Origin of the sequence: Rhizobium sp. BK529, assembly GCF_014194105.1 — a bacterium.
Classification (GTDB): Bacteria; Pseudomonadota; Alphaproteobacteria; order Rhizobiales; family Rhizobiaceae; genus Rhizobium.
Map to the genome: position 1 here is coordinate 1790411 of NZ_JACIAU010000001.1, position 54671 is coordinate 1845081.

At 58.9% G+C, this 54671-nt stretch carries 54 protein-coding genes, 1 tRNA gene and 4 pseudogenes (1 of these 59 cut by a window edge); 30 read left to right on the forward strand and 29 right to left on the reverse strand.

Features of this window, described 5'->3' with window-relative positions; translation table 11 throughout:
- The first annotated feature begins 24 nt into the window (after window positions 1-24).
- Together FHX08_RS09035 and FHX08_RS09040 are read left to right on the forward strand one after the other, a co-directional pair.
- A complete protein-coding gene (locus tag FHX08_RS09035) occupies window positions 25-828 on the forward strand; it encodes an SDR family oxidoreductase (RefSeq protein ID WP_132651295.1) in 804 nt (267 codons plus the stop codon).
- A 75-nt stretch (window positions 829-903) separates the two neighbouring features.
- Complete coding sequence (locus tag FHX08_RS09040) at window positions 904-1446, forward strand: nuclear transport factor 2 family protein (RefSeq protein ID WP_132651294.1); 543 nt, start codon at window positions 904-906, stop codon at window positions 1444-1446.
- A gap of 285 nt (window positions 1447-1731) precedes the next feature.
- Here the strand turns inward: FHX08_RS09040 and FHX08_RS09045 are convergent, their stop codons facing one another.
- The 3 genes from FHX08_RS09045 to FHX08_RS09055 form a co-directional block, all read right to left on the reverse strand.
- On the reverse strand, window positions 1732-2391 hold the full coding sequence (locus tag FHX08_RS09045) for a peroxiredoxin (protein ID WP_132651293.1): 660 nt from the start codon (window positions 2389-2391) through the stop codon (window positions 1732-1734).
- A gap of 176 nt (window positions 2392-2567) precedes the next feature.
- Complete coding sequence (locus tag FHX08_RS09050; protein ID WP_132651292.1) at window positions 2568-3131, reverse strand: methylated-DNA--[protein]-cysteine S-methyltransferase; 564 nt, start codon at window positions 3129-3131, stop codon at window positions 2568-2570.
- Window positions 3132-3218: 87 nt separating this feature from the next.
- Window positions 3219-3806 carry an alpha/beta hydrolase gene (locus tag FHX08_RS09055; protein ID WP_132651291.1) on the reverse strand — a complete coding sequence of 196 codons (588 nt, stop codon included), beginning with the start codon at window positions 3804-3806 and terminating at the stop codon, window positions 3219-3221.
- Between the two features lie 232 nt (window positions 3807-4038).
- Between FHX08_RS09055 and FHX08_RS09060 the strand changes: the two genes are divergently transcribed.
- A complete protein-coding gene (locus tag FHX08_RS09060; protein ID WP_132651290.1) occupies window positions 4039-4365 on the forward strand; it encodes a hypothetical protein in 327 nt (108 codons plus the stop codon).
- Window positions 4366-4607: 242 nt separating this feature from the next.
- Here the strand turns inward: FHX08_RS09060 and FHX08_RS09065 are convergent, their stop codons facing one another.
- Both FHX08_RS09065 and FHX08_RS09070 read right to left on the reverse strand, forming a co-directional pair.
- Complete coding sequence (locus FHX08_RS09065) at window positions 4608-5441, reverse strand: SDR family NAD(P)-dependent oxidoreductase (RefSeq protein ID WP_132651289.1); 834 nt, start codon at window positions 5439-5441, stop codon at window positions 4608-4610.
- 98 nt (window positions 5442-5539) lie between these two features.
- A pseudogene (locus FHX08_RS09070) lies at window positions 5540-5689 on the reverse strand (transcriptional regulator); the annotation flags it as partial.
- Window positions 5690-5884: 195 nt separating this feature from the next.
- On the opposite strand from FHX08_RS09070, the gene FHX08_RS09075 reads away from it, so the two are divergent.
- From FHX08_RS09075 to FHX08_RS09095, 5 genes are all read left to right on the forward strand, one after another.
- Window positions 5885-6925, forward strand: a complete 1041-nt coding sequence (locus FHX08_RS09075) for a cysteine synthase A (RefSeq protein ID WP_132651288.1) — start codon at window positions 5885-5887, stop codon at window positions 6923-6925.
- Between the two features lie 6 nt (window positions 6926-6931).
- Window positions 6932-7669, forward strand: a complete 738-nt coding sequence (locus FHX08_RS09080; protein ID WP_132651287.1) for an alanyl-tRNA editing protein — start codon at window positions 6932-6934, stop codon at window positions 7667-7669.
- Window positions 7670-7686: 17 nt separating this feature from the next.
- Window positions 7687-8556, forward strand: a complete 870-nt coding sequence (gene sseA, locus FHX08_RS09085; protein ID WP_184327089.1) for a 3-mercaptopyruvate sulfurtransferase — start codon at window positions 7687-7689, stop codon at window positions 8554-8556.
- A 5-nt stretch (window positions 8557-8561) separates the two neighbouring features.
- On the forward strand, window positions 8562-9122 hold the full coding sequence (locus tag FHX08_RS09090; protein ID WP_132651285.1) for a GNAT family N-acetyltransferase: 561 nt from the start codon (window positions 8562-8564) through the stop codon (window positions 9120-9122).
- A 104-nt stretch (window positions 9123-9226) separates the two neighbouring features.
- A complete protein-coding gene (locus FHX08_RS09095) occupies window positions 9227-9736 on the forward strand; it encodes a DUF1203 domain-containing protein (protein ID WP_132651284.1) in 510 nt (169 codons plus the stop codon).
- Between the two features lie 16 nt (window positions 9737-9752).
- On the opposite strand, the gene ald is transcribed toward FHX08_RS09095, so the two are convergent.
- Entirely contained in the window at window positions 9753-10871 is a 1119-nt protein-coding gene (gene ald / locus FHX08_RS09100) for an alanine dehydrogenase (RefSeq protein ID WP_132651283.1), read from the reverse strand.
- A 158-nt stretch (window positions 10872-11029) separates the two neighbouring features.
- Between ald and FHX08_RS09105 the strand changes: the two genes are divergently transcribed.
- The 4 genes and pseudogenes from FHX08_RS09105 (at window position 11030) to FHX08_RS09120 (ending at window position 14972) form a co-directional block, all read left to right on the forward strand.
- Window positions 11030-11491 carry an Lrp/AsnC family transcriptional regulator gene (locus FHX08_RS09105; RefSeq protein ID WP_132651282.1) on the forward strand — a complete coding sequence of 154 codons (462 nt, stop codon included), beginning with the start codon at window positions 11030-11032 and terminating at the stop codon, window positions 11489-11491.
- A gap of 70 nt (window positions 11492-11561) precedes the next feature.
- Complete coding sequence (locus FHX08_RS09110) at window positions 11562-12443, forward strand: DMT family transporter (RefSeq protein WP_132651281.1); 882 nt, start codon at window positions 11562-11564, stop codon at window positions 12441-12443.
- An 86-nt stretch (window positions 12444-12529) separates the two neighbouring features.
- Window positions 12530-12844: pseudogene (locus FHX08_RS09115) on the forward strand (PilZ domain-containing protein); the annotation flags it as partial.
- 139 nt (window positions 12845-12983) lie between these two features.
- Window positions 12984-14972, forward strand: coding sequence for a bifunctional 2',3'-cyclic-nucleotide 2'-phosphodiesterase/3'-nucleotidase (locus tag FHX08_RS09120; RefSeq protein ID WP_132651279.1), 1989 nt, complete (start codon window positions 12984-12986; stop codon window positions 14970-14972).
- A 74-nt stretch (window positions 14973-15046) separates the two neighbouring features.
- On the opposite strand, the gene FHX08_RS09125 is transcribed toward FHX08_RS09120, so the two are convergent.
- Entirely contained in the window at window positions 15047-16015 is a 969-nt protein-coding gene (locus FHX08_RS09125; RefSeq protein WP_132651278.1) for a LysR family transcriptional regulator, read from the reverse strand.
- Between the two features lie 141 nt (window positions 16016-16156).
- Between FHX08_RS09125 and FHX08_RS09130 the strand changes: the two genes are divergently transcribed.
- On the forward strand, window positions 16157-16771 hold the full coding sequence (locus FHX08_RS09130) for an FMN-dependent NADH-azoreductase (protein WP_132651277.1): 615 nt from the start codon (window positions 16157-16159) through the stop codon (window positions 16769-16771).
- Between the two features lie 216 nt (window positions 16772-16987).
- Here the strand turns inward: FHX08_RS09130 and FHX08_RS09140 are convergent, their stop codons facing one another.
- From FHX08_RS09140 to ilvA, 3 genes are all read right to left on the reverse strand, one after another.
- A complete protein-coding gene (locus FHX08_RS09140) occupies window positions 16988-18259 on the reverse strand; it encodes a diguanylate cyclase (RefSeq protein WP_132651276.1) in 1272 nt (423 codons plus the stop codon).
- Window positions 18260-18493: 234 nt separating this feature from the next.
- Entirely contained in the window at window positions 18494-18823 is a 330-nt protein-coding gene (locus FHX08_RS09145) for an HlyU family transcriptional regulator (protein ID WP_132651275.1), read from the reverse strand.
- A 36-nt stretch (window positions 18824-18859) separates the two neighbouring features.
- Window positions 18860-20110: a threonine ammonia-lyase gene (gene ilvA / locus FHX08_RS09150; RefSeq protein WP_132651274.1), complete on the reverse strand. Its 1251-nt coding sequence runs from the start codon at window positions 20108-20110 to the stop codon at window positions 18860-18862.
- Window positions 20111-20296: 186 nt separating this feature from the next.
- Between ilvA and FHX08_RS09155 the strand changes: the two genes are divergently transcribed.
- Together FHX08_RS09155 and FHX08_RS09160 are read left to right on the forward strand one after the other, a co-directional pair.
- Window positions 20297-20674 (forward strand): VanZ family protein, encoded by a 378-nt coding sequence (locus FHX08_RS09155; protein ID WP_132651273.1) that lies wholly within the window; start codon window positions 20297-20299, stop codon window positions 20672-20674.
- Between the two features lie 215 nt (window positions 20675-20889).
- Window positions 20890-21144: pseudogene (locus FHX08_RS09160) on the forward strand (methylated-DNA--[protein]-cysteine S-methyltransferase); the annotation flags it as partial.
- Between the two features lie 454 nt (window positions 21145-21598).
- Here the strand turns inward: FHX08_RS09160 and FHX08_RS09165 are convergent.
- The 3 genes from FHX08_RS09165 to wrbA all read right to left on the reverse strand — a co-directional run bounded on the left by FHX08_RS09165 (window position 21599) and on the right by wrbA (window position 24392).
- Window positions 21599-23383 (reverse strand): adenylate/guanylate cyclase domain-containing protein, encoded by a 1785-nt coding sequence (locus FHX08_RS09165; protein ID WP_132651272.1) that lies wholly within the window; start codon window positions 23381-23383, stop codon window positions 21599-21601.
- Between the two features lie 200 nt (window positions 23384-23583).
- Window positions 23584-23669, reverse strand: a tRNA-Leu gene (locus FHX08_RS09170).
- Between the two features lie 126 nt (window positions 23670-23795).
- A complete protein-coding gene (gene wrbA / locus FHX08_RS09175) occupies window positions 23796-24392 on the reverse strand; it encodes an NAD(P)H:quinone oxidoreductase type IV (RefSeq protein WP_132651271.1) in 597 nt (198 codons plus the stop codon).
- A 220-nt stretch (window positions 24393-24612) separates the two neighbouring features.
- Here wrbA and FHX08_RS09180 point away from each other — a divergent pair, with 220 nt between their 5' ends.
- From FHX08_RS09180 to FHX08_RS09200, 5 genes are all read left to right on the forward strand, one after another.
- On the forward strand, window positions 24613-25368 hold the full coding sequence (locus FHX08_RS09180) for a competence/damage-inducible protein A (protein ID WP_132651270.1): 756 nt from the start codon (window positions 24613-24615) through the stop codon (window positions 25366-25368).
- A 105-nt stretch (window positions 25369-25473) separates the two neighbouring features.
- Entirely contained in the window at window positions 25474-26310 is an 837-nt protein-coding gene (locus tag FHX08_RS09185) for a universal stress protein (protein ID WP_132651269.1), read from the forward strand.
- 167 nt (window positions 26311-26477) lie between these two features.
- The gene (gpt, locus tag FHX08_RS09190; RefSeq protein WP_132651268.1) at window positions 26478-26975 is read left to right on the forward strand and encodes a xanthine phosphoribosyltransferase; all 498 of its coding nucleotides are present in this window, start codon (window positions 26478-26480) and stop codon (window positions 26973-26975) included.
- A 138-nt stretch (window positions 26976-27113) separates the two neighbouring features.
- Window positions 27114-27704, forward strand: coding sequence for a hypothetical protein (locus FHX08_RS09195; protein ID WP_132651267.1), 591 nt, complete (start codon window positions 27114-27116; stop codon window positions 27702-27704).
- A 585-nt stretch (window positions 27705-28289) separates the two neighbouring features.
- Entirely contained in the window at window positions 28290-32102 is a 3813-nt protein-coding gene (locus tag FHX08_RS09200; protein ID WP_132651266.1) for a vitamin B12-dependent ribonucleotide reductase, read from the forward strand.
- 267 nt (window positions 32103-32369) lie between these two features.
- On the opposite strand, the gene FHX08_RS09205 is transcribed toward FHX08_RS09200, so the two are convergent.
- The 3 genes from FHX08_RS09205 to FHX08_RS31410 all read right to left on the reverse strand — a co-directional run bounded on the left by FHX08_RS09205 (window position 32370) and on the right by FHX08_RS31410 (window position 34800).
- Entirely contained in the window at window positions 32370-33095 is a 726-nt protein-coding gene (locus FHX08_RS09205) for a DUF2270 domain-containing protein (RefSeq protein WP_132651265.1), read from the reverse strand.
- A gap of 246 nt (window positions 33096-33341) precedes the next feature.
- Window positions 33342-34331, reverse strand: coding sequence for an aldo/keto reductase (locus tag FHX08_RS09210; RefSeq protein ID WP_132651978.1), 990 nt, complete (start codon window positions 34329-34331; stop codon window positions 33342-33344).
- A 280-nt stretch (window positions 34332-34611) separates the two neighbouring features.
- Window positions 34612-34800: a hypothetical protein gene (locus FHX08_RS31410; protein ID WP_132651264.1), complete on the reverse strand. Its 189-nt coding sequence runs from the start codon at window positions 34798-34800 to the stop codon at window positions 34612-34614.
- 186 nt (window positions 34801-34986) lie between these two features.
- Here FHX08_RS31410 and FHX08_RS09215 point away from each other — a divergent pair.
- Window positions 34987-35166, forward strand: a pseudogene (locus FHX08_RS09215) (peroxidase); the annotation flags it as partial.
- Between the two features lie 37 nt (window positions 35167-35203).
- Here the strand turns inward: FHX08_RS09215 and FHX08_RS09220 are convergent.
- Together FHX08_RS09220 and FHX08_RS09225 are read right to left on the reverse strand one after the other, a co-directional pair.
- Window positions 35204-36175 (reverse strand): alpha/beta hydrolase, encoded by a 972-nt coding sequence (locus FHX08_RS09220; protein WP_245508227.1) that lies wholly within the window; start codon window positions 36173-36175, stop codon window positions 35204-35206.
- Window positions 36176-36478: 303 nt separating this feature from the next.
- Window positions 36479-37366 (reverse strand): LysR family transcriptional regulator, encoded by an 888-nt coding sequence (locus tag FHX08_RS09225; protein WP_132651262.1) that lies wholly within the window; start codon window positions 37364-37366, stop codon window positions 36479-36481.
- Between the two features lie 122 nt (window positions 37367-37488).
- Between FHX08_RS09225 and FHX08_RS09230 the strand changes: the two genes are divergently transcribed.
- The 3 genes from FHX08_RS09230 to FHX08_RS09240 all read left to right on the forward strand — a co-directional run bounded on the left by FHX08_RS09230 (window position 37489) and on the right by FHX08_RS09240 (window position 40078).
- Window positions 37489-38328, forward strand: a complete 840-nt coding sequence (locus FHX08_RS09230; RefSeq protein WP_132651261.1) for an oxidoreductase — start codon at window positions 37489-37491, stop codon at window positions 38326-38328.
- A 152-nt stretch (window positions 38329-38480) separates the two neighbouring features.
- A complete protein-coding gene (locus tag FHX08_RS09235; RefSeq protein WP_132651260.1) occupies window positions 38481-39485 on the forward strand; it encodes a ketopantoate reductase family protein in 1005 nt (334 codons plus the stop codon).
- Between the two features lie 290 nt (window positions 39486-39775).
- Window positions 39776-40078, forward strand: coding sequence for a DUF1883 domain-containing protein (locus tag FHX08_RS09240; RefSeq protein WP_132651259.1), 303 nt, complete (start codon window positions 39776-39778; stop codon window positions 40076-40078).
- 17 nt (window positions 40079-40095) lie between these two features.
- Here FHX08_RS09240 and FHX08_RS09245 read toward each other — a convergent pair whose 3' ends face one another.
- Window positions 40096-41412, reverse strand: coding sequence for a replication-associated recombination protein A (locus tag FHX08_RS09245; protein WP_132651258.1), 1317 nt, complete (start codon window positions 41410-41412; stop codon window positions 40096-40098).
- On the reverse strand, window positions 41409-42809 hold the full coding sequence (locus tag FHX08_RS09250; protein WP_132651257.1) for a DegQ family serine endoprotease: 1401 nt from the start codon (window positions 42807-42809) through the stop codon (window positions 41409-41411). Before FHX08_RS09250 ends, FHX08_RS09245 begins: the two co-directional genes overlap by 4 nt.
- A 313-nt stretch (window positions 42810-43122) precedes the next feature.
- Here FHX08_RS09250 and FHX08_RS09255 point away from each other — a divergent pair, with 313 nt between their 5' ends.
- Window positions 43123-43437 carry a lysozyme inhibitor LprI family protein gene (locus tag FHX08_RS09255; RefSeq protein WP_245508226.1) on the forward strand — a complete coding sequence of 105 codons (315 nt, stop codon included), beginning with the start codon at window positions 43123-43125 and terminating at the stop codon, window positions 43435-43437.
- Between the two features lie 12 nt (window positions 43438-43449).
- Here FHX08_RS09255 and FHX08_RS09260 read toward each other — a convergent pair whose 3' ends face one another.
- Entirely contained in the window at window positions 43450-43902 is a 453-nt protein-coding gene (locus tag FHX08_RS09260; RefSeq protein WP_132651255.1) for a MarR family winged helix-turn-helix transcriptional regulator, read from the reverse strand.
- A gap of 75 nt (window positions 43903-43977) precedes the next feature.
- Here FHX08_RS09260 and FHX08_RS09265 point away from each other — a divergent pair, with 75 nt between their 5' ends.
- Window positions 43978-44382, forward strand: a complete 405-nt coding sequence (locus tag FHX08_RS09265) for a GFA family protein (protein ID WP_132651254.1) — start codon at window positions 43978-43980, stop codon at window positions 44380-44382.
- Between the two features lie 56 nt (window positions 44383-44438).
- Here the strand turns inward: FHX08_RS09265 and ilvD are convergent, their stop codons facing one another.
- Window positions 44439-46277: a dihydroxy-acid dehydratase gene (gene ilvD / locus FHX08_RS09270; RefSeq protein WP_132651253.1), complete on the reverse strand. Its 1839-nt coding sequence runs from the start codon at window positions 46275-46277 to the stop codon at window positions 44439-44441.
- Between the two features lie 323 nt (window positions 46278-46600).
- Here ilvD and msrP point away from each other — a divergent pair, with 323 nt between their 5' ends.
- Entirely contained in the window at window positions 46601-47548 is a 948-nt protein-coding gene (gene msrP, locus FHX08_RS09275; protein WP_132651252.1) for a protein-methionine-sulfoxide reductase catalytic subunit MsrP, read from the forward strand.
- Window positions 47548-48210, forward strand: coding sequence for a protein-methionine-sulfoxide reductase heme-binding subunit MsrQ (gene msrQ / locus FHX08_RS09280; protein ID WP_132651251.1), 663 nt, complete (start codon window positions 47548-47550; stop codon window positions 48208-48210). Before msrP ends, msrQ begins: the two co-directional genes overlap by 1 nt.
- On the opposite strand, the gene FHX08_RS09285 is transcribed toward msrQ, so the two are convergent.
- Window positions 48196-48603: a DUF2809 domain-containing protein gene (locus FHX08_RS09285; RefSeq protein ID WP_184327090.1), complete on the reverse strand. Its 408-nt coding sequence runs from the start codon at window positions 48601-48603 to the stop codon at window positions 48196-48198. The genes msrQ and FHX08_RS09285 overlap by 15 nt on opposite strands.
- A 136-nt stretch (window positions 48604-48739) precedes the next feature.
- Between FHX08_RS09285 and FHX08_RS09290 the strand changes: the two genes are divergently transcribed.
- Window positions 48740-49609, forward strand: a complete 870-nt coding sequence (locus FHX08_RS09290) for a DUF817 domain-containing protein (protein ID WP_132651249.1) — start codon at window positions 48740-48742, stop codon at window positions 49607-49609.
- A 778-nt stretch (window positions 49610-50387) separates the two neighbouring features.
- Window positions 50388-50735: a YciI family protein gene (locus FHX08_RS09295; protein WP_132651248.1), complete on the forward strand. Its 348-nt coding sequence runs from the start codon at window positions 50388-50390 to the stop codon at window positions 50733-50735.
- 239 nt (window positions 50736-50974) lie between these two features.
- Here FHX08_RS09295 and rplQ read toward each other — a convergent pair whose 3' ends face one another.
- The 6 genes from rplQ to secY form a co-directional block, all read right to left on the reverse strand.
- Window positions 50975-51397: a 50S ribosomal protein L17 gene (gene rplQ, locus FHX08_RS09300; RefSeq protein ID WP_184327091.1), complete on the reverse strand. Its 423-nt coding sequence runs from the start codon at window positions 51395-51397 to the stop codon at window positions 50975-50977.
- Between the two features lie 180 nt (window positions 51398-51577).
- Window positions 51578-52588, reverse strand: coding sequence for a DNA-directed RNA polymerase subunit alpha (locus FHX08_RS09305; protein WP_018115507.1), 1011 nt, complete (start codon window positions 52586-52588; stop codon window positions 51578-51580).
- 97 nt (window positions 52589-52685) lie between these two features.
- Entirely contained in the window at window positions 52686-53075 is a 390-nt protein-coding gene (gene rpsK / locus FHX08_RS09310; RefSeq protein WP_003547577.1) for a 30S ribosomal protein S11, read from the reverse strand.
- Window positions 53076-53208: 133 nt separating this feature from the next.
- The gene (gene rpsM, locus FHX08_RS09315; RefSeq protein WP_066875641.1) at window positions 53209-53577 is read right to left on the reverse strand and encodes a 30S ribosomal protein S13; all 369 of its coding nucleotides are present in this window, start codon (window positions 53575-53577) and stop codon (window positions 53209-53211) included.
- A 220-nt stretch (window positions 53578-53797) separates the two neighbouring features.
- Window positions 53798-54448, reverse strand: coding sequence for an adenylate kinase (locus FHX08_RS09320; protein ID WP_132651247.1), 651 nt, complete (start codon window positions 54446-54448; stop codon window positions 53798-53800).
- Window positions 54445-54671: the final stretch of a preprotein translocase subunit SecY gene (gene secY, locus FHX08_RS09325; RefSeq protein ID WP_132651246.1), read on the reverse strand. 1114 nt of this gene lie beyond the right edge of the window; the window shows 227 of its 1341 coding nt (coding positions 1115-1341); its start codon lies off the right edge, out of view — the gene reads right to left on this strand; its stop codon occupies window positions 54445-54447. The genes FHX08_RS09320 and secY overlap by 4 nt, the downstream gene beginning before the upstream one ends.

Below are 54671 nucleotides of genomic sequence, written 5' to 3' on the forward strand. Positions count from 1 at the left end.
CAAGCACATCGAAAGGAAGTTACTATGACCAAGACCATTCTCATCACCGGCGCAGGCTCCGGCTTCGGCAAGGCGGCCGCCATCGGCATGGCCAAGAATGGCCATAACATCATCGCGACGACGCAGGTTTCGTCGCAGGTCACGCCGCTGCGCGAAGAAGCTGCGGCCCTCGGCCTGAAGGATTTCCGCGTCGAGCGCCTCGACCTCACCGATCCCTACGACATCAAACAGGCGCAGGGCTTTGACTTCGATGTGCTGTGGAACAATGCCGGTATGGGTGAAGCCGGCCCGGTCTGGGAAATTCCGGTCGAGCTCGTGCGCAAGAATTACGAAGTCAACCTCTTCCTGCCGCTCACGCTGACCCAGGGCGTCGTGCAGAAATGGGTGCGGCAGGGCAAGAAGGGCAAGGTGGTCTTCACCTCGTCGATGGGCGGCCTGTTCACCCCGGCCAACTGGGGCACCTATGTCTCCACCAAACACGCTCTGGAATCGATCGCAGAAGCGCTGCAGCAGGAACTCGGCCCCTACGGCATCAAGGTCCAGACGATCAATCCGGGCGCCTATTACACCGGCTATAACGAGACGATGGCCGATAATCCGTTCCGCTGGCTGGACGACAGTAAGAACTTCACCAAGCGAGCCGATCTGCGCAAGGGCTTCGACGACTTCTTCGCCACTCCCGAAGGCAAGATGGACCCGAAGGAAATGATCGACCGGATGATCGAGATTGTGCCTGCCGATACCGGCAAGTTCCGCAACGTCGTTCCGAAGGTCATCGAGGACATGCTGAAGGACCACCAGCTGAAAGCCTGGGAAAACCGGATCTGAAGCGGAGCACCGTGCACGGCACCCCACCACCGGGTGCCGTGACACCGATCCAACTCCTGGAGGAAAGCCAAGTCCATTACCGCAAACGCAACCGTCCGCAGCCCGGCATCTCCTGCCCGCCGCATCTTCAACGCTACCCTCGGCATCGCCGCCGCCATCCTCGCGCTTTTTGGGCTTGAAGCCCGCGCTGCGTCGCAGACGCCGACCGAAACCGAACGCCGCAACAAGGCGACCGTCGAGGCTGGCTTTGAAGCCTGGGCGGCCGGCACAGGCAGCCCCTATGACCTGCTCGCCGACGATGTCCGCTGGACGATCGAAGGTTATTCGCTGGCATCGAAAACCTACCCGAGCCGCGAGGCATTCCTGAGCGAGGTGATCCGCCCGTTCAATGCCCGCATGAAGGCGCCGTTGAAGCCAGCGATCCGCAACGTCTATGCCGACGGCGACACTGTGATCGTCTTTTTCGACGCTCGCGGCATCGCCCGCGACGGCAAACCCTACGTCAATACCTACGCCTGGTTCCTCGACATGCGCGACGACCGTATCATCCGAGCCTCGGCCTTCTTTGATTCGGTCGCATTCAACGATTTCTGGACCCGCGTGACGCCGTCTGAATAGGCCGGCAGAACTTGATCTCGCTCGAACGATACGAATTAAAAACGGCGTAATCTCCATTGGGAATCAATGGAGATTACCTTGCCTACAGATATCATCACCATCGTGGTCGGCGTGTTGCAGCATTTGCGTTTTTCGCAGCCGGTCTCGCCGACGCAAGCATCACTTCCAGCAAACAGGGAATGAAAAAGCCGTACGGGTCGAATATGGATTTAGCGGCGCGCCGAAAAACGCCCCGGAAACCGAGGCGTCTTTTGATTCAATCATAGCATCAGCGCAGGAACGAACTCATGCAGACGGCTGCTTGGTCTTTCGGAGATAGGGCAGAACCGTATCAAAGGAACCGAAGCGGGCAATCGCATCCTCGTTGGTGACGGCTGCGGTGATGATGACATCGTCGCCCTGGTTCCAGTTGGCCGGCGTCGCAACCTGGTGTTTGGCGGTCAGCTGGATGGAATCGATGGCGCGCAGGATTTCATTGAAATTGCGACCTGTCGTCATCGGGTAAGTGAGGATCAGTTTGATCTTCTTGTCCGGGCCGATGACGAAGACCGATCGCACGGTGGCGTTGTCGGCAGGCGTGCGGCCTTCGGAGCTGTCGCCAGCGCCGGCGGGCAGCATGTCGTAGAGCTTGGCGACCTTGAGGTCCTTGTCGCCGATCAGCGGATATTCGACGTCGAAGCCGGTCGCCGTCCTGATGTCGTTTTTCCATTTAACATGGCTTTCGACTGGATCGACGGAAATGCCGATGATCTTGACACCGCGCTTTTTGAACTCGCCCTCGAGGCCAGCCATGGTGCCAAGCTCGGTCGTGCAGACCGGCGTGAAGTTCTTCGGATGCGAGAAGAGCACGGCCCAGCCGTTGCCTATCCAGTCATGGAACTGAATGGGGCCTTGTGTGGTGTCGGCGGTGAAATCGGGAGCGATATCGTTGATACGTAAGCTCATGGTGTGCCCTCCAGCTGGCGCGTTATTTGAACACTCGCAGGCAAGTCTGCGCGCTGTCAACTATCTACAGAGCTGTGCTTACCCAGGTCAAACTAAAGCCTTCCCAGAAACGGGCGGCCTTGGAATATTATTCCCTGCAGGCAAGAATCGCATGAAACCCAATCGGATTAGTACTTTCAAAAATCCAGGGATTGCTGGGCAGACGGCGGCGGGCCGACATGCACGCCTTCGAGTTCCAACATGCGAAGCTTGGAGGTCGAACCGCCGGGTGCCGAAAACCCACCGATCTTGCCGCCGGCGGCAAGCACGCGATGGCAGGGAATGATGAGCGCGACGGGGTTCTTCGCCATCGCCTGGCCCACATCTCGCGCCGCTTCCGGTCCTGCGCCTAGCTCCTTCGCCAGCGTGCCGTAAGTCGTCGTGCGACCCCAGCCGAGGCGGCGTGCGGCTACATAAATATCTCGGAAAAATGCGTCCTGACCGTCGAGATCGACGGCTACGCTAGAGAAATCGACTTCCTCGCCTTCGAAGTAGCGCTTCACCGCAGAAACCGCTTCCAGAATTTGCGGCGTCGGTGCGCCAGGTTCAGCAACTGGCAAACGGCGCAACAACAGGCGTTCGGTCGACTCGGCGCTCTTCGTCGGCAGCTGGAATCGTGTCACGCCGCCATCGCTCCAGGCAATGCCGCAAAAGCCGCCGGCGGTTTCGAAGATCAGATATTGGTGCACTTTCTGAGCCATGGTGAAGCCTCGCATTCCGTCGGATACAAGAATCGTACCGCGGAAGCTTAAGTTCAACCCATTTCTTGCGCGTGTCTCGATAAAGCATCACGCAGATGCGGCAGTCGCAGCGAGCGTGTATATTTGTGGCCTCTTTGCCTTCGCCTTGCCTTTTACCGCATCGAGCAATGCATAGCCGCCGGTCCAGCGGCCAAAACCGCTGGCGATGTTGATATGACCTGCGAGACCGATATTGCGGACCTCGGTTTTCCAGAGACGGGCATAGAAGCTCAAGCGGTCGAGCGACATGTATTTGTCGTCGAGACTGCCGACGGTGAGGCTCGGAAACGGAAGCGGGGTTGTCGGCATGGGGCCGAAGGCGAGCGAGCCGGGATGCAGTCGCTCCGTTGCCGGAAGATCACAAGGGGCGACCAGAAGTGCTCCCTTTACTCGATGACCAAGCGGCCTGCCGGCGAGCCTCGCCGTCAGGATGCAGCCGAGGCTATGGGCAACGATATAGGCTTCTCCAGCCTCCAACAGCGCCTGCTCCAGCCGGTCCATCCAATGGTCCAGGCGCGCGTGGTTCCAGTCGTCCTGTCCGATCATCCGGCTCTGCGGCACATCGCTCATCCAATAGTGCTGCCAATGCCCCTCGCCGGAACCGAACAGGCCCGGCACGATCAGGATTTTTGTCATGGCTTTCTCCTGGCGAAAGCGCAGCAATCTGCCGCTTCGCATCCTCGCCAGAATTATCCATAGTTTTCATAGACTAAAAGGAACAAAGCTCCAAAACCCACGTCAAAGCTGGAAAATCCATCGCAGAAGTCACTATCGCCTCAACCGCTCCGATCAAATTTCGGAACAAGCAGTTCCCTGAGGGGTTAAGGAAAGGCCACCAAAAGATGAAAATCGAAGGAGGATAGTCCTCATGCCTAAATCTCTTATCGCCGCATCGCTGCTTGCCATCGGCATGGCGTCATCGGCATTTGCCCAATCCAATCCGGACACTATCGGCCCGACCAATGGCGGTTCCACGGACCCGGGCTCGGGCAATTACTCGTCCGATTATACGAGTGACAGCAATGGCATCCATCCGGTTCCCACCAGCCCGGTAGACCCGACCACTACGCAGAGCATCGGCGGCGGTCAGGCAATCGAATGCCCGGGAATGCCGCAGCAGAATACGGGCGTCGATACGCGCGGCGGCGAAAGCGGCGCTTCGATCAGCGAGGTATGCCGTGAACACGACAATTGATCGGGCAAAGACCCGATCCTGGAGAGAGGCCGGCTCGACCGGCCTTTTTCGTGTCCGCCTCATGAAACTCCTGGTCCGATGATCCACCGTCGGCCTGCTTACAGAAGCCGCTGGATGAATCTAGCGTTCGTCGTTCGAGGACCGGTTCAAGCGGCTCTGGGAATTCTACCTGTTCTATTGCAAGGCAGGGTTCCGCGCCCCACGATATCGATGTGCGGCAGGTGCTCTTTTCGTGCAACTGATCATTCCGCTGGATGCGCCGTCACCGTTCGGTGACCAGTGTTCAACGGCCGATCACGCCAGCCGGTGAAGCGGTTCACCATTGCGAAATAGAGACCATAAGGCAAAATCCGCAGGAGCTTCAGTACATAGGTGAAGCGCCTTGGGAAGGCGATCTCGAAAGCCTGAGATTTGAGACCCGCTGCAATGCGCTCGGCGGCCGTCTCCGGCGAGATCAGTGCTGGCATCGGAAAGCCGTTCTTTCGTATCGCAGGCGTGTCAATGAAGCCCGGATTGATGAGCTGGATGCGGATGCCGATCTTGTCGAGATCGAACTTCAGGCTTTCGGCCATGTTGATCAGAGCCGCTTTGGTCGCGCCATAAGCTGCACTGGTCGGTAATCCGGTGTAGCCGGTCGCCGAGGAAACGATGGCGATCTGCCCCTGCCCTTTCGCCTTCATATGGCTGATGGCCGGCAGCAGACAATTGACGACACCAGATAGGTTGACCGCGAATGTCTGTTCGAAATCGGCTCGGTTCAGATCCTCGCCGTGGACAGGGCGAAAGACGCCCGCACAGAGGATCGCCATGGCGAGCGCACCCTGTTCGTATTCGATCGAGGCCATGACATGTTCCATGTCCTCGGCATCAGTAACATCGCCATCGAGAACGATGATGCTGCCGGGCAAGCCGGCTGCCTCGACTTGCAATTCCACCAGTTTTGCGTGATTACGGGCAGTGGCCGCGACCCTGTATCCCTCGCCTGCAAGCTTTAGCGCCAGCGCGCGCCCTATTCCCGAGCTTGCACCGGAAATCCAGACGATGCCATGTTCCGGGCGAGCGATAAAATTGCGCATGACACTTCCTCCGGTCTGCCGATATGAGCTCGAAAACAGGCCCGGAAGCTCCTCATCTCTCCCGGGACCATGGCTCTATCACAGCATTGTGGCTGCTTTCAGCCGATGAGGTCGCCGATGATCTGCCGGAAGGGGCCAGTGAGGTTGATCGGTCCATCCGAAACGGCAAAGGCAATGCAAGGCCGCTCCTTTTCCGCGACAGGACGATGGTTGACGGCCGCGTCGGCAACCGAGATATCTCCCGGCCCACGACGTGACGGCAGCGTTGGAAGAGCGGCTGGAGTCAATCTTCGGATCACCGCTTGCGCGGAGACGACGAAAGGCTGGAAATGGAAGACTAATTTTATCGCGGGCTCCAGAGGCATGGAATAGGATTTCTTGCCAATGCCGCCTTGTGAAGGGAAAAGACCGTTCCTAAACTATGCGTAAACGAGGCAGATTCCATGACCTTCCACCCCTCCGTAATCGAGGCTATCGGCAATACGCCCCTCATCAAGCTCAAGGGTGTTTCCGAGGCGACCGGCTGCACTATCCTCGGCAAGGCCGAGTTCCTGAACCCCGGACAGTCGGTGAAGGACCGTGCGGCGCTCTACATCATCCGTGATGCGGAGAAGAAGGGGCTGCTCAAGCCCGGCGGCGTCATCGTCGAGGGCACGGCGGGCAACACCGGCATCGGCCTGACGGTCGTCGCAAAGGCGCTCGGCTATCGCACCGTCATCGTTATTCCGGAGACCCAGAGCCAGGAAAAGAAGGACGCGCTGCGCCTGCTGGGCGCCGAGCTCGTTGAAGTTCCGGCCGTGCCTTACAAGAACCCTAACAATTATGTGAAGGTTTCGGGGCGCCTCGCCGAACAGCTCGCCAAGAGCGAGCCGAACGGCGCGATCTGGGCCAATCAGTTCGACAATGTCGCCAACCGCCAAGCGCATATCGAAACCACCGCACCTGAAATCTGGAAAGATACTGACGGCAAGATCGACGGCTTCATCTGCTCAGTCGGCTCCGGCGGCACGCTTGCCGGAGTTGCGGCCGGTCTGAGGAGCTTCAACAAGGACATCAAGATCGGCATCGCTGATCCCGAGGGTGCGGCGCTCTACGAGTTCTACAAAAACGGCGCATTGAAATCCGAGGGCTCATCGATCACCGAAGGCATCGGACAGGGACGCATTACCGCCAATCTTGAAGGCTTCACGCCCGATTTCTCCTACCACGTCACCGATGCTGAATCGCTTCCCTACCTCTTCGATCTGGTCGAGCACGAGGGGCTTTGCCTTGGGGGCTCTACCGCAATCAACATTGCCGGCGCGGTGCGTCTTGCCCGGGACCTCGGTCCCGGCCATACGGTTGTGACGATCCTCTGCGACTATGGCAATCGCTATCAGTCCAAGCTCTTCAATCCGGACTTCCTGTTATCCAAGGGTCTTCCCATTCCTGCATGGATGGTGGGCTCGACGGACATCAAGATACCCTACGAACCTGCAGCGTGAGAACCGATGCCAGTCAATGCCCTCTACCGTGACGACTTCTATCTCTCCACATGTGAAGCGGTCGTCACGGCCGTTCATGAAGACGGCGGCATCGAACTGGATCAGACGTGCTTCTACGCAACATCTGGCGGACAACCGGGTGATACCGGCTTCTTCGAACGCACCGACGGCTCTAAGATAGAGCTTACTCTGGCAAAGCATGGCGCCACCAAGGACATGGTCATTCATGTACCGCTGGAAGGCCAGGCGCGACCGGAAACCGGCGAAAAGCTGGTGTTGCATATCGACTGGCCGCGCCGCTACAAGCTGATGCGCATGCACACGGCCTGCCATCTGCTCTCCGTCGTCTGCCCCTATCCGATTACCGGCGCTGCCGTCGGCGAGGATGAAAGCCGTGTCGATTTTGACATGACCGACACGATCGATAAGGATGAAGTGACGGCCAAGCTGATGGACCTCGTCAACCAGAACCATCCGGTCTATGTTCAATGGATTACGGATGAGGAACTTGCCGCCAATCCTGGTATCGTCAAATCGAAGAATGTGCGCCCGCCTGTCGGCCTCGGCCGTGTCAGCCTCGTTTGCATCGGCGAAAATTCCGCTGTTGACAGCCAGCCCTGCGGCGGCACGCATGTTTCTGAAACACAGGAAGTTGGTCAAATTCATATTGCCAAGATCGAGAAGAAGGGCAAAGAGAACCGGCGCTTCCGCATTCGCTTCGGCACACCCGGCGATGAAGCTTGATATCTGGGGGGATCATCATGAGCGAGATCAAGAGCCGTTTTGTCGTCGCTGCCGACTGGCTGCAAGCTGAACTCGGCAAGCCCGATCTGCGCGTCCTCGACGCATCCTTCTATCTTCCGGCGCAGAAACGCGATGCCGATGCCGAATATGCCGCCGGCCATATTCCGGGCGCGATCCGTTTCGATCAGGACAAGATCGCCGACCACTCGTCGAACCTGCCGCACACGATCCCCTCGCCCGATTATTTCGCCGCGGAAGTCGGCAAGCTCGGCATCAGCGAGAACGACCGCATCGTCGTCTATGACGGTATCGGCATGTTCGCCTCGCCGCGCGTCTGGTGGCTGTTCCGGGTAATGGGCGCGAAAAACGTCTTCGTGCTCGATGGCGGCCTCGACGGCTGGAAAGCTGAGGGACGGCGGCTCGAGACAGAAGTGCCGCACTATGTCCCGGCAACCTTCACGACAAATTATGATGCAAGCCGCGTCGTCTATCTCGACCAGATGCGCGATATCGTTTCCAGCGCTGCCCTGCAGATCGCCGATGCCCGCAGCGCCGGCCGTTTCGCAGCAACCGAGCCGGAACCGCGTGCCGGCATGCGCTCCGGTCATATGCCCGGCGCCCGCAGCCTGCCATCAGGCGTCTTTGCCAATCAAGGCCGCTTCAAGTCACTGCCCGAACTGAAGCAGACGATCGAGGATGCTGGCATCGACCTTTCCAAGCCAGTCGTCACCTCCTGTGGTTCGGGCATTACGGCTGCCATCATCACGCTGGCGCTGGAATCGCTGGGGCATACCGACAACAAGCTCTATGACGGCTCCTGGAGCGAATGGGGCAGCCGAGAGGATACGCCTGTCGTTACCGGACCGCCGGAACCGGTCAAAGCCTGACGCCCATGGGAAAGACGCCCGCCTCGCTCAAGGCCCATATCACGCGGCTTGAAATGGTTGCACCGCCGAAGGCAAGCCTGCCTGTGCCCGTCAACATCCAGACTGCGATCATGCGGGCGCCGGGCATTCCGCTCGCCTTCTATCGTTATCTCTATCGGCAAGTCGGTGCGCGCTGGCAATGGGTCGATCGGCTGAGGATGAGCGACGAAGAGCTGGCCGCAGCGCTGCATGATAAGCGCAACAATATTAGCGTCCTCTACGTCAATGGCGCACCGGCCGGCTTCTACGAATATCTTTGCGAGGACGCGGATACGATCGAGCTCTCGCATTTCGGGCTCATCGAGCACGCGCTCGGCCTCGGCATCGGCAAATGGTTCCTGCTCCAGGCACTCTATGCCATCTGGACGTTGAACCCGAAGAGGGTCACGACGACGACCAATAATCTTGATCATCCGCGCGCATTGCAGCTCTATCAGATGTTTGGCTTCTCTCCCGTCTCCACTGGGACCGCAATCGTCAGGCCGCTGAGCGACAAGGAATTGCTGGAACTAGCCAGAAGAGGCTGATTGCATTGCACCCGAACCCAGGCCTTGCCGATTCAGGCAAGAATCGGGTGGCTCGGGTGAGTTTCAGCGCAGACACTATGGCAAAGCTCATAAGGAGATTTGCCATGACCAGCATCCGGTTTTCCGCAATGCCGACAACAGATGCAGAAACGCTCTGGAGCGGCGGCCGCGACGCCTATGATCGTTTGCCGGAGACCATGATCTCCGATGGTCCGGGCCATCCCTGCCGTCACTGCCTGCGAAATATCGGCGCCGGAGAAGAACTGCTCGTCTTTGCCTATCGGCCCTTTTCAGAGCTGCAGCCCTATGCCGAGACCGGACCGATCTTCCTGCATAAGCAGCCTTGCCAGCGCTATTCCGCCGACGAGATTCTGCCTCCCGTGCTGACCACGAGCCCGGATTTCATCGTCCGCGGTTATGGTGAAGACGACAGGATCGTCTACGGCACCGGAGCGGTCACGCCAATCGAAAGAATTCCTGCCTATGCGGCTGATCTGCTCGCCCGGACCGGCATTGCCTATGTGCATGTGCGCTCAGCGCGCAACAATTGCTATCAGTGCCGGATCGACAAAGTAATGGCGCCGGCCCTTGTGGAAACCGGCGCCCTCACCTGACCTTGAGTTAGTTGCCTTACGCGACGTTGAGCGCGCTTTCCGGAGCGATGGCTTCATAACCAAGTGCATCGGCGACCGGCTTGTTGGTGATGCGCCCCCGGTGGACGTTGAGGCCATTGCGCAGGTGCTTGTCCTCGGCGATGGCGCGCAGACCGCGATCGGCGAGCGCCAGACCGTGGACCAGCGTCGCATTGTTCAGCGCATGGGCAGAGGTGACGGGGACAGCGCCCGGCATGTTGGCGACGCAATAATGTACGACGCCTTCGACGACATAAGTCGGCTCCGAATGCGTCGTCGCATGCGAGGTTTCGAAGCAGCCGCCCTGGTCAATGGCGACGTCGACAATGACGGACCCCTTCTTCATACCGGAGAGCATTTCGCGGGTGACGAGTTTCGGCGCGGCGGCACCAGGGATCAGGACAGCGCCGATGACGAGATCGGCGGAGAATACTTCTTCCTCCAACGCCTGAATGCTTGAATAGCGCGTGTGGATGCGGCCGTTGAAGATATCGTCGAGCTGGCGCAGGCGCGGCAGCGACTTATCGAGGATGCTGACATCGGCGCCGAGACCGGCGGCCATCTTGGCCGCATGCAGACCGACGACACCGCCGCCAATAATCGCGACCCTGGCCGGGAGAACGCCGGGCACACCGCCTAGCAGGATGCCAAGGCCACCATTGGCCTTCTGCAGCGCGGTCGCGCCGGCCTGGATCGAAAGACGACCGGCGACTTCGGACATCGGTGCCAACAGCGGCAGACCGCCTCGGTCGTCGGTCACCGTCTCGTAAGCGATGGCCGTAACGCCCGACGCGAGCAAGCCCTTGGTCTGTTCCGGATCCGGCGCAAGATGCAGGTAGGTGTAAAGGAGCTGACCGTCACGGAGCTGCGCCCATTCCGAAGGCTGGGGCTCCTTGACCTTGACGATCATATCGCACTTTTCGAAGATATCTTTGGCGGAGGCGGCGATTTTCGCGCCAGCAGCCACATAGGCGGCGTCATCGGCACCAATGCCGGCACCAGCCTTGCTTTCCACCCAGACCTCATGGCCGTGGGCGACATATTCTCTCACCGAAGCCGGCGTCAGACCGACGCGATATTCATGGTTCTTGATTTCCTTCGGGCAACCGACACGCATTCGCGTTCCTCTCATTTTATGTCCGCATTGCGCGGAACGTTTTCTTGGCCCTGAGATCCAACCACCGCGGCCGCGAAATGTCCTTGCAAATAGGATTTGCGCACAACCAAATTTCGAAGATTATTGCGTTGATTATCTATTTTTCGAAGGTTCTTCGAATGTCCGACCTCGATAATATCGATCTTGCGATTCTGAGGGCGCTGCAGATCAATGCGCGTATCACCAATACGGAGCTTGCGGACAAGGTGGGGCTATCGCCTTCTGCCTGTTCGCGGCGGCTTGATATTCTTGAAAAGAGCGGCGTCATCGGCGGTTATCATGCTCGGCTTTCGCACAAGGCGCTGGACTACAAGATGATCGCCATCGTGCACATATCGCTATCCGGTCAGTTCGCCAAGACCCTATCGGAATTCGAGATGGCGGTGAAACGCTGTCCGAACGTTCTCGTCTGCTATTTGATGTCAGGCGAGTACGATTATATCCTGCGGGTTGCCGCCCGCGATCTTGAAGACTACGAGCGCATCCATCGCGACTGGCTTTCGGCGCTGCCGCATGTGGTGAAGATCAATTCGAGCTTTGCGCTGCGCGAAATCATCGACAGGCCGAATGTTGGCCTCTGAGCCCTTGCAAAGCCCGTGAAATCCTGCCCTAGCTTGATGTTGCGGCCCTCTCCCGCTTCGACGGCAAGACATGAAATCCAAGACCCACGGTTATATCTTTCTGCTCCTGGCGCTGACGATCTTTTCGGCGCAGGATGCGATCTCGAAGCATCTGGCTTCCTCCTATTCGCCTATCTTCGTGACGATGGTGCGCTATTGGGCCTTCGGCCTCTTCACCCTGGTTCTGGCTTCGAAGATGCGTGGCGGAATCGCCGCCACCTCCCGCACAAAACACCCCTTTCTTCAGATTTCGCGCGGCGTTCTGCTTGCCGCGCAGGTGGTGCTGGCAATCACCTGCTTTGCGCTGATCGGCCTTGCTCACTCGCAGGCGATCTTTGCCGCCACCCCCATCATCGTCGCGCTGCTTGCTATTCCGCTCCTTGGCGAGCGAGTCGGCTGGCGCCGCTGGACCGCTATTGGCGTCGGTCTTCTCGGTGTGCTGCTGATCCTGAAACCGGAAGGCGGATTCTTCGATGTGAATCTGCTAGTCGCGGTCATCTCCTGCTTCAACTTCGCGCTCTACGTGATCGCAACACGTTTTGTGAGCCGGCAGGATTCGGCGATGACGAGCTTCTTTTATACAGGTATCGTCGGTGCCGCGGTCATGACGCTTGCCGGCCCTTTTTACTGGACGCCAATACATGGATGGGACTGGATGTGGATGCTCGCTGTCTGCCTGACCGGCACGTCGAGCCACTATTTCCTGATCCGCGCCTACGACATGCTCGATGCCGCCGCAGTTCAGCCGCTCACCTATATCCAGCTCGTCTATGCCTCCATCCTCGGTGTGCTGATCTACGGGGAAACGCTGACCCTTAACATGATCGTGGGTTCTCTGATCGTTGTCGCAGCCGGCATCTTTACAGTCTGGCGTGAACATGTCGTGGCGCGGCGTGCGGCCGTGCCGAATTGAGTTTTCGCAGCAATTTTAAGTAAGCGCCTAAAGGCATCTCAATCTTCCGCTCCTATGCTTTTCCCGAATTCGTCACAGGGATAAGCATGACACGCAATCTCAAGATCATTGCCCGGAAGGCCGACCGAAGGAGCTGCCGTGTTTTCGGCAAGATCCGTTATCTGAACAACCAAGTGGATGCCCGCATCCTCGATATTTCCGCAACCGGTGCGGCACTCGAGGTCAAAGCGCCGCTTTATGCGGCCTCGGGCAGCAAGGTGCGCATCGAAGCCGAGAATCTCGGCCTGCTCGAAGGCGTCATCCGCTGGACGCATAATGGCCGCGTCGGCATTCAGTTCGACGTCAATTCCAATGCACGTGCGCTCGTAGCCTCCTACTTCCGCTTCTTCCATCGCGACGTGCCGCGCGTCCGCTAAGGCTCTCAAACGGTGCAGCTTTCGCGGCACCGTTGCTCTTCTGTCATTTTCGCGATGTACTCCTTTGCCGATCGTTCTAAGTTCATCGAACCGGATGATGCATGATGTCCAAAGGAGTGTTTCCATGTCTTCCATTTTCGATGTGCCTGCAATGAGCCGCCGTTCTCTGCTCGGCGGACTCGCCGCCACTTCCGCTCTTGTTCTGCTGCACCCGTTCAGCGCCCGCGCTGCTGCCAACCAGGCACATTTGCGGCTGATGGAGACGACCGACATTCACGTCAACGTCTTCCCTTATGACTATTATGCCGACAAACCGAACGACACGATGGGCCTGTCGCGTACGGCAACGATCATCGACACGATTCGCGCGGAAGCGATCAACTCGCTGCTGATCGACAATGGCGACGTGCTGCAGGGCAATCCGATGGGCGATTACATGGCCTATCAGCACGGCATGAAGGACGGCGACGTCCATCCGGTCGTCAAGGCGATGAACACGCTCGGTTATACCGTCGGCACGCTCGGAAACCACGAATTCAATTACGGCCTGGACTTCATGTTCAAGGTGCTGAACGGCGCGAACTTCCCCTTCGTCTGCGCCAACCTGACCAAGGGCCAGCTCGCCTCCAATCCGAGGCAGGACGACCTGTTCTTCAAGCCCTACATCATCGTCGAAAAGCAGATCAAGGATGGCGCCGGCAATGAAAGCCCGGTCAAGATCGGCTTCATCGGTTTCGTGCCGCCGCAGATCATGCTGTGGGATATCAAGAACCTCGAAGGCAAGGCGCAGACCCGCGATATCGTCGAGGCGGCCAAGGCCTGGGTGCCGGCCATGAAGGAAGCCGGCGCCGATATCGTCATCGCACTTTCGCATTCTGGCATCGATGGCTCCGGCCCGTCCGAGAAGATGGAAAATGCCTCGCTGCACCTTGCCGCCGTCGAGGGGATCGATGCGATCTTCACCGGACACCAGCATCTCGTCTTCCCCGGTCCGAAGACCTGGGATGGCATTGCCAATGCCGATCCGGTCAAGGGCACGCTGCACGGCAAGCCCGCCGTCATGGCTGGCTTCTGGGGCTCGCATCTCGGCCTGATCGATCTTCTGCTGGAGAAGGACGGCAACAGCTGGAAGATCGTCGACTTCACCTCCGAAGCACGGCCGATCTACCACCGCGACGACAAGAAGAAGGTCGTTGCCGATGTTGCCGACAAGAAGGAAGTCGTCGCCGCCGCCAAGGCCGAGCATGAGGCAACACTCGCCTATGTCCGCACGCCTGTCGGCAAGACCTCGGCACCGCTCTATTCCTATTTTGCCCTGGTCGCCGACGACCCCTCGGTGCAGATCGTTTCACAGGCTCAGACCTGGTACATCAAGCAGATGCTTGCCGATACGCAGTTCAAGGATTTGCCGGTTCTGTCGGCGGCAGCGCCGTTCAAGGCCGGCGGCCGCGGCGGTGCAGACTATTATACGGATGTTCCCGCCGGCGATATCGCCATCAAGAATGTCGCCGACCTCTATCTCTATCCGAACACGGTTCAGGCCGTCGCCATTACCGGCGCGCAGGTGAAGGAGTGGCTGGAAATGTCGGCCGGCATGTTCAATCACATCGAACCCGGCTCGAAGGACGCAGCCCTCCTGAACAATGATTTCCCGTCCTACAATTTCGATGTGATCGATGGCGTGACCTATCAGATCGACCTGTCGCAGCCGGCGAAATATGATTCGTCAGGCAAGGCGGTCAATCCGAACGCGAACCGCATCCAGAGCCTCGCCTTCGAGGGCAAGCCGATCGATTCGGCGCAGAAATTCGTCGTCGTCTCCAACAACTACCGCGCCGGCGGTGGCGGCAACTTCCCGGAAATCGCCTCCGACAAGGTGATCTTTCAGGCACCCGATACCAACCGCGATGTCATCGTCCGCTATGTTCATGATCAGGGCACGATCAATCCCTCTGCCGATGGCAACTGGACCTTCAAGCCCCTGCCCGGTACGACCGTCATGTTCGAAAGCAGCCCCAAGGCCAAGCAGTACCTCGCCGACGTCAAGAGCGTGAAGATAGAGGATGCCGGCGAAGGTGCCGAAGGTTTTGCGAAGTTCAGGCTGGTTCTCTAATCAGAAAGAGCGCGGCTTCGGCTGAAACCGCGCTCCATTTCCATCTGTCGAACGCTAAAGCCGGCGAAGCGACCCTATTCGGCAGCCTCCGGCATCGCGTGCACCCCGTCGATACCAAGCATGTTGATCATTTCGCCATGGCTTGGGCACATGGCAAGCCGGCGACGGAAGGCCTCGATCAGCCATTGGCCGGCAGGGCCTGGGGGATTGGCGGCCTTGCGCATGGCGTAGATCGGATATTCGCCCTGCTCGTAGGCATCAAGCTTGAGGGCAACCAGATTGCCCTTCATGATGTCGTCTCCAACGACCGCAACCGGCAGGCCGCCCCAACCGAGACCACCCTTGATGAGCTGATGCTTGGTCGCTATATCGCTGACGCGCCATGTCCTATAAGACAGGACATTGAAATCCCTGCCGTTGGTCAGACCTGAAGCATCCGAAACCACAAGCTGGATCTCTTCGCGCACATCGGCGAGCATCAGCGGGCGGCCGATACTCGCCAGCGGATGATCGGGGGCCACCACGGGCACCATGAACGAGTAGCCGATCTTTTCGGCAATGAGCGAATCGTCCTGTCGCAGCAACGCGCCGCCGATCCCGATATCGGCCTTGTCGTTCATGACCATGTCCATGACCATGCCAAGCTCACCGACATTCAGGTTCAGCGCAACACCCGGGAATTTTTCGCGAAATTCGCGCAACACCATCATGACGGCATTGGCAGGCACCATGGTGCTGGTCGCCAGAGAAAGCTCGGCTTCCAGCCCCTGCTTCATGCTCTTCACGCGGGCGCGCATGACTTCGAGGTCAGCCATCAGCCGGCGGGCATCCTCCAGCATCGCCTTGCCGGCATCCGTCAGTTTCGGCTGGCGGGCGCCGGAACGCTCGAAGAGCGTCACTTCGAGCTGGGCTTCCAGATTGGCGATCGTATAGCTGATGACCGACTGTGCGCGATTCAGCACGCGCGATGCCGCCGAAAAGCTGCCGGTTTCGGCGACCATCAGGAAAACCTGCAATTGATCCAGTGTCGGGTTGGGAAGCATCTTCCATCCAATACATCGATAGTTTCGATCGACATTATCCCAGTTTTTTCGATATCACGCCAGCCTTATTTGTTCTCTCGAACACAGCGGTTTGCCGCTCCCAAGCGGCCGCTGAAACCCAATTCGAGAGGAAATTCAATCATGTCTTCCATTCTTCTTCTGACGTCCAGCCCACGGTCGGAATCTCTTTCCACTCAGATCGCTGCCGAACTGGCCGACAAACTCAAGAGCCAGAACCCGGGCAGCGTCATCGTTCGCCGCGACCTCGCCGCAAATCCGCTGCCGCATATCGATGACCTGTTCACCGCCGCCATCCGTAAGCCGCCGGAAGCCCGCACTGCCCAGGAAGCCGCCGCCGTCAGGACCTCCGACGAACTGGTCAGCGAACTCCTGGCATCCGACAGCATCGTCATCGGCACCGGCCTCATCAACTTCAATATCTATTCGTCGCTCAAGACCTGGATCGATAATGTGGCCCGCGCCGGCCTGACCTTCAAGTACACGGAGAGCGGCCCGGTTGGGCTGGCCACCGGCAAGAAGCTCTACATCGTGCTTGCTTCGGGCGGTGTTTACTCTGAAGGTCCGGCTGCTGGCATGAACCATGCCGTTCCCTACCTGAAGTCGGTTCTCGGTTTCCTCGGCATCACCGATATCGAAACCATCTATGTCGAAGGTCTGGCTTTCGGTGCGGAAGCAGCTGAAAAGGCGATCGGCGCTGCCAAGTCGCGCGTCGAAGAACTCGCGCTCGCTGCCTAATCGACAAATTCAAAAGTTCCACTCGAGGGGCCAGCGCAATGCCGGCCCTTTCATTTTGCCGCGAAGTCACCGACGAAGGAACGAACCGTCTCCAGGATTTCGTCGGAGAATTTTTCGTCATCGACAATGCGCGCAAGGCCGACTGCGCCGATCATAGATGGCGGCATGACGAACGCGCCCTCCGGCGCCAAGATCTTTCGCGCGGCGTGACCGCGGCTAGCTGACTTTGACCACTCCAGAGCGACCGACGACACGATTACGGCCGCTCTTCTTTGCCTCGTACAGGCGCCCATCCGCTGCCGAAAGCAGCGCCGTGAAGCTCTCACCATCTTCGTCGGCGGTTGCGACCCCTATGCTGACCGATATCGGCGCATCGTTGGGTGTTTTTACACTGGTCGCGATCGTCCACCGCAAGCGTTCGGCAAGCAGCAGCGCTTCCTCATGGTTTGTGCCGGGGCAGACGGCCACGAACTCTTCGCCGCCAAAGCGGAAGACACGATCGCTGGAGCGGAGCGTCGTTCCAAGCCTGGAGGCAATGGCCCTCAGAACCTCGTCACCTTGCAGATGGCCGAAGCCGTCATTGACGTCTTTGAAATGGTCGGCATCGATGATGAGAACCGTCGCATACTGACCCTGCCGAAGTGCTTCTTGCACCATCAACGGCGCCTCAAGCTCCATCCGGCTGCGATCATAGACGCCGGTCAGCATATCGCGGCCGGTTCGTTCCAGAAGATCATTGTAGCGCTCTCGGAATGTCAGATCACCAAAGAGATCGCCGATCGAGCGGGCCGAGGCAGCAACGCCGTCCCGGCGGACATGATATTCGTAGATCGCAAACATCAGAGAATAGAGGCAGACCGCCAGCATCTTCGCTTTCCAACCGGCCCAGAAGGCCGTCGTCGGCACGCCTACGAAATAATGGAGGCCACTGAAGAAGCAGATCTGGTCAAACGTCAGAAGTACGAGGCCTGCAATCATGAAGCGCAGCACCACCCGCCGACGCATGTAATCACCGAGCTTCTCATAGAGCAGGATGATACCGAGCGAGTCGAGGTATAGGATTGCCGTACCCCAGACCATCAGCCAGCCCATATCTTTCAGGAAGTTGACGTCTGCCGGATGACCAGGCGACAGTTCCAGCGGCTGATGAAGCTGCAGTACCCAGGCAATGCCGACGGTTAGAAGATTGCCGATAAAGAGACCGTAGATCGGCTGACGGACCGTCGCCGCATCCTCCTGCCGGTAGAGCATGAGGATCATCATCAGCTTGCCGGAAAAGAAGATCGAAGACCCCGGCGAGACATCCCCGAAAGGCAGGGAAACATAGAAGACCGCGGCAAGGTAAGTTTCCATGAAATGCATGACGCCGAGCGCCGTCAGGAAAACACCCAATCCAAGGCGCAGGCGAAAATGCAGGAGGCTGACCATCAGCACGAAGTAACCGACGGCTTGGACGATGAAGAGAGCGGCGTTGAAGAGCTCCATCACGGCCCTCCGACTACAGGACCGCGCCAAAGAGCCATAGCCGCCGCGGCGGGTCTTCTGGTCGATAGTCCGGAAAGCTCAAACACAAGCGGCACCCTGCAAACCCTGCAGGCGCCACCTTCGCTACAATCCTTTAAGATTAGGTGAGCAAGCCAGCGGTTTCCGTCACGGAAATGCTGTCATAGTTTTGAAAAACAATGGGAAACGCCAGGCCGACGGGGCTTGTCCGGCTAATCCTCAGACCTGCCGAAGCTTCTCGCCGTCGCTGAAAAGCGATGGACCATGCTGATCGATAATCTGCTGCGCCTTGCGCACGGTGCATTCGATTGCATCATCGGATGAAGAGAAGAGATCGGCGCGGATGAACTTGCGCACCAAAACGTCCTCGCCAACTTTCTTTTCAATGCGACCGGCCAAACGATACTGGCCGCCTTCCTTTTGCGGCTCCGCGTAGATGGTGCAATCGCCATAGAGCTGCGGCTCGCCGGAAGGACCCGCAGCCGCCTCGCTCGAGGATTTGCTGCCCCCGGTGAAGACAGAGAGAATATTTGAAAGGAACGAAGCCATGATCCGCCTTTAGCACGCAGTGCAGTTGACGCAAAGTCAAATGATCAGATTTGCGAGGATCTCGTTTTCGGTGATGTCCTCGAAGCCCATGCCGGCGCTTTCGAAATTCGCGACCAGCGTCGTGAAATTCTCTGGAGTCGTCGTCTCGATGCCGATCAGGATTGAACCGAAATTGCGCGCCGATTTCTTGAGATATTCGAAGCGGGCGATATCGTCATGCGGTCCAAGAAGATTGAGGAAATCGCGCAGAGCGCCAGGACGCTGGGCGAGGCGCAGGATGAAGTATTTCTTCAAGCCGGCGTGGCGCATGGCCCTTTCCTTGACGTCCGGCAGCCGCTCGAAATCGAAATTGCCGCCCGAGACGACTGCAACGATCGTCTTGCCCTTTATGGCCTCGCGATCCATCGCGGCGATTGCCGTCAGAGACAGAGCGCCGGCAGGCTCCAACACCACGCCTTCAACGTTCAACATCTCCTGGATGGTGACGCAGATGGCGTTCTCGGGCATCAGCCTGACCTGATCGACCGAAAAGTCTTTCAATGCTGCGAAATTCAGGTCGCCAATGCGGGCGACCGCTGCGCCATCGACGAAATTGTCGACCTTGGGAAGCGTGACCACCTGCCCTGCCTCAAGGCTGCGGTGCAGGCTCGGCGCGCCGGCTGGCTCGGCAAAGACGAAGCCGGATTGCAGCACAACGCCGTCGAGAAAGCCGGTGATACCGGCAGCAAGACCGCCGCCGCCGACTGGCAGCACGACCAAATCGGGTACGACGCCCTCGGGGAGTTGCTGCATGATTTCCGCGGCGACCGTCGCCTGACCCTCGATGATATCGGCATGGTCGAAGGGCGGCACCATGACGCCACCGATTGCCTCGACGCGATCGCGGGCAGCCTGATAGCACTGGTCGAAGAAATCGCCGATGAGTTCGATGGTGATAAAGCCGGCGCCGAACATGCGGGTCTTGTCGATCTTCTGCTGCGGTGTGGTGACCGGCATGAAAACGACGCCGGGAACGCCGAAATGGCGGCAGACGAAGGCAAAACCCTGCGCGTGATTGCCGGCGGAGGCGCAGACGAAAGTCTTGTCGCCCGCCCCTTCGGCGATCGCCTTGCGGAAGAAATTGAACGCGCCGCGGATCTTGTAGGATCTCACCGGCGAAAGATCCTCGCGCTTCAGCCAGATATCGGCTCCATAACGCGCGGACAGATGATCATTGAGCTGCAGCGGCGTCGCGGGGAAAAGGCTGCGCATCGCCTCTTCGGCGCCTTCGACATCGTGTTTCGTCACGGGCGTTCGTCCATTCTTCAAAAAAATCCAGCCGCCGCTATGACACAGCCAGCCAGCGGAAAGAAGCCCGTTTGCGCCTTTTGTCGTTCGCTCGATGAAAGGCTTCCTTAAGCGAGTCATCAGATTACGCCGGTGTGAACCGCTTTTAACTTGATGGCACATAGCATTCGCCAATATGAACGTCTAATGACACCCAAGATCGTAAAGCCGCTGGCGTGGCTTCTTCTCGCCTTCATCCTGTTCGTGACAGTTTCGCCGATCGAATTGCGGCCGAACACGATAGAGACACCCGATATCGATCGGGCCGCGGCTTACTTGGCCGCCGGACTTGCTTTTTCTTTGGCCTATCCGAAGCACTGGAAAACAGTCGCAGTGCTGCTGATCTTCGGCGCCCTGGCGATCGAATATCTGCAATATCTGTCGCCGACCCGGCATCCGCGCCTTCACGATGCGGGCGTCAAGGCCATGGGCGCCGCACTCGGCCTGCTCGCCGGCTGGGCTTTCAATAAATGGCGTGAGACAAAAACGGTAGCGAATGCCGCTGCGGGGTTTGTTCGACGCTAAAGCTAGACAGGGACGTCTGAGCCTACGCAGTTGCACGGCCAGCGGCACCGCGGCGTTTCTGCTCCAGCTCGATCCGATCGACGTCAAGTCTGCCTGACCGCAGCTTTTGCTGCTTGCCGACTCCATGCGCGGCAGCTGTCCACTTTCCGCTCCGGACTAGAGTCCGCGCTTCCAGTGCGGGCCTCTTTTTCGTTTGAACGGGGACTCCGTACCAGACCAAGGTCTGGTCGATGCTGTGTACCATTCCCATGGGTGAGACGACGAATTATGGTGCGCTGGCGGCTAATTTGGGCACGCGCGATGCCCGAGACGTAACCGAAGCAATTGCTTCAAACCCGATAGCCATTCTCGTGCCATGTCACCGCGTCATCAAGAAGGACGGCTCGACCTCCGGCTACCGCTGGGGCTTCAAGCGAAAGCGCGACCTGCTGGCGCGTGAGCATCGGCTCAGTCACCTCAAATCTGTTTAGTATCCGCGCAACTGCAAGGCCCAGAAGAAGAGCGGCACCGCTGCCACCGCTGTTCCCAAGAGTAGAAGCGCGCTCATCTTGAAAAGTCTGATGCGCCGCGTCCTTGCTCCATCCCAGTCGTAAACCATCGCCTTACTCCCACTAAGACAATACTTACTCAACCGCACAGTGCCTACATTTTTTGCACCGTTGAGGCCATAGACAAGCGCTGCCTATGGTTTATTCACATTATACAAGCATATTCGAACGGATTTATAAAGAGAGTGCAAGCGACGGGGATCGAACCGTATAGCCTAAGGCTGAGGGATCTTAAGTTAGCATGGTATAGAACCGGACGGATTAAGCGGGTCCCCGGTGTTTTCAATCGTCCCTGATGCGGGGGCATCTCCGCCTTGATGGAGTTATTACAGACGCGCGAGGCTCTACTTAAGTCAGCGCTCAGTAGATGTGGAATTCAGCCAAGGTTCCTGCGTTTTTCCAAGTCGCTGGCCGCTGAAACGAACTCGCCGGCACCCGCCTTGATGAGCCCCTCGCGAATATGCTGCGTATCGGATTCTTGGGTGTAGTGCAGCGTAGCAAGGAACGGCTTGATGCCGAAGTCGGGCGCAAGCGCTTTGACCTGCTTCAAATGTGCAGATGCGGCAATATCGTCGCCAAGCCAGCCATAGCAGGCCGCCACGAAAGCGTGCTGGACGTGGTCCATGGCGGAAAGATGCATGAATGCCTCGATCGCCTCGCCATATTGCCGGGCGGTGAAGTGGGCCTTTCCGAGGTGGCTCCAAAAACGTGCCGGATGATGCGGGTTGAGCCGCATGGCCTTGCGGATCCATTCGACTCCTTCTTCCGGCCGGCCGAGCCAGGTCAGCAACTCACCCTGCTGAACCACCACCAGGTCGTAATTGGGGTTGAGCGAGAGGGCGCGCTCCTGATGATAGCGTGCCGTCGTCAGTTGGTTGTTGTTGACATTGACCGCGGCGAGAATGCGATGCACGTCGGCGTCGTTGTCGTCGAGCGAAAGCGCCCGCTCCAGCTCGGAGTTGACTTGCGCCCAGACCGCATCCTTGTCACTGCACCAGTCGTTCACCCAGGCCTGCCCGAGGATGCAAGCCCGCCAGGCATGAGCATGCGCATAGCCTGGGTCGATCTCTATGGCCCTGCCGATCAGCGTCTGGGCTTGCTCATTGTCCGGGGCGCTGCTTCTATGGTGCAGCACCTTGGCCGCGAGCACACATTCGTAGGCGGCCATGTTTGCCGGCTTCGTGCGGGCGAGTTGGTCTCGCTGGGCCGCTTCGACGCGGCCGGGAAGCGTGGCGGCGATCGCGGCAGTCACCTCGTCCTGGATGGCGAAAATGTCGTCGAGTCTGCGGTCGTATTTGTCCGCCCAGACATGAGCATCGTTGACAGCATCGATCAACTGGACCGTGACGCGCACCCTGTCGCCGATTTTCCTTACGCTGCCTTCGACCAAGTACTGGGCGCCGAGCTTCTCTGCCACCTCGCGCACATTGACGGGTTGGTTCTTGTAGACGAAGCTGGAGTTGCGCGAGATGACGAAGAGCTCGTGGCGGCGCGACAGTTCGGTGAGGATATCCTCGGTCAGACCGTCGGCAAAGAACTCCTGTTCGGGATCACCGCTCATGTTATTAAAGGGAAGAACGACGATCGTGGGTTTGGAAGCGGTCCGCTTGCCGTCCGCGGCATCCGCCGCGGCCGCCAGGACGGTGTCGTCGACCCCGACCCGATAAAGGTGAACCGGACGGCTGATATTCTTCAGTGCCTTCTCGCCAAGGTCCTCGATGGCCACTTCAAGTCGGTCGGCGATTTGCGTCGCTACCGCGGCCGTGATGCAGATACCTCCGACATCGGCCATTTGTTCGACGCGCGCGGCTATGTTCACACCGTCGCCGAAAATGTCATCGTCGTCGAAAATGATATCGCCGACATTGATGCCGATCCGGAATTCGATCCGTCGATCCTGCGGCACGTCGGAATTGCGCCGTTTCATGCGCTGCTGGATTTCGACGGCGCATCTGACAGCGTCGGTCACACTCTGGAATTCGACCAGCATGCCGTCGCCCGTCGTCTTGATGATGCGGCCCTCATTTTTGGCGACGGCAGGGTCGATCAACTCTATGCGATGGGTTCTGAGGCGAGCGAGCGTGCCTGCTTCGTCCGCCTCCATCAGTCGGCTATAGCCTGCCATGTCGGCGGCCAGAACTGCTGCTAGTCTTTGTTTCATAGATTTGCCAGCAAAGGGTTCGCCGTGACCAGACCGGAATTGGCGGCCTCAAGCCATTTTACCGCAGGCCGTTGCGATCGCCTATCTAAATTAGCGTCCCCTGATGATATGAGCAGCCAGCGCTTCGGATGCCCCCCTGAGGAAATAGCGGGATTTCTGTTCGAAGGAGGATAAGCTACTTTTTGAACGATAATTCAATGTGGTGCGAGCGACGGGGATCGAACCCGTATAGCCTAAGGCCGAGGGATTTTAAGTCCCTTGCGTCTACCAGTTTCGCCACGCTCGCGCGCCGTCCAGATCAACGACTTAGGCGGATTCGTCAAGTTTTGTTTTGCGGGCGATCCCTGCATTGCTTCGAAATAAAACGGCGGCCTGGAGGACCGCCGTCTCAGAAAGCGATTTTTGGCTAAGCTTAAGCGAGCTTTGCAGCAATTTTGGCGACGTGTGCGCCCTGATACCTGGCCGCGTCGAGCTCGATTGCCGACGGCTGGCGAGAGCCGTCGCCGTTGGTGATGGTGGATGCGCCGTAGGGCGAGCCGCCCTTGACCTCTTCCGTGCCCATCTGGCCCTGGAATGCATAGGGAAGGCCGACATAAGCCATACCCTGATGAAGGAAGGTCGGAACGAAGCCGAGGATCGTCGATTCCTGGCCGCCGTGCTGCGTCGCGGAGGAAGTGAACATCGAGCCGACCTTGCCGACGAGCTTGCCGGTGAACCACAGGCCGCCCGTCTGGTCCCAGAAGTTGCGCATCTGCGATGCAACCGTGCCGAAACGCGTGCCGGCGCCGACGATGATCGCGTCGTAGTCGGGCAGTTCGTCGACGGTGGCGATCGGCGCTGCCTGATCGAGCTTGTAGTGGGAAGCCTTGGCGACTTCTTCGGAAACCAGTTCCGGAACGCGCTTAACGACGACATCAGCGCCGGCGGACCTTGCGCCTTCGGCTACGGCGTAAGCCATGGTTTCGATGTGACCGTAAGCCGAGTAGTAGAGGACGAGAATCTTCGCCATTGTTATCTCCATCAGGACTGGTTGAATTTCGTGACCACGACCGTTCTAGCAGGGCATCCGGTTCAACATAGTCCCGCGTCGAAGAACTCACTGTTCACCGTCTATAGACGAAATTTCACTTGCCGTTTTGCTTTCGATTGGACGGGTTTTCCGCTTTGCCGTTTGCAAAGCAGTCAAACGGCGCTACCTATCTGCGAGCTTCACACCACGGAATATCCCCATGAGCAATGAGACCGTCGTTACTGCCGCCATGCTAGCCATCGGCGACGAGCTTCTTTCCGGCCGCACCAAGGACAAGAATATCGGCCACCTCGCCGATATGCTGACCATTTCCGGCATTGACCTGAAGCAGGTGCGCATAGTCGCCGACGAAGAGGATGCAATCGTCGAGGCGCTGAATGCGCTTCGGGACAAATACGACTATGTCTTCACCTCTGGCGGCATTGGGCCTACGCATGACGACATCACTGCGGACGCGGTCTCAAAGGCATTCGGCGTGCCCTGCGAGCACGATCCGGCGGCGATGGCGCTGCTTGCAGAAATGTATAAGCGCCGCGAAATGGAATTCACAGAGGCCCGCCAGCGCATGGCCCGCATGCCGCGCGGTGCCGCACATATCGCCAATCCGGTCTCGACTGCACCCGGCTTTGTCATCGGCAATGTCTATGTGATGGCCGGTGTCCCACAGGTCTTCCAGGCGATGGTCGACAATGTGCTGCCGACGCTAAGGACCGGCACGCCCGTCGTCTCGCTCGCCATCGCCTGTCCCTACGGCGAAGGCGAGATCGGCACGCCGCTGGCGGCGATCCAGAAGGCGCATCCGGAAACCAGCATCGGGTCCTATCCGCGGTATGTTGGGCAGACATTTTCCACTGAAATCGTGGTGCGCGGTCGCTCGCAGGAGGTGGTCGAGGCCGCCGGTGCAGATGTTCGTGCCATGATCGAGGATATCAGACGCAGAAAGGACATTGCCTAGAACCATCAGGCAGTGAGCGGTCTTGATCCCGGTCAAGGAACCGCCGCGCTGCCCGACGCATTCATTCCTCGCCGGCCATCATTTCAGCCGCAAAGGAGAATTGATATGTCTTATAAAACCATTCTCGCCATTCTGGATACAGCAGATAATAGCGGCGCTGTCGCCGACTTCGCTTTTGCCCTTGCCGCGGAAAGCAGCGCCCATGTCATCGGCCTGCATGCCGAAACGATTGCCGCTGTGCCGCTGGTAGCACCGATGGAAATTCCCGATCCGGTCGCCGTCCAGGCGCTTCAGGATATGGCTCATTCCGAAACTGTCGAGGTCGAGCGGATCTTCCGCGCCCGTGGCAACGCTTCCGGCGCGTCCTTGGAATGGCGTGCCTTTGCCACATCGACGGGATACGGCTCGGCGCCGCTGATTGAAACCGCTCGCAGCGCCGATCTGCTGATCGCCTCGCAGGCCGACCCGGCAAGACCTTCCGACAGCCATGTGGATGTCGACGAGTTTCTGTTCGAAAGCGGCAGGCCCGTTCTGATGATCCCCTACATCATCCGCCAGCCGAAACCGATCAAGCGCGTGCTGATTGCCTGGAACGGCTCAAAGGAGGCCACACGTGCCACCTTCGATGCCCTGCCGATCCTTCGGACTGCCGAAGCAGTAGAGATTTTCTCCGTCGATCCGGTCGAGACGGCAAAACATTCGGCGACGGGCGCCGATATTGCCGCCACACTTGCCCGCCATGGCGTCAACGTGACACTCGCCACGGCCGAAAGCGGTGACAGGCACGCCTCTCATGTGATCGAAAACCGGCTTTCGGACAACAGCATCGATCTTCTGGTCATGGGCGCCTATACGCATTCCCGGCTCTGGCAGGCGATCTTCGGCGGCACGACAAAGACCTTGCTGCAGTCGATGACGGCACTCACATTGCTGTCGCGTTAAACGCTGCTCTTGCGTTTTGCCCCGAAATTCCGCTAATTGCGGCGACCGATGACATTGGCTTCGGCATCCATCGCGCAGTTCCGGCTGCGCGATTTGCGTTCTGCCTGTCGACGTTCATACGGTCGCCGGCAAACGGCGTGTGTTCTTTCATGCCGCGGAGCAGCCCGATGTCCCTTCCTGATAAAGCCTTCCCCGTTTCCTGGGATCAGTTTCACCGCGATGCGCGCGCACTCGCCTGGCGGCTCGCCGGCCTCAACCAGGAATTCAAGGCGATCGTCTGCATTACCCGCGGCGGCCTTGTTCCGGCGGCGATCATTTCGCGAGAACTGAATATCCGTTTGATCGAAACCGTCTGCATTGCCTCCTATCATGATTACACCAACCAGGGCGACATGGTGGTACTGAAGGGCATTGCGCCGGAACTCGCTGATAATGGCGGCGAAGGTGTGCTTGTCGTCGACGATCTGACGGATACCGGCAAGACTGCCGCCCAGGTTCGCGGCATGCTGCCGAAGGCGCATTTCGCCTGTGTCTACGCCAAGCCGAAGGGTGTACCAACAATCGATACTTTCATCACCGAAGTCAGCCAGGACACCTGGATCTATTTCCCATGGGATATGGGCTTCACCTACCAGGAACCTATTGCCAAGGGCGCACGCGGTTAAGTCACTCGAAGACACGCTGTACGGATAATCCTGCAGTCAGCCGGTAACGTTCGCTTTATTTTATCAGCATAGGTTCGGACAACTACCGGTCGCAAAAGACTGGGCAAGGGTTGAGCTGAATGCGGTTGGGGAAGCGCAATGGCATGCTGGGGCAAGTTTCGAACGGCAGCCGCCCTCGGGCTTATCGGATGTGTGTTTCCCCATGTGCCCGCTGGGGCGGAGCCGGCCTATGTCAGTGTCGTGCACGACTATGTGGAGACGCTCATCCGGCCGATGGTCGGGGCTCCTGTCGTTGTAAAGGCGATCGAGGAACAAAACGCAAAATTCCGCGATGTCAGCGAAATGGACATGCTCGTGCTCGACGAGACCTATCGGGCGGAGGTCGCACAGGGCGACTTGCAGATGGTCAAGGCACTGATGGCGAAACCCATCTCGCATTACCTCAAGTCGAAGCAGGACGATTCGCAGGGGACGATCCTCGAGTTTTTCGTCACCGACTGCCACGGGTTGAATGTCGGCCAGAGCATCGTCACCACTGACTATTGGCAGGGTGACGAGGATAAGTTTCTGAAAACCTTCGCCGTTGGTTCGCGGGATATCTATATCAGCCAGGCTGAGCGTAACGAGTCGACTCAGCGCCTCGAGACTCAGGCAAGCTTCGTGGTCACCGACGAAAGAGGCGAGCCGATCGGCACGGCGACCGTCACGATCGCCATTGACGCCCTCTAGAAGGCGCTGATTTCCTTGAACGAATCGGCATGCGCAATTCCATCGCAAAAGCCATCCTAACTTTTGACGCAGCCGATTTTTTTGACAGTCGGCCCTTCGCCTTGGCAGACCGTTCCCGCAAGTCCTTGTATTTTCTGGCTTACTCGGACTTTCCCCAGTCTTCACACGCGCATCCACAAGATGTTGTGGTTAGCATTCGGTTACATTCCACCCCTTGACGGAATCAGCTGATTCAAACTTAATGGCAAAGATGTTGCGGCGGCGACTGGACCGGAAGTAACGAGCCCGGTTCTCTTTAAGAAAATTGGACGCGGAATCAGGGTGTTGTGCCGTCAGGGGGCGGTCGCGCCGGATAGATCTTTTGCGCCTTTTTCCAGCCTCAAAAAGCGGCATCGGGGACTGGTAAAAATTAGCTGTTAACACTATATTTAGCGTTTGCAGCCAGCCTCACCACAAGATACAGGAAAGTGATCTCCGGATGACATCCTGTCACAAGACGGAACGAGCACCGGCTGCACGAAGGGACAACGTGTAGCCGGAAGGGAACTTTGCGCCCTTTCGGGTGCCAACACGAGGTTAGAGAAAATGCGCATCGAACGTCGGTTTACGAAGGCTGGTCAAGGCGCCTATGCGGATATCGAATTCCGCAAGGCGACGAGTGAGATCAAGAACCCGGATGGGTCGATCGTCTTCCGCCTCGAAAATATCGACGTGCCCGCGCAGTTCTCGCAGGTCGCAACCGACGTTCTGGCGCAGAAGTATTTCCGCAAGGCCGGCGTCCCTGCCCGCCTGAAGAAGGTCGAAGAGAATGATGTCCCCTCTTTCCTGTGGCGCTCCGTTGCCGATGACGCGGCGTTGAAAGGCCTGCCGAAGGATGAACAGACCGGCTCGGAAACCGACGCCCGCCAGGTTTTCGATCGTCTTGCCGGCACCTGGACCTACTGGGGCTGGAAGGGCGGCTACTTCTCTTCCGAAGAAGACGCAGCAGCCTTCAAGGACGAGCTTGCCTACATGCTCGCCACCCAGCGCGTCGCGCCGAACTCCCCGCAATGGTTCAACACCGGCCTGCACTGGGCCTATGGCATCGACGGCCCCGGCCAGGGCCATTTCTATGTCGATCCCTTCACCGGCAAGATCACGAAGTCCAAGTCGGCCTACGAACATCCGCAGCCACATGCCTGCTTCATCCAGTCCGTCGAAGACGACCTCGTCAACGAAGGCGGCATCATGGACCTCTGGGTGCGTGAAGCCCGACTCTTCAAGTACGGCTCGGGCACCGGCTCCAACTTCTCCATGCTGCGCGGCGAAGGCGAAAAGCTTTCCGGCGGCGGCCGTTCCTCCGGCCTGATGAGCTTTCTGAAGATCGGCGACCGCGCTGCCGGCGCCATCAAGTCGGGCGGCACGACCCGTCGTGCGGCCAAGATGGTCGTCGTCGACATCGACCATCCCGATATCGAGGAATATATCAACTGGAAGGTCAAGGAAGAGCAGAAGGTCGCCGCTCTCGTGACCGGCTCCAAGGTCGTTGCCAAGCATCTGAAGGCGATCATGAGGGCCTGCGTCAATTGCGAAGCCGACAATGGCGATTGCTTCGACCCGGCCAAGAACCCGGCCCTGAAGCGCGAAATCCGCGCTGCCAAGAAGGACCAGGTTCCGGAGAACTACGTCCAGCGTGTCATCCAGTTCGCCCGCCAGGGCTACAAGGACATGGAGTTCAAGACCTACGACACGGACTGGGATTCGGAAGCCTATCTCACCGTCTCCGGCCAGAACTCCAACAACTCCGTCTCGATCAAGGACGACTTCCTGCGCGCCGTCGAAGAAGATGGCGACTGGAACCTGACCGCCCGCAAGGACGGAAGGGTGATGAAGACGCTGAAGGCCCGCGACCTCTGGGAAACGATATCTTACGCCGCCTGGGCATCGGCCGATCCGGGCATCCACTTCAACACGACGATGAACGACTGGCACACGTCGCCGGCCGGTGGCCCGATCCGCGGCTCGAACCCGTGCTCGGAATATATGTTCCTCGACGACACGGCCTGCAACCTTGCCTCGCTGAACCTCCTGCAGTTCAAGGACAAGGCCACCAAGCGCATCAATATCGGCGATTATGAACATGCCGTTCGCCTGTGGACCGTCGTGCTCGAAATCTCTGTCATGATGGCGCAGTTCCCGTCGAAGCGCATCGCCGAACTCTCCTACGAATATCGTACGCTCGGCCTCGGCTACGCCAATATCGGCGGCCTGCTGATGTCCTCAGGCATCCCCTATGACAGCGCCGAAGGCCGCGCCATTGCGGGCTCGCTGACGGCGATCATGACCGGCATCTGCTACGCAACCTCGGCCGAAATGGCTGCCGAACTTGGCCCGTTCCCGAACTACGAGCCGAACCGCGAGCACATGCTGCGCGTTATCCGCAACCATCGCCGCGCCGCTCATGGTGAGAACACTGGTTACGAGGCTCTCTCGGTCAACCCGGTCGCGCTGATCCATCAGGAAAACCCGGATCAGGATCTTGCGGCTCATGCCATGTCGGCCTGGGACAAGGCGCTCGAACTCGGCGAGAAACACGGCTACCGCAACGCGCAGGTCTCGGTCATCGCCCCGACCGGCACGATCGGCCTCGTCATGGATTGCGACACGACCGGCATCGAGCCTGACTTCGCGCTGGTGAAGTTCAAGAAGCTCGCCGGCGGCGGCTATTTCAAGATCATCAACCGCGCCGTTCCGGATGCGCTGCGCACGCTCGGCTATTCCGAAAGCCAGATCGCCGAGATCGAAGCTTATGCTGTCGGCCACGGCAACCTGAACCAGGCGCCGGCCATCAACCCCTCGACGCTGAAGGCCAAGGGCTTCACCGACGAGAAAGTGGAAGCCGTCAATGCGGCTCTGAAGAGCGCCTTCGACATCAAGTTCGTCTTCAACCAGTGGACGCTCGGCGCCGACTTCCTAAAGACCATCCTGAAGGTCTCCGACGAGCAACTCGCCGACGTGAGCTTCAGCCTGCTCGAGCATATCGGCTTCTCGAAGAAGGACATCGAGGCCGCCAACATCCACGTTTGCGGTGCGATGACGCTGGAAGGCGCACCCTTCCTTAAGAAGGAACACCTGCCGGTCTTCGATTGCGCCAATCCCTGCGGCAAGATCGGCAAGCGTTACCTCTCGGTCGAAAGCCATATCCGCATGATGGCGGCTGCCCAGCCCTTTATCTCCGGTGCAATCTCCAAGACGATCAACATGCCGAACGAGGCAACCGTCGAGGATTGCAAGAATGCCTACATGCTGTCCTGGAAGCTCGGCCTGAAGGCGAATGCCCTCTACCGTGACGGTTCGAAGCTGTCCCAGCCGCTCAACGCATCGCTGATCGAGGACGACAACGACGAGGATGCGCTCGAAGATCTGATCCAGCAGCCGCTCGCTGCCCAGGCCGTGACGGTCACCGAGAAGATCATCGAGAAGGTGATCGAGCGTGTTTCCCGCGAACGCGAGAAGCTGCCGAATCGCCGTCAGGGCTACACCCAGAAGGCTGCCGTCGGGGGTCACAAGGTTTACCTCCGCACCGGCGAATTCGGCGACGGCCGCCTCGGCGAAATCTTCATCGATATGCACAAAGAAGGTGCGGCCTTCCGTGCAATGATGAACAACTTCGCCATCGCCATCTCGCTCGGCCTGCAATACGGCGTGCCGCTGGAAGAATATGTGGAGGCCTTCACCTTCACCAAGTTCGAACCGGCCGGCATCGTCATCGGCAATGATGCGATCAAGAACGCCACGTCGATCCTCGACTACGTGTTCCGCGAACTCGCCGTCTCCTATCTCGGCCGCCACGATTTGGCCCATGTCGATACGTCCGACTTCTCCAATACGGCGCTCGGCAAGGGTATCCAGGAAGGCAAGACGAACCTCGTCTCGACTGGCTGGACCCGCGGCTACAAACCGACGCTGGTCTCGAACACCGGCAGCGACCGTCAGCTCGGCGAGCCGAAGGGTGCAGCAACGGCAGCCCCTGCCCGCGCCTCCTCGACCGGCTCGGTAACCTCGTTTGCGGGTGCAGCCGCCCGCAAGCTGGAGCCGACAGCCGCCATCTCCACCTCCGAAATCGTCGCCTTCAAGCGCGATTATGAAGAGCGCGCCAAGGAACTGGCCGAGGAGATTGCCGAAGAAGTGCTCGAAGAAGCCGGTAACGACGCAACCGCCCTCTTCTCCGACAAGGCTGCAGCCGACGCTGCAACCGCCAAGACGGAAGCCAAGAAGGTGGAAGCCGAACGCCGCGCCCGCTCGATCATGCAGGGCTACACGGGCAATATGTGCAGCGAGTGCCAGAACTTCACGATGGTGCGCAACGGCACCTGCGAGAAGTGCGACACGTGCGGTGCGACCAGCGGCTGCAGCTGATTTTTTCGGAAATCCTTGGCCGCCACTGGTTTGAAGCGCGGTCATTGAAATGAGATAGAAATTGAAATGGCCGGACCCAAAAAGTCCGGCCATTTTCGTATCGGTGTCGTGCCCACTCAAACATCATGGGGGCGACGACCGATCACCATAGCGAGAAACATGACTGTAGGGTGATGCAGCTATGTTCACCGCCGGCTGATTTCGGCGACCGAATGGCGGGCGGTGAACGGAGAATTCATCCTGCATCAGTCCGGCATTGCCAAACAATCAGACATGCGCTTCACCATGGGGAAAATCACCGTCGTCCAACTTGCGGCGTAATGTGCCGTAGAGAATAACGGCATAGAAGATAACCACGATCGCGATCACCGGCCAGCCGGGAATCGGTCCGAGTGCCGCATTGTCGACAATATAGCTCCACGAATGTGCCAGCTCTTGCGACGCGCCTTCCGCCTGCAGCTTTGGCGTCGAGATCTTCAAGATCCATGCCATCAGCAGGATCGCGTACATCCAGCAATAATTCCGCCGCAGTCGCCGCTGCATAGCCTCGAAATAGCCGAGGAGAAGCCGCGGTGCACGCAGGCTCTTGGCAATCGATTGCGCCCAATCGGGATTGAGCTCGGCTTCGGGCATCAGAATCTGCGCAAAATAGCTGCGCTCCAGTTGCCGCACCCGCGCCCGATAAACATCGAAGAAGCGATAACGCCGCGCCTCGATCATCAGCAGCAATGTGATCAGCATCATGCCAAACAGCAACACGCCATGATGAGACGTTGGTGTCGACAAGGACACGGAGAGCAGCGCCGCCACGACGGTAATCGCCCAGTTCGACGTTCGGTCGATGCGGTCCCGCCAACTGGTCATCCGCGCGAGTTCGCCACGATAATAATGGTTCAGCGTGTTGGTGATCTCCCCCGTCGTCGTGGGTAGCGGCGGCGGTTTGATGTCCATGGCACTATCCAGGAGATGGGATGTCGTGAGCTCGGTGGCCATCGTCGTTTCCTCCTCGCATATGCTTCTTTCTCGCAACGGTCTTATGGCCCGCCGCTGCTGGGAATAAATATCTTGCTCCTTCAACCCAACGATCGCAAAAGCCATTCAAGCGCCTTAAGCCGCCACTCGTTTCAAGCGCGGTCACTGAAGCGTGCTGGAAATTGAAATGGCCGGACCCGAAAGGTCCGGCCATTTTCATATCGGAATACTGAAGGGGCCGGATAAGCTTGGCCCCGTCCAAGAGGATTAGAAACGACGCGGTGCTTCCGGCTTGTTTCCGACGATGCTGTCGATCCGCTCCAACACGTCTGCCGTTATCTTGTCCTTGTGCGAGAGGGCCGCGAGGTTGTCCTGCAATTGGCTCGCGCGCGAAGCCCCGAGAATGACGGTCGAGACGTTTTTGTTGGCGAGGCACCACAGAAGCGCGAGATGGGTGATCGAGAGACCGATCTCGTTCGCGAGCTTGGCCAGCTCGCGAACCTGGGCGAGCTGGGCGCGGGCGGCGTCGGTGGACCACCGTTCCTTCAGCCATTCATAGCCAGGCAGATTCATGCGGCTGTCGGCCGGAATGCCATCATTATATTTGCCGGTGAGCACGCCTGAGGCGAGCGGCGACCAGATGGTTGTGCCGAGGCCGATCAAATCGTAGAGCGGCAGATAGTCAGATTCGACCTTCTGGCGTTCGAAGATATTATACTGCGGCTGTTCCATGGTCGGCGGCGTGACGCGGAGGTCTCGGGCAACGGCATAGGCTTCCGTCAGCTGCTGCGCGGACCATTCTGACGTTCCCCAATAGAGCACCTTCCCCTGGGCGACGAGATCGTGCATCGCGCGGACGGTTTCCTCGATCGGCGTATCGATATCCGGGCGGTGGCAGAAGTAGAGGTCGAGATAATCGACCTGAAGCCTTTTGAGAGCCGCGTGGCAGGCGTCTGTCACGTGCTTGCGCGACAGGCCCCGCTGCGTCGGCTTCTGTCCTCCCCAGAACACCTTGCTGGATACGATGTAGCTATCGCGGCTCCAGCCGAGCGACTTCAGCGCCTCACCCATGACAATTTCGGACTTGCCGCTTTCATATCCTTCCGCATTGTCGAAGAAATTCACCCCATTGTCGTAGGCAAGCCTCATGAGGTCGATGGCGTCGCCGCCATTGACCTGCTTGCCGAAGGTGACCCACGATCCGAAGGAGAATTCACTCACTTGCAGACCCGACTTCCCTAGACGACGATAATCCATCATGCAGCTCCCATAGGTTATGAAAATGTGCCGCCTCTGGACCGAGGTCGGCGTCGTGTGATCGAGTGATTATCGATTTCTTGCACTATATGTCATCGGCAACGATATGCGAAGCTCCGCATGAAAGGAAACTACGTCCTTTCGCATCGTCTCTGCTCATCTGGCAATATCATATTATTTTCAACGGCTTCGATGGCAACATCCGCCGTCCCGCCTCCGGTTCCGCGCCGATCCAGCGCCCGATCATTTCCGGAAGCTCATCTGACCGCCAAGCTATTTGTCAATAACTGCAGGGCCTATCGTTGCCGAATCCGCCCAGGCACGCCGGTCGGAGCCCGAAGTCGGCGCTTTGCCCGTAACCGACAGAGCCGGTCTGGATCGAACTATCTGAGCTCGTCGTGCAGGACGATATCGTAGCCAGCACGATGACAGCCGCCCCTGCTGCCAACAGTTTTCGAAATTGGAACATCTGATCCACCCCCATCTAATCGGCGACCGGAACGCGGCGCATATCCGCTCCGGCTAATAAAATAGGCCAGTCCGGCGCTCCGAGAACGGCGTTGTCGATCAAGATTTCGTCATTTGCACAGGCCCGCAGAGATTAGACTTCCGGTATTTCATGTCAGGGCGATGGCAGCGGAGTGGCTGGTGTTTTTTGAGCGATGCCGAGATCTTCGACGTGACCGCAGCGGCGGCGGCGCGCTGTTTCTTCTCGAAGATGCTGGATGCACTGGGGGCTGCGCCCGATCACGTCTATGCCGAACGGCTCGATCCCAAGTTGCGACAAAGTTTGACCATCGGCCGGCCGATCGAAGGGTTGAATTCAGGCCACTGAGCAGGCGTTGCGAACTATCCGGACGTGCGCCCGCGGCCTACTCCTCCGGTGGATCCGCAAAATGCGCGACCGCGAATTCGGCGATCTTCTGGCCCGCCTTGTCGGCGTCTTCAAGCAGGGATGGGAAAAGTTGCCATTGATGCGGCATTCCTGGCCAGACTTGCGTCGTCACATCGACGCCCGCCTTCTGCGCTTTGTCGGCAAACCTCAGCGTATCGTCGAGCAGCAACTCGTCGGAACCGACCTGCAGCAGCAAGGGCGGAAAACCGGAGAGACTGGCATAAAGCGGTGAAACCTCGGGATCCGTCGCGGAATTGTTGCCGAGATACGCCTTGCGCAGTGCCTCCAGCACAGTCTTGTCCACGACCCGATCCTTGGCGGCATTGGCCGTGACAGATGCACCCGATAGCGACAGATCGGTGATCGGGCTGAGCGCCACGACGGCTGCTGGCAGCGGCTGTCTGGAGCGCATCTGCCGCAGCACCGTCTCGAGCGCGAGATTGCCGCCCGCGCCGTCCCCGACAATAATGATGTTTCCGTTGCTGTAGCCGCTGTCGAGCAGGTAGCGGTAGGCGCTCAAGGCATCATTGGCTTGCGCGGGATAGCTGTATTCCGGCGCCCGCCGGTAATCGATGAGCAGCACATCGCTGGAAGCGGCCTTCGCGAGTGAGCCGGCAAGCAGGCTGTGGGTGCGGATGGAGCCACTGTAGAAGCCACCGCCATGGATAAAAAGGATCGCGCGGCGGCCGATCGGATGGTGAAGGCGCGCCGGCCACATGAGTTCAGCATCGACGCCGCCGGCATCGACATGCCGGATCTGGATGCGTGTCGGCTCCGGCAGCGAATCCATTAAATCGCGAAAGGCGGTGCGACGGTCCCGCAGCGTCTCAGCATTCTTGAAATGTTCTTTCCAGCGCGAAAGCAGCTTTTCGACCTGCTCCTGGGAAGTCGGCGATTGTGCCGGCATTTCCTGTGCCGATATTTCCAGCGGAAAAGCAGACAGCACCATGCCGGCAAGCGCCGACAGCAGTCCTATACGACATTCCGCTTTCCATCGATCCCAAGCGGAAAAATACGGCTTTCTCATTCGCCCCTCCGGCGCTGATCTTGCTTTTCTGCGGCGCATCTTCGCCAGTTCGCCACCGAGAGTCAAAAGGGAGTTTTGACAGATCACCGGGAGCCTTTTCGTGATCAGATTGAAGCATTCTGACCAGGAAAGGCTCCGGGTTCATAATCCAATGACGTGCGCCGCACCGATCCGACAATCGGAGAGGATGTCATCTACCCGCTGGAATTTCGGACGCTTTGACGCTCAGTCGCCCCGGATCGCATCGATCACCGTGCGGAAGCCCGCGGAGATATGCCGGCGGCTCGGATAATAGAGATACAGCGGCTCTTCCGGCTGACACCATTCGTCCAGCACCTGGATGAGCTGACCGCTTGCAATCAGCGGCGCCACCCTGCCCTCCCAGACATACGCGAGCGCGACGCCGCTGAGTGCTGCCGAAGTCATCAGCTCGTGGTCGTCGAGGGCGAGCGGACCGGTCGGATGGAAGGTAATCGCCTGGCCATTCCTTTCGAAATCCCAGGGGTAACGTGCGCCCGAAGGGAACATATTCTGGATGCAGATATGCCGCTTCAGGTCATGCGGCGTCTGCGGCTTTGGCCGGGTTTCGAAATAGGCGGGTGCGCCGACGACGACGAGGCGCAGGCGCGGCTTGATGCGAACGGCGATCATGCCCTCCGTGACGCGCTCACCGAAGCGGATGCCGCCATCGAAACCTTCTTCGACGATATCCACCAGCCTGTCCGTTGCGGCGATTTCGAGCTGCAGGTTGGGATTGTTCATTAGAAGCGGTCCGATGATCTGACCGACGACGAAGGGCGCGATGGAATTGCCGACATTGATGCGCACCCGGCCGAAGGGCGTTTCCCGATAGCGGTTCAGCGCATCGAGCGCCGAGTTGATCTCACCGAAGGCCGGATCGAGATGTGACTGCAGAAGTTCACCGGCTTCCGTCAGCGAGACGCTGCGGGTCGTGCGGTTCAAGAGACGGATGCCGATGCGATCCTCCAGATTGAGGACCGCGTGGCTAATTGCAGAGGCGGTAACGCCCCTCTCCTCCCCCGCCTTGCGGAAGCTCTTGTGTCTGGCGACAGCGGCGAAAGCTGCCATTTCGGACAATTCGGTCGCTCTCATTGCTGAATGCTGCTCATCATAATCTCATAAATAACAAATCTTATACATGAGCTAGATTTGCGTCAAATTCCTCCTGTCAGCAACGAACTGCTGAAACAAACAATCGAAGGAAGGGAATTGTCATGAAAGTCTGGTTGATCACAGGTGCATCGCGCGGTTTCGGCGCGCTGATGACCAAAGACGCTCTTGCTACTGGCGACGCTGTCGTTGCCACCGCCCGCAATCCGAAGGCCATAACCGAACAGTTCGGCGATCATCCGAACCTGCTCGCCATCGCTCTGGACGTCACCAATGAGGAACAGGCCAGGGAAGCAGCAGCAGCAGCCGTTGCCCGCTTCGGTCGGATCGATATCCTCGCCAACAATGCCGGCTACGGCCTGCTCGGCGCCGTCGAAGAGGCAACGGCCGAGGAGATCGAGAAGATCTACGCCACCAACGTCTTCGGCCTCTTGAAGGTCACCCGCGCCGTACTGCCCTACATGCGCCGTCAGCGTTCGGGCCATATCCTGAACTTCTCGTCGATCGGCGGTTATGCCGGCTTCCCGGGCTGGGGTGTCTATGGCTCCACGAAGTTTGCCGTCGAGGGCCTGTCGGAATCGCTGGCGACCGAAGTCGAGCCTTTCGGCATCAAGGTCACGATCATCGAGCCCGGCTTCTTCCGCACTGACTTTCTGCATGACACCTCGCTGGCGATCAGCCCGGCCTCCATCCCCGATTATGTTGGAACGCCGGCCGGCAACATGCGCGACTTCGCAGCCAGCGCCAACCATGCCCAGCCCGGCGACCCGGCGAAGCTGACCGCAGGAATCATCGAAATGGTCAACGCCGCCAACCCGCCGCTGCGCATGCCTTTCGGTAGCGATACGGTCGCCAAGATCGAGGAAGAACATGCCAGTGTGGAAAAGGAACTTGCCCAGTGGCGCGCGCTCGCCGTCTCCACGGACTTCGGGCCGACCGCTTAAAGAAGCTCTGATCTCTCCGCAACGACAAGCGCGCGCCGGCGCGCTTGTTTTCATTTTGGCGTGAAGATTGTCGAGATGGCAAGATTCTCATTCGCCCCTAGCACCGCAATGGCCTATGTCTACCGCGTCATCACGAACAGGAAGAGGCAGGCATGGCGAGCACATCTATCTGTATCTATGGGGCCGGTGCCCTGGGAGGAGCGATTGCCGTCAAGCTTGCAAGCCGGCTCGGCGACGACGCGACTGTTTCCGTCGTTGCGCGCGGCGCGCATCTGGAAGCGATCCGCAAGAACGGGCTTTCTCTGCATGAAGCCGATGCTGACAAACCGATCAATGTGAGGGTTACAGCAACCGATGATCCCACTACGCTGCCGCCGCAGGACCTCATCATCACCGGCCTCAAGGGCCATCAGCTCGGCCCGGCAGCGGAAGGCATGGCGGCGCTGCTGAAGGACGGCACCCGTGTCGTCATGGTGCTGAACGGAATACCCTGGTGGTATTTCCACCGTGATACGCAAAGCGGCCAAGCCGAGCTGCAGTTCGACGAACTCGATCCCGGCGGCAAGCTGTGGCGGCTGATTGGGCCGGAACGGGTGATCGGCTGCGTGGCGCTGCAGGGCGCGGAGGTCGTCAACCCCGGTGAAATCCGCCTTTCCAACAACGGCCGCTTCGTGCTTGGCGAACCCTCCGGCGACATGTCGGCTGATCTCGAAACCATTGCCAGTCTCTTTGCCAAGGCCGGCCTCAATGTCTCCACCACGCCGCGGATTCGCGATGAGATCTGGAGCAAGCTGATGGGCAATGCGGCATTCAACCCGATCAGCGCCCTGACGCGGGCCTTGATGACCGATATCATGGCCGATCCCGCGCTGTTCGACATGGTCGGCAAGATCATGAACGAAGTGCGCGCCGTCGGTGGTGCCCTTGGTGCAACATTCAGCATCACGATCGAAGAGAGACTGCAGCAGTCACGCCACATCGGCCCGGTGCGCACATCAATGCTGCAGGATCTGCTGGCCGGCAAGGCTTTGGAGATCGTGCCGCTCGTGGGCATGGTTGTCGCGCTCGGACGCATTGCCAACGTGCCGACACCCGTTTCCGAGGTGATCATGGCGCTCGTCACACAGCTCGACAAGGAAAACCAGCGCGGCGGTTGATGGCCGCCTCTTTATGCGATTCGGCGGTCTCTTCATCAACGAAGCCGCGGCCCTCCATTTCACTGCGGAAGAGTGCGACCACAATCCGGATGAGATCTGCCGCGCGACCGCAGGCATGGTGCTCGATTTTGCACCTCTTGCGCGTAGCGCCGGTAACATCCACTAAATACGGTGCCGTTCCTGCCATTTTGAGACAACGGGAACGGCAACACGACGGGAGTTTCCAACCTTTCCTTAACTGCCGCGCTGATAGAGTCTCACCTGCAGAGACTTCATATGCCGCGAGACCGATGCCGAAACCAAACTTCCGCTTCACCCATTATGATCTTAAGGAACAGCGCGCTGGAACGATCATCGAGGTGTCGCTGAGCGCCGTGAACAATGTGCGGCTGATGACGGCGCCAAATTTCCAGCGCTTCACCGAAGTGCTCGATTTCAAGTATATCGGCGGTGTCGCGCGCAAGTCACCCGTCAAGCTCGCCATTCCCGAAAGCGGTCACTGGCATGTCGTCGTCGACATGGAAGGCCATCATGGGTTGGCGGATTCCTCCGTCAAGCTGATCAACGCCCCCAGCGCGCAGAGACGCGCCTGAATTCACGCGGTCCGCTCTCAGCGCGGATTGCGCTCCTTGCGAAGCTTCGCCCACCAATCCAGCCGCTTGCGGATCTCGCGTTCGAAACCGCGTTCGGGCGGATCGTAGAAAGTCTGGCGGCCCATTTTCTCCGGAAAATAATCCTGGCCTGAAAAGGCGTCCGGCTCGTCGTGGTCGTAGCGGTAGCCTTCGCCATATCCCTCGCCCTTCATCAGCTTTGTCGGCGCGTTCAGGATGTGCTTCGGCGGCAGGAGCGAACCATTCTGCTTCGCAGCCATGGTCGCAGCCTTGAAGGCAGTATAGACCGCGTTCGATTTCGGTGCGGTCGCGAGATAGACGCAGGCTTCTGCCAGTGCCAATTCACCTTCCGGCGAACCGAGATAGTCATAGGCATCCTTGGCGGCATTGCAGATTACCAGCGCCTGCGGATCGGCAAGACCGATATCCTCCACCGCCATGCGTACCAGCCGTCGGCCAAGGTAGAGCGGGTCCTCGCCGGCATCGAACATGCGGGCGAGATAATAGAGCGCGGCATCCGGATCGGAACCGCGGACCGATTTGTGAAGTGCAGAGATCAGATTGTAGTGACCGTCCTGTGCCTTGTCATAGACGGGCGCGCGACGCTGGACGATGCGCGTCAGGCCCTCGGTATCGAAGGTCTCGCCTTGGCGGGCAGCGCGCCAGACTTCCTCGGCCAACGTCAGCACGGCGCGACCATCTCCGTCGGCCATGCGGATCAGGCTGGCGCGCGCATCCTCGGTCAAAGGCAACGATCTGCTCTCGGCAGCCTCTGCGCGCTTCAGCAGTTCCTCAAGGCTCTGCTCGTCATGCGACTTGAATGTCAGCACGCGGGCGCGCGACAGCAGAGCGGCATTGAGTTCGAAGGATGGGTTCTCTGTTGTCGCGCCGACGAGGATGACGGTGCCGTCCTCCATGACCGGTAGGAAACTATCCTGCTGAGCGCGGTTGAAGCGATGAATCTCATCAACGAAGAGCAGCGTCTGGCGGCCATCCATGCGGCGCATGCGAGCTGCTTCGAAGACTTTCTTCAGATCGGCGACGCCGGAAAAGATCGCCGAGATCTGTTCGAATGCCAGACCGGCTTCTCCGGACAGCAGCCGCGCGACCGTCGTCTTGCCGGTGCCGGGCGGGCCCCAAAAAATCATAGAGCCGAGCGAACCGCTGTCGATCATCCGGCGCAGAACGCCGTCCTCACCGGTCAGATGCTCCTGACCGGTGACCTCTCCAAGCGTCTTCGGCCGCAGGCGATCGGCAAGCGGCCGCCGACTGGCGACCTCTTCCGGAACACGCGGCGCGAAGAGATCGTCACTCATCGGAAGAACTGCCTGATACGCTGACCATCGCGCTCGATCTCGACCCGCCAGAGGCCGGGGTCGGAATCGGCGATCTCCTGCAGGTCACGGCTGGTTTTCACTTCGGCCCCATTGATAGAAACGATGATATCCTTCGGCTCGAAACCGAGCCGGGCAGCGGGAGAATCCGCTGCAACGTCGGAAATGACGACACCCGTTGAATCGAGCGGCATCCTCAGTTCGTCGGCCACACGCGGCGAAAGGTTTTCCACGACCGCGCCGGTAAAGGGCGTACGTCCACCGATCGTGCGCTGATCGCGAGGCTGGGTCTCCGGCGCGCGGACAAGAGCGAGGGCCACCTGCTGCGCACGCCCATTCTCCATGACCGTCAGATTGACAGTCTTACCGAGGCCGGCCGTCGTCAGGCGGTAGAGGAGCGCATCTGGATGCTCTACGGCGATGCCGTCAACGGCGGTAACGATTTCGCCCACCTTGAGGCCTGCCTTGGCTGCCGGGCTATTTGCCGTAACCTTGGCGATCAGTGCGCCGCGCGCCTTATCAAGGCCAAGTGCGTCGGCAACCTCCGACGTCACCGGATCAAAGCTTGCGCCGATATAGGGTCGTTCGAAGGATTTGACGCCGGAATCGGCCGAGGCGAGGAAGACCTTCACGAGGTTGGCGGGAATGGCAAAGCCGATACCGTTCGAACCACCGCCTCGCGAGAAGATCGCCGTGTTGATGCCGATCAGCTCGCCCTTCATGTTCATCAGCGCGCCGCCGGAATTGCCCGGATTGATCGAGGCATCCGTCTGAATGAAGAAGCCGAACTCGTTCTTGACGACCTGATTGCGGGCAAGAGCAGAAACAATGCCGCTCGTCACGGTCTGGCCGACACCGAAGGGATTGCCGATCGCCAGTACGAGGTCACCGACCTCCACCGCATCGGAATTGCCGATCGGCAGCGTCGGGAAATCGGCCTTGCTATCGATCTTCAGCACGGCCAGATCGACGCGATCGTCGCGAAGAACGACCTTGCAGGGAAACTCGCGGCCATCGGACAGGGCCACCTTGATATCGTCGGCGCCTTCGATGACGTGGTTGTTGGTCACGACAGTGCCATTCGCCTCGACGATGACGCCGGAGCCGAGCGAAGACTGCTTCTCGGAGCGGTTCGGCATCTGCTGGCCGAAGAACTGCTCGAAGAAGGGATCGCCGGCAAAAGGCGACTGTCGCTGAATGGTCTTCTCAGCATAGACATTCACGACGGCGCCCGTGGTCTGTTTGACCAGCGGCGCGAAGGAAAGCTGCATCTGCATCTGGCTTTCCGGCACGGTCTTTGTCTGCGCCAAAGCTGCCGCCGGCAGCAGAAGCGTCAATGCCAGAAGGGAAACGGAGGCGTGTTTGAACAGGCCTTGCATGGGAATCCTTTTGAAATGCTCTCTAGAAAAACGTTGTAGCGCCCGACGCTAGAAAGGAAAGAGGGCGGAAGCATGGAAGATCGTGCAATACGGCTATGGGAATCTGAATCAGGAAAGTGAAGTAGGTTACTGATATTTAAGTCTAAAAGCAGCGAGCAGTCACCGACCAGAGACACCGCCTTGAAGGCCGCGAATGGGTTTGATCCTTGCCACAGAACCGACCTGCATCATCTTTGCCGTAAAGCGGAAACGAAGTGCCCTTGCAGTGGGAGAGATCATGAAGACCATCATTCAATCCGCCGCAGTCTGTGCGATGCTTCTCGCGTTTGCGCCGCACGGCGCGCTGGCAGCGAGCTTCGACTGCGATGCAAAGGAGCTGCAGCCGGATGAGAAGGTGATCTGTGAGAACCGATCGCTCAACGACGCCGATATAAAGATGGTGACGACCTTCGAGTTGTTGTCCGGCCTGCTGGCCATGGGCTCGCGCGGTACACTGCAGGACGAGCAGACAGCATGGCTGAAGAAGCGGCAGGCGTGCGGCGGCGATGCGGCCTGCATTGGTGCCGCTTATCAGGAGCGGTTGAAGCAGCTGGACGAGACCTACAAGAACATCAATCGTCCGCTCTGAGGACGTTTGGTCCTAATCTCTGCTGCCCTGGAAACTGGCAATTATCTGGTTGATGAGGCTGGTGGCGTGGCGCAGCCGCTCCTCGCCACAAGCGGCACCGTGTGCGTTTGCCCAAACCGCCTGACGGGCGGAGATATCGGCAAGCACTCTCTTTCCCGCATCAGTCAATTCCATCAGCTTGGCGCGCTGATGGACCGGGTTGGCGCGATAGGCAATCAACCCCTCGCCTTCAAGAAGATCGGCGATCCGTTGCACGCCTTGGCGCGCAAGGCCGAGGGTACGCGCTGCATCGGCAACCGACATGGGGGCGTGGTCAGCCGCAGCGAGCACCTGCCAGCGCGCGCTGGTCTGCCCAGCGGGTTTGGCAAGCGCATCGCCTTCTGCCTGCAGATGGGCAGAAAGGCGGAGCACTGCGATCGACAGTGCGGCAAAGGCATCGCCCTCAGGCGTACGTTCTTTCGACATATTGACAACATATTGTCATTCATAGTTAATGACAATATGTTGTCATATGATGCAACGATACGCAAGGAGGTGCGCATGAAGAAGACCTATCACGGAAGCTGCCATTGCGGCCGGATCCGCTACGAGGCGGATATCGATCTTCAGGCCGGGACGGGAAAGTGCAACTGCTCGATCTGCTGGAAGCGCCGCTATTGGGGTGCCAATATCAAGCCCGAAGATTTCCGGCTGCTTTGCGAAGAGACCGGCATCAGCGACTATCAGTTCGGCACATTCTCCGGCCATCATCGCTTCTGCGCCAATTGCGGCGTCGCGGCCTATGGCGATGGTTATGTCGAGGCGGTTGGCGGCGCCTATGTATCGATCAATCTCGCATGCCTTGACGATCTCGATCCCGCCGAGCTTGCGGAAGCGCCGGTGCAATATTTCGACGGCCGGAACAACAGCTGGTGGACCGTGCCGGCCGAAACACGGCATCTCTGAAAACGAAAGACCCGCTGACTTAATCAGCGGGTCTTAGATCTGAGCAGCTATTCGACTCAGCGAGCGTTCAGGTCACGAACGGCGCCGCGGTCGGCGCTGGTTGCGAAGGCTGCATAGGCCTTGAGCGCTGTCGAGACGTTGCGCTTGCGCGCTTCGGCCGGATGCCAGCCCTTCTGATCCTGTTCGGCACGGCGCGCGGTAAGTTCGGTATCGCTGATGCGCAGGCTGATCGTGCGGTTCGGGATATCGATATCGATCATATCGCCCTGGCGCACGAGACCGATCGTGCCGCCGTTGGCCGCTTCCGGCGAGACATGGCCGATGGAAAGGCCCGAGGTACCGCCCGAGAAGCGGCCATCGGTGATCAGCGCGCAAGCCTTGCCGAGGCCCTTCGACTTCAGGTAGCTCGTCGGATAGAGCATTTCCTGCATGCCGGGGCCACCCTTCGGGCCTTCGTAGCGAATGACGACAACATCACCGGCGACGACCTCATTGCCAAGGATGCCCTTGACGGCCGCATCCTGGCTCTCGAAGACCTTGGCCGGACCGGAAAATTTCAGGATCGATTCATCCACACCGGCGGTCTTCACGATGCAGCCGTCGAGGGCCAGATTGCCCTTGAGAACGGCAAGGCCGCCATCCTTCGAGAACGGATGTTCGACCGAGCGGATGACGCCACCAACACGGTCGGTATCGAGTTCGTCCCAGCGTGCCTCCTGGCTGAAGGCAATCTGGGTCGGGATGCCGCCCGGAGCAGCGCGATAGAATTTGCGGACCGTCTCGCTGTTGGTGCGGGTGATGTCCCAGCGGTCGATCGCGTCGCCCAGCGTCTCGGCATGGACGGTCGGGCAGTCGCGATTGAGAAGGCCGCCCTTATCCAGTTCGCCGAGAATCGACATGATGCCGCCCGCGCGATGGACGTCTTCCATGTGGACGTCGGACTTGGCCGGCGCGACCTTGGAAAGGCAGGGAACGCGGCGCGACAAGGCATCGATGTCGGCCATGGTGAAATCCACCTCGCCCTCATGGGCAGCCGCCAGAATATGCAGAACCGTGTTGGTGGAGCCGCCCATGGCAATATCGAGCGCCATGGCATTCTCGAAGGCCTGCTTGGAGGCAATTGCGCGCGGCAGGACCTTCTCGTCCTCCTGCTCGTAATAACGACGAGCGAGATCGACGATCAGGTGGCCGGCTTCGACGAAGAGGCGCTTGCGGTCGGCATGGGTGGCAAGTGTCGAGCCGTTGCCGGGCAACGACAGGCCAAGGGCCTCGGTCAGGCAGTTCATGGAATTTGCGGTAAACATGCCGGAGCACGAACCGCAGGTCGGACAGGCCGACCGCTCGATAACCTTGACGTCGTCGTCGGAGATCTTGTCATCGGCCGCAGCGACCATGGCGTCGACGAGATCGAGCGCATGGGTCTTGCCATGCAGGACGACCTTGCCGGCCTCCATCGGACCGCCGGAGACGAAGACGGTGGGTATGTTGAGGCGCAGCGAAGCCATCAACATGCCGGGGGTGATCTTGTCGCAATTGGAGATGCAGACCATGGCGTCGGCACAGTGGGCATTGACCATGTATTCAACGCTGTCGGCGATCAGTTCGCGCGAAGGCAGCGAATAGAGCATGCCGTCATGGCCCATGGCGATACCGTCGTCGACGGCGATCGTGTTGAACTCCTTGGCGACGCCGCCGGCCGCCTCGATTTCGCGGGCGACGAGCTGGCCGAGATCCTTGAGGTGAACGTGGCCGGGCACGAACTGAGTGAAGGAATTGACCACGGCGATGATCGGCTTGCCGAAATCCGAATCCTTCATGCCCGTTGCGCGCCAAAGGCCGCGCGCGCCCGCCATGTTACGGCCGTGGGTCGTGGTTCTGGAACGATAAGCTGGCATCGGTGTCTTCCCTCAATATCCAGGAATTTTCAGGCGATGCGGGGCGGCAAAAGGATTTGCGAAGGCCGGACGATCGCCGCTTTTTGGAATTGTCCTAATCCAATCGTTTCAACCTGTCACTACCGGGATGGCCAAAACCGGTACGGGTGCGCCATCAGTCGTATACGGATGCCAGCGCATATTTGTTACGGTCTATTCCATCACGGCCGAACACAAAAAATTGGCTTTTCGCGCCTAGGATTCAAGGCATACACACTAATGCGAAACGCGTAATCTGCGTTTAGGGATTCACACGGGCCACCCCCGCCCAAGAGGAACTCGCTATGGCAGCCTATCGTCCACCCAAGATCCGCTCGTCGGATATCACGCCGCGCAATGTCTATCTGAAGCGTCGGGAGTTTCTCGGTGCCGCAACGCTTGGGGCCATATCGCTTTACGGCGCCGGCAGGGCGAGCGCGGCCGCGCTTTCGACCGTCAAGAGCAAGTACACGGTCGATGATAAGCTCACGCCGATCAAGGACGTGACCAGCTACAACAATTTTTACGAATTCGGCCTCGACAAGGGCGACCCCGCAGCGCTTTCCGACAAGTTCAAGCCGCTGCCATGGACGATCAAGGTCGACGGCCTGGTCAACAAACCTGGCACCTTCGATATCGAAGCGCTGATGAAGGAATTCCCGATCGAGGAGCGCGTCTACCGCATGCGCTGCGTGGAAGCCTGGTCGATGGTCATTCCGTGGAACGGCTTTCCTCTGTCAGCGCTTCTCGACAAGGTGGAGCCGCAGGGCAGCGCCAAATATGTTGCCTTCGAAACCATTGTGCGGCCGGAGGAAATGCCGGGTCAGGGCGGCTTCTTCCAGTCGCTCGACTGGCCTTATGTCGAGGGGCTGCGCATGGACGAAGCCCGTCACCCGCTGACGCTGCTTGCCGTCGGCCTCTACGGCGAAACGCTGCCAAACCAGAACGGAGCGCCGGTGCGCCTCGTCGTTCCCTGGAAATACGGTTTCAAGGGCATCAAGTCGATCGTCCGCATCTCGCTTGTCGAGCAGCAGCCGAAGAACACCTGGCAGGTGACGAATGCTCAGGAATATGGCTTTTATGCCAACGTGAATCCTGACGTCGATCATCCGCGCTGGAGTCAGGCTACGGAACGGCGGATCGGCGAAAGCGGCTTCTTCGGTGCCAGCCGTCATCCCACCCTGCCCTTCAACGGCTATGCCGACGAAGTTGCCAGCCTCTACTCGGGCATGGATTTGAGGGCGAATTTCTGATGGCGGCGTTTTCGCTTGCCATTCCGAAGCGCTGGCAGCCGGCTTCCGTCTGGCTGCTCTACGCGATTGGGCTCGTGCCCGCGGCCTGGAATTTCTATCTCGGCGCGACAGACCGGCTTGGCGCCGATCCGGTCAAAACGTTCGAGCTCTTTCTCGGCATCTGGACCATCCGCTTCCTGATCCTGACGCTTGCGATCACTCCTGCCCGCGATCTTCTGGGCTGGAATTACCTGCGCTATCGCCGCGCGCTTGGTCTTCTGACCTTTTACTACGCGCTGATGCACTTCACCGTCTATATGGTGCTAGACCAAGCGCTGGATATTTCTGCCGTCATCGACGACGTGGTGAAGCGTCCGTTCATCATGTTCGGCATGGGTGCGTTGGCAATGCTCGTTCCGCTTGCCGTCACCTCGAACAATTATTCGATCCGCAGGCTCGGCAAGAACTGGATCTGGCTGCACCGCCTCGTCTACATCATCGCGGCCTCAGCTGCGGTACACTTCGCCCTGTCGACGAAGATCCTCGATCTCGAGCAGTATATCTATGTTGGCCTGATCATCGCTCTGATTCTCTACCGTTCTTATAAGCCGATCGGGCGGAGCCGGAAGAATGGCCAAGGACGGGCGCGTGGCAGCCGCGCCGTGGCATCATCGGCTTCGTGACGACTTGCGGATCGGATCAAGCATGCAGGCGGCCGCGATCCCGATCGCATATGCTGCGATATTCCAGGGCGAGAAGACCCGCCCGAGCAGCAAGGCACCGGTCATTGTCAATCGAAAGCCGTCGAGCCAAGGCGTGTGGTAGAGCCGGAACAGCTCAACGCCTGTGGCGACGAGCAATGCCATGACGGCAATTGCTGCGGGCCGAACGCTTGCGAGAGTTGCAACTGCAAAGGCCACCAGGAAATAAACCATCGATCCCCAAAGCAGTGAGCCCCCATATTTGACGATGGAGAACGGCAGATCGACCGCATAACCGAAACGCCTTAGCGTCAAGCCGCAAATGATGATGAGCAGCAGCGCCATAAAACGCTGGAACTGTAAGCCTTGAATCATTCTGCGCAACGCCGGTTGACCACCACAATCTCAACTGATTTGAACGGCTAATTGCGAAGCAGCAAGTTATCAAGCCTGCGCCATCCTTGCGCAGCCGCGATTGATAGCTTCAACCGGTCTGGGGGTCTCGCAGAACATGCCAAAAGCCGCCACGCTTCAAGGATTACTTCCTTTACTAGACAAGCACCTGATCGATCCACCGGCCGATTTTAAATGTAGTGGGATCGAACGCTTTGTCGTCGAACTCTTCTATTTTGTCGCCAAGGAAGCCCGGGCCTGCCTTTTTGCAGGCCTCTTTTTTCTGTCGATCTTCCTGGTTCCGCGTGCCGGTATCGTTGGTATCCCGCGCTATGATCTGCTGCTGGTCATCGCTCTTGCGATCCAGGTATGGATGGTTTGGGCAAAGCTCGAAACCATCGACGAATTGAAGGCGATCTCGGTCTTTCATCTGGTTGGTTTCGCGCTTGAGGTCTTCAAGACATCGAGCGGCATCCAGTCGTGGAGCTATCCGGATTTCGCCTATACGAAGCTGTTTGGCGTCCCGCTCTTTTCCGGATTCATGTATGCGGCCGTCGGCAGCTATGTCATTCAGGCCTGGCGCCTTTTCGATCTGCGCGTGAGACATCATCCATCCTACTGGATGGCCGGGCTCATGGCACTGGCGATCTACGCCAACTTCTTCACCCACCACTATATCGGCGACTACCGTTGGTACATCGCCGCATGCACGCTTGGTCTCTATGCGCGCACCACCGTCGTCTTCAGGCCGTATGATCAGGATCGGAAGATGCCGCTGCTTCTCGCCTTCGTCCTGATTGGCTTCTTCATCTGGCTTGCGGAAAACATCAGCACATTCTTCGGCGTGTGGCGCTATCCAAACCAGATCGGCGCGTGGTCAAGCGTCCATATCGGCAAATGGAGTTCATGGTGCCTGCTGGTCATCATGACGTTTACGATCGTCGCAAACCTTAAGCACATCAAAAGCAAGATTCACGTGCCGGAATGAACTCAAAAAATGGGCAACGAGCCAGCGCCTCTGTAGATGCAACCGCCGAATCCGGGCAGAGCCCGTCTATATGCAGGTCGCCGCTGCTCGCCCACAGTCGACGGTCAGGACACCTCCTCCAGCGAGGTGACAGTCGTCGAGTGCGCAGGTGGCGTAGTGGCGCGGTCTGAAATCTTCAGCAAGGCATTGAAGGGCACCGTTGGTCGGGGACGCAATGCCGTTGTGGGAAGCACCTTAGCAAAGCCCTGCAGATCGGCCGACTCTATTCCCTCAAGATCGTGTCACGCATCAAACGATGCCCTATGGTCCGCGCACCCGTCTTGTCGCCTGCGCGGATCAAGCTCCTGAAAGCGGCGTGTCGATTTCGGCCAGTCGCCTTCGACTAAGGGTGAGCCAGTCGAAGAAAGAGAGACAACTATGGTTTCCGTTGAGCACTCCGAACAAGTCCAATTACAGTCGCAGCACATCAGTGTCGTGCGCACCATGCAAGCCGTTTGGATACTGCTGAAGCATCAGCGAAGGTACCGCCGAAGCTTGAGCAAACTTTCGCGGTTTGACGCTCGTCTGCTCCTTGACGTCGGCTTGGTGTCCCCGGAAATCTCGACCGGGAAAACCGCAGAATGGTTTGCTCTCTGTCCAGACGATCAGAGGGCTGGGGCCAAAAGCCCCGGAGACGCGAGCCGGAGCCCAAGTGAGTCCGTGGCAGGATTCTTTTTTGCCCTTTGTCGAAGCGTGGCCTCCCAAAGCGACTAACATCGACAGCACCATGGAGAAACCAATGCGCTACCTCTGCCTCTTCTATATCGATCAAACTCTTGCTGATGCCGCCAGCAAGGAGGAATGGGCCGAGATCGACCGGGCGTCCCTGGCTTCCAATGAAGACCTCAAACGGTCAGGCCACTATCTCGCCTCCAACGCGCTTGCCGACCCAAAGTCTGCAAAGACACTGCGCGTTCGCGCCGGCAAGGTCAGTTGGAGTGACGGGCCCTTCGCAGAGACCAAGGAGCATCTGGGTGGTTTCCTGCTCATTGAAGCGAAGAACCTTGCGGAGGCAATGGAGATTGCAGAGCGGGACCCACTCGCTCGGATGGGGGCGATCGAGGTGCGAGAGACTGCTGGTTTTTAGATTCGAAGCGCCCGGCTACTTCTGTAGGCTATGTCGTTCGAGTTCTGAAATGAGACGCCGCTATGGCGCGGCTGGGATCGTTGCGGCATGCGCAATGTCATTAAGCCGCCCTTGATGCCAGGTCGGCGACGATCGATCGGTTGTGCTACCTGAGCGAAAAACGGTCTGCCAGTATTCTATTGCCTACGAAAAAGCCGGGCTCAGGGCCCGGCTTTTCTGCTTTCCGAAGACGGAAAATATCAGGCGGCGACAGACTGCTCTTCAGCAGCGACGCGGGCCTTGTCGGCTGCGCCCTTCGCGTAGGTGTCGCGATCAACGAATTCGATGACGGCAAGAGCAGCGTTGTCGCCCTGGCGGAAGCCGGCCTTCATGATACGCAGGTAACCGCCATTGCGGGTTGCGTAGCGCGAAGCGATCGTGTCGAAGAGCTTCGAAACGACAGCAGCGTCCTTGATCTGCGAGATCGCCTGACGACGAGCGTGCAGGTCGCCGCGCTTGCCGAGGGTGACGAGCTTCTCGACGATCGGGCGGATTTCCTTCGCCTTCGGCAGTGTCGTTACGATCTGCTCATGGGTAATGAGCGAAGCAGCCATGTTGGCAAACATTGCCTTGCGATGGCTTGCGGTTTTATTCAGCTTGCGGCCGGCCTTTGCGTGGCGCATTGCTATTCTCCTTTAATGCAGTGCCCTTACTTCGTTACCGGGCCTGCCGTTTCCTGGCACATGCAGGCGATAGGCCTGCTGTTTGACGGGGAAAGGCAGCCGTAAAGAGCCTGCCTTTTTGTTATGTTCTTGCGATCGGCGTGCGGGCGGGAAACCGCTTCACACTTTTCCTCACGCCGCTCAGTACTGGTCTTCGTAACGCTTTGCGAGATCTTCAATGTTCTCGGGCGGCCATGCCGGCACTTCCATGCCGAGGTGCAGGCCCATGGAAGCGAGAACTTCCTTGATTTCGTTCAGCGACTTGCGACCAAAGTTCGGGGTGCGGAGCATTTCTGCTTCGGTCTTCTGAATAAGGTCGCCGATGTAGACGATATTGTCGTTCTTCAGGCAGTTTGCCGAACGAACAGACAGTTCGAGCTCGTCCACCTTCTTGAGGAGCGCCGGGTTGAAGGCCAGTTCGGTGACTGCTTCTTCTTCGGCTTCCTTCTGCGGTTCGTCGAAGTTGACGAAGACGCCAAGCTGGTCCTGCAGGATGCGAGCCGCGAAAGCGACGGCATCTTCGCCGGAAACAGAGCCATCGGTTTCGATGGTCATGGTCAGCTTGTCGTAGTCGAGAACCTGTCCTTCGCGGGTGTTTTCAACCTTGTAGGACACCTTCTTGACCGGCGAATAGAGGCTATCGACCGGGATGAGGCCGATCGGAGCATCTTCCGCACGATTGCGCTCGGCCGGGACATAGCCCTTGCCGTTATTGACGGTGAACTCCATGCGGATTTCTGCACCCTCGTCGAGCGTGCAGATGACATGCTCGGGGTTGAGGATTTCGATATCGCCGACCGTCTGAATGTCGCCAGCTGTTACAACGCCTGGACCTTGCTTGCGCACGACCATGCGCTTTGCATCGTCGCCATCCATCTTGATGGCGATTTCCTTGATGTTGAGCACGATGTCCGTAACGTCTTCGCGGACGCCCGGGATCGAGGAGAATTCATGCAGCACGCCGTCGATCTGCACGGCCGTAACAGCGGCACCGCGCAAAGAGGAGAGCAGAACGCGACGCAGCGCGTTGCCGAGGGTGAGGCCGAAACCGCGCTCGAGCGGCTCTGCAACGAGAGTCGCCTTGGTGCGCGAGCTCGAAGAGAACTCCACCTTGTTCGGCTTGATCAATTCCTGCCAGTTCTTCTGAATCATGATTTTGCCTTCCGTTCGTTGCCACCATCCAATCGTGGCAACCGAGCTTGAAAACCACCGGGAGCGCTGTGGCGCTCACCGGTGACGATAGCGATGATCAGACGCGGCGCTTCTTGCGCGGACGGCAGCCATTGTGCGGAATCGGGGTCACGTCGCGGATGGACGTAATCATGAAACCGGCAGCCTGGAGCGCGCGCAGAGCCGATTCACGACCGGAACCCGGGCCGCAAACTTCGACTTCCAGCGACTTCATGCCATGTTCCTGAGCCTTCTTGGCGCAGTCTTCGGCAGCGATCTGGGCAGCGAACGGGGTCGACTTGCGCGAGCCCTTGAAGCCCTTGGCGCCAGCAGACGACCAGGCAATCGCATTGCCCTGCGCGTCAGTGATGGTGATCATCGTGTTGTTGAAGGTCGAGTTGACGTGAGCGACACCCGACGAGATATTCTTACGCTCGCGACGGCGAACGCGGACGGCTTCCTTAGCCATAGTATTCCTTTCTTGGATCTCTTCACCGCCGTAATCCCAGCGGCTACACCGGAACGGCCCCTGTATGGCGCCGCTCCAAACTCAAAAGAGGCCGGCGCAGACCGCCAGCCTCCCCTCTCCGGTTTCCCGGAAATTACTTCTTCTTACCAGCGATCGCCTTTGCCGGACCCTTGCGGGTACGGGCATTGGTGTGCGTGCGCTGACCGCGGACCGGAAGGCCACGACGGTGACGCAGGCCGCGATAGCAGCCGAGGTCCATCAGACGCTTGATGTTCATCGCGGTTTCGCGACGAAGATCGCCCTCGACCTGATAGTCACGGTCGATGGTTTCGCGGATCTGAAGGACTTCAGCATCCGTCAGCTGATGAACGCGGCGATCAGCCGGAATACCGACCTTTTCAATGATCTCCTGCGCGAATTTCGGACCGATCCCGTGAATGTAGGTCAGCGCGATGACGACGCGCTTTGCAGTCGGGATGTTGACGCCAGCGATACGTGCCACGCCTGTTCTCCTTGCATTCCAGTTGCCATCCGGCAATAGGGCTTCGTTATGCAGCCTAGGGCCGCTCGTTCAAATTCGGGTTCTCAACATCACAAAACGATCGAACCCGGATTTCCTTCGGGAAATCCGCGCCGATCGCAGGGAATGTCGCGAGTTGGCGCGGTTTAGCGGAATCAGTGCAAAAAAGCAACCGGCCCCGCCAAGTTTATTTTCTAAGCCTTTAAAGCTTGGAAAGAATGCCTTCGATCTCGGTCGTAACCTGATCGATCTCGGCCATACCATCGACGGACTTGAGCTTGCCCTTGGCGTAGTAGTAGCCGATCAGCGGCGAGGTTTCCTTGTAGTAGACCTCGAGACGCTTGGTCATGGTCTCGGCATTGTCATCGGGCCGACGCTTGAAGTGGGTCGAACCGCACTTGTCGCAAACGCCTTCCTTGACCGGGATCTTGTCCGTGTCGTGGTAGACGGTGCCGCACTGGGCGCAGGAGTAACGGCCTGCCACGCGGCGGACCAGTTCCTTGTCGTCAACACGGAATTCAATGACAACCGAGAGATCGATACCTTTGGCTTTCAGCATCGCCTCGGTGGCATCCGCCTGCACCAGCGTGCGCGGGAAGCCATCGAGGATAAAACCGTTGGCGCAATCGGGTTGATCGATTCGCTCGGAGACGATGGCGTTGACAATCTCGTCAGAGACCAGATTTCCGGCGTCCATGACAGCCTTGGCGCGCTTGCCGACTTCAGTACCGGCCTGGACGGCGGCGCGCAGCATATCACCCGTGGAAAGCTGCGGAATACCGTACTTTTCCACGATCCGCTGAGCCTGGGTCCCCTTACCCGCGCCCGGCGGCCCCAAAAGTATAAGTCTCATCGCCCCCTCTTTCCTCCTCGCAACTTCGATTTCTTGATCAGGCCTTCGTACTGCTGTGCGATCAGATGGCCCTGGATCTGCGCCACCGTATCAAGAGTTACGCTAACCACGATCAAAAGCGAAGTCCCACCAAGGGATAATGGAATGCCGGTTTGCGACACCAGAATCTCGGGAAGGATGCAGACGAAGACGAGATAGATTGCGCCGAGCACCGTGATACGGG

What these genes read in the sequence shown, in the direction of transcription:
- FHX08_RS09095 (WP_132651284.1), top strand. Translation starts at nt 9,227, where the DNA reads ATGACCAGCATCCGGTTTTCCGCAATGCCGACAACAGATGCAGAAACG.
- msrQ (WP_132651251.1), top strand. Translation starts at nt 47,548, where the DNA reads ATGGCGGCGTTTTCGCTTGCCATTCCGAAGCGCTGGCAGCCGGCTTCC.
- FHX08_RS09240 (WP_132651259.1), top strand. Translation starts at nt 39,776, where the DNA reads ATGCCGAAACCAAACTTCCGCTTCACCCATTATGATCTTAAGGAACAG.
- FHX08_RS09045 (WP_132651293.1), bottom strand. Translation starts at nt 2,391, where the DNA reads ATGAGCTTACGTATCAACGATATCGCTCCCGATTTCACCGCCGACACC.
- FHX08_RS09130 (WP_132651277.1), top strand. Translation starts at nt 16,157, where the DNA reads ATGTCTTCCATTCTTCTTCTGACGTCCAGCCCACGGTCGGAATCTCTT.
- FHX08_RS09055 (WP_132651291.1), bottom strand. Translation starts at nt 3,806, where the DNA reads ATGACAAAAATCCTGATCGTGCCGGGCCTGTTCGGTTCCGGCGAGGGG.
- FHX08_RS09305 (WP_018115507.1), bottom strand. Translation starts at nt 52,588, where the DNA reads ATGATTCAGAAGAACTGGCAGGAATTGATCAAGCCGAACAAGGTGGAG.
- FHX08_RS09065 (WP_132651289.1), bottom strand. Translation starts at nt 5,441, where the DNA reads ATGCGCAATTTTATCGCTCGCCCGGAACATGGCATCGTCTGGATTTCC.
- sseA (WP_184327089.1), top strand. Translation starts at nt 7,687, where the DNA reads ATGAGCGAGATCAAGAGCCGTTTTGTCGTCGCTGCCGACTGGCTGCAA.
- FHX08_RS09235 (WP_132651260.1), top strand. Translation starts at nt 38,481, where the DNA reads ATGGCGAGCACATCTATCTGTATCTATGGGGCCGGTGCCCTGGGAGGA.
- FHX08_RS09285 (WP_184327090.1), bottom strand. Translation starts at nt 48,603, where the DNA reads ATGATTCAAGGCTTACAGTTCCAGCGTTTTATGGCGCTGCTGCTCATC.
- msrP (WP_132651252.1), top strand. Translation starts at nt 46,601, where the DNA reads ATGGCAGCCTATCGTCCACCCAAGATCCGCTCGTCGGATATCACGCCG.
- FHX08_RS09155 (WP_132651273.1), top strand. Translation starts at nt 20,297, where the DNA reads ATGACACCCAAGATCGTAAAGCCGCTGGCGTGGCTTCTTCTCGCCTTC.
- FHX08_RS09210 (WP_132651978.1), bottom strand. Translation starts at nt 34,331, where the DNA reads ATGGATTATCGTCGTCTAGGGAAGTCGGGTCTGCAAGTGAGTGAATTC.
- FHX08_RS09165 (WP_132651272.1), bottom strand. Translation starts at nt 23,383, where the DNA reads ATGAAACAAAGACTAGCAGCAGTTCTGGCCGCCGACATGGCAGGCTAT.
- FHX08_RS09090 (WP_132651285.1), top strand. Translation starts at nt 8,562, where the DNA reads ATGGGAAAGACGCCCGCCTCGCTCAAGGCCCATATCACGCGGCTTGAA.
- FHX08_RS09220 (WP_245508227.1), bottom strand. Translation starts at nt 36,175, where the DNA reads ATGGTGCTGTCTGCTTTTCCGCTGGAAATATCGGCACAGGAAATGCCG.
- FHX08_RS09205 (WP_132651265.1), bottom strand. Translation starts at nt 33,095, where the DNA reads ATGGCCACCGAGCTCACGACATCCCATCTCCTGGATAGTGCCATGGAC.
- wrbA (WP_132651271.1), bottom strand. Translation starts at nt 24,392, where the DNA reads ATGGCGAAGATTCTCGTCCTCTACTACTCGGCTTACGGTCACATCGAA.
- FHX08_RS09080 (WP_132651287.1), top strand. Translation starts at nt 6,932, where the DNA reads ATGCCAGTCAATGCCCTCTACCGTGACGACTTCTATCTCTCCACATGT.
- FHX08_RS09260 (WP_132651255.1), bottom strand. Translation starts at nt 43,902, where the DNA reads ATGTCGAAAGAACGTACGCCTGAGGGCGATGCCTTTGCCGCACTGTCG.
- FHX08_RS09230 (WP_132651261.1), top strand. Translation starts at nt 37,489, where the DNA reads ATGAAAGTCTGGTTGATCACAGGTGCATCGCGCGGTTTCGGCGCGCTG.
- FHX08_RS09295 (WP_132651248.1), top strand. Translation starts at nt 50,388, where the DNA reads ATGCGCTACCTCTGCCTCTTCTATATCGATCAAACTCTTGCTGATGCC.
- FHX08_RS09255 (WP_245508226.1), top strand. Translation starts at nt 43,123, where the DNA reads ATGCTTCTCGCGTTTGCGCCGCACGGCGCGCTGGCAGCGAGCTTCGAC.
- FHX08_RS09110 (WP_132651281.1), top strand. Translation starts at nt 11,562, where the DNA reads ATGAAATCCAAGACCCACGGTTATATCTTTCTGCTCCTGGCGCTGACG.
- FHX08_RS09290 (WP_132651249.1), top strand. Translation starts at nt 48,740, where the DNA reads ATGCCAAAAGCCGCCACGCTTCAAGGATTACTTCCTTTACTAGACAAG.
- ald (WP_132651283.1), bottom strand. Translation starts at nt 10,871, where the DNA reads ATGCGTGTCGGTTGCCCGAAGGAAATCAAGAACCATGAATATCGCGTC.
- FHX08_RS09185 (WP_132651269.1), top strand. Translation starts at nt 25,474, where the DNA reads ATGTCTTATAAAACCATTCTCGCCATTCTGGATACAGCAGATAATAGC.
- FHX08_RS09180 (WP_132651270.1), top strand. Translation starts at nt 24,613, where the DNA reads ATGAGCAATGAGACCGTCGTTACTGCCGCCATGCTAGCCATCGGCGAC.
- FHX08_RS09195 (WP_132651267.1), top strand. Translation starts at nt 27,114, where the DNA reads ATGGCATGCTGGGGCAAGTTTCGAACGGCAGCCGCCCTCGGGCTTATC.
- gpt (WP_132651268.1), top strand. Translation starts at nt 26,478, where the DNA reads ATGTCCCTTCCTGATAAAGCCTTCCCCGTTTCCTGGGATCAGTTTCAC.
- FHX08_RS09075 (WP_132651288.1), top strand. Translation starts at nt 5,885, where the DNA reads ATGACCTTCCACCCCTCCGTAATCGAGGCTATCGGCAATACGCCCCTC.
- FHX08_RS09050 (WP_132651292.1), bottom strand. Translation starts at nt 3,131, where the DNA reads ATGGCTCAGAAAGTGCACCAATATCTGATCTTCGAAACCGCCGGCGGC.
- FHX08_RS09225 (WP_132651262.1), bottom strand. Translation starts at nt 37,366, where the DNA reads ATGAGAGCGACCGAATTGTCCGAAATGGCAGCTTTCGCCGCTGTCGCC.
- FHX08_RS09105 (WP_132651282.1), top strand. Translation starts at nt 11,030, where the DNA reads ATGTCCGACCTCGATAATATCGATCTTGCGATTCTGAGGGCGCTGCAG.
- FHX08_RS31410 (WP_132651264.1), bottom strand. Translation starts at nt 34,800, where the DNA reads ATGTTCCAATTTCGAAAACTGTTGGCAGCAGGGGCGGCTGTCATCGTG.
- FHX08_RS09250 (WP_132651257.1), bottom strand. Translation starts at nt 42,809, where the DNA reads ATGCAAGGCCTGTTCAAACACGCCTCCGTTTCCCTTCTGGCATTGACG.
- FHX08_RS09245 (WP_132651258.1), bottom strand. Translation starts at nt 41,412, where the DNA reads ATGAGTGACGATCTCTTCGCGCCGCGTGTTCCGGAAGAGGTCGCCAGT.
- FHX08_RS09200 (WP_132651266.1), top strand. Translation starts at nt 28,290, where the DNA reads ATGCGCATCGAACGTCGGTTTACGAAGGCTGGTCAAGGCGCCTATGCG.
- FHX08_RS09320 (WP_132651247.1), bottom strand. Translation starts at nt 54,448, where the DNA reads ATGAGACTTATACTTTTGGGGCCGCCGGGCGCGGGTAAGGGGACCCAG.
- FHX08_RS09265 (WP_132651254.1), top strand. Translation starts at nt 43,978, where the DNA reads ATGAAGAAGACCTATCACGGAAGCTGCCATTGCGGCCGGATCCGCTAC.
- FHX08_RS09035 (WP_132651295.1), top strand. Translation starts at nt 25, where the DNA reads ATGACCAAGACCATTCTCATCACCGGCGCAGGCTCCGGCTTCGGCAAG.
- rpsK (WP_003547577.1), bottom strand. Translation starts at nt 53,075, where the DNA reads ATGGCTAAGGAAGCCGTCCGCGTTCGCCGTCGCGAGCGTAAGAATATC.
- FHX08_RS09125 (WP_132651278.1), bottom strand. Translation starts at nt 16,015, where the DNA reads ATGCTTCCCAACCCGACACTGGATCAATTGCAGGTTTTCCTGATGGTC.
- FHX08_RS09145 (WP_132651275.1), bottom strand. Translation starts at nt 18,823, where the DNA reads ATGGCTTCGTTCCTTTCAAATATTCTCTCTGTCTTCACCGGGGGCAGC.
- FHX08_RS09120 (WP_132651279.1), top strand. Translation starts at nt 12,984, where the DNA reads ATGTCTTCCATTTTCGATGTGCCTGCAATGAGCCGCCGTTCTCTGCTC.
- FHX08_RS09060 (WP_132651290.1), top strand. Translation starts at nt 4,039, where the DNA reads ATGCCTAAATCTCTTATCGCCGCATCGCTGCTTGCCATCGGCATGGCG.
- rplQ (WP_184327091.1), bottom strand. Translation starts at nt 51,397, where the DNA reads ATGCGCCACGCAAAGGCCGGCCGCAAGCTGAATAAAACCGCAAGCCAT.
- ilvD (WP_132651253.1), bottom strand. Translation starts at nt 46,277, where the DNA reads ATGCCAGCTTATCGTTCCAGAACCACGACCCACGGCCGTAACATGGCG.